We start from the raw sequence: 51,333 nt of genomic DNA on the forward strand, positions 1-51,333 counted from the left end.
CGTATGCCCAAATAGAAAATGCACTTGAGGTGGCGTCTGAAACCCAAAGAGCACAGCTAGAAAGATTTCAACAAGATTTACAATCGATTGTCTCAGAAGTAAATATGACTGAGTAAGATAGATAAGCTGACTCGAGATAATCGAGTCAGCTTTTTGCACTATTGATTTTTCTTCCTCTTTTTATTATTTTTCTTTTGCATTTCGGTTAAAGGTTCGTTTGAAAATTCTTCATTATAACCAGTGCCAGCTCCTTGAGCGCTAGCTGCGTTCGTGGTTGGGATTATATGATTTGCTTTTCTTTTTGCCATTTCTATCACCTCCACTGATATTTTCACCAAAATGATATGGATCATACTGACAACGCTATCAAATCCCCTCAAGTGTAAATAAGGACACTATTTTTCCACCATAGCTTTACCTAAAACCTTTTTACTTCGAATCAAAAGTGTCACATCCATGAATTAAAGATTTAAATGATATAAAACAAGGCAATAGAAAATAACATAAGCACAACTTATCAAAAACAATAACTTTCTTGTTATTTACTTATATAAAAGGTTGTATTAAGATAATATTGAAAGAAAAGTTTGAAGAAAATTCATTTTATTCACTTTTCGACTATCAATCTATTGGTATATGAACATTGTAATGGGGGTAAATCATATGTCTAATCAAGATGTATTCCAATCCCGTAAGTCCTTTGAAATCGACGGGAAGCGCTATCACTACTATCATTTAGGAGCTTTAGAAGAAGCTGGAATTGGGAAAGTTTCTAACTTACCATACTCTATTAAAGTATTGCTAGAGTCGGTTCTTCGTCAGTATGATGGCCGTGTTATAACAAAAGAGCATGTTGAAAACTTAGCAAAATGGGGAACAAGTGATGTAAAAGAAGTAGATGTACCTTTCAAGCCTTCACGTGTTATCCTACAAGACTTCACTGGTGTTCCAGCAGTTGTTGACTTAGCATCATTAAGAAAAGCAATGGCTGATCTTGGTGGAGATCCAAACAAAATTAACCCAGAAAAACCAGTTGACCTAGTTATTGACCACTCTGTACAGGTAGATAAATATGGTACAGCAGACGCGCTTCAAGCAAATATGGATCTTGAATTTGAACGTAACACAGAGCGTTATCAGTTCCTTAGCTGGGCTCAAAAAGCATTTGATAACTATCGTGCGGTTCCACCAGCTACAGGTATCGTTCACCAAGTTAACCTTGAATTCTTAGCAGGTGTGGTTTTAACTAACCAAACTGCTGATGGCGAATTCGAAGCATTCCCAGACACACTAGTTGGAACAGATTCACACACAACGATGATCAACGGTATCGGTGTTCTTGGATGGGGTGTAGGTGGTATTGAAGCAGAAGCAGGAATGCTCGGTCAGCCTTCATACTTCCCAGTACCTGAAGTTGTTGGGGTTAAATTAATTGGAGAACTTCCAAACGGTGCAACAGCTACTGACCTTGCCCTTAAAGTAACACAAGTTCTTCGTAAGCAAGGGGTAGTTAATAAGTTCGTTGAATTCTTCGGACCTGGTGTAGTTTCGTTACCTCTAGCTGACCGTGCAACGGTTGCTAACATGGCTCCAGAATACGGTGCAACTTGTGGTTTCTTCCCAGTAGATGGAGAAGCATTAGAATATATGCGTTTAACTGGACGTACAGAAGAGCAAATCAAGCTTGTTGAAACATATTGCCAAGCAAATGGTTTATTCTTCGATCCAGAATTAAACCCTGTTTATACAGATGTAGTTGAAATTAATCTTGCTGACATTGAAGCGAACCTTTCTGGTCCAAAGCGTCCACAAGACTTAATTCCTCTATCTCAAATGAAGAAAGAATTCAATGAAGCGATTACTGCTCCTCAAGGCAACCAAGGCTTCGGTTTAACAGAGTCTGAAAAAGACAAAGAAGTAACCGTTACTTTCGACAATGGCGACACAACTGTTATGAAGACGGGCGCTGTGGCAATTGCGGCAATTACGAGCTGTACTAATACTTCTAACCCATACGTATTAGTAGGGGCTGGCTTAGTGGCGAAAAAAGCAGTTGAGCTTGGTATGGAAGTACCTAAATTCGTTAAAACATCTTTAGCACCTGGATCAAAGGTTGTAACAGGTTATCTTTCAGATTCTGGCTTACTACCTTATCTTGATCAATTAGGATTCAACCTAGTAGGGTACGGATGTACAACATGTATTGGTAACTCTGGACCTCTTAAGGATGAAATTGAAAAAGCAGTGGCAGAAAATGACCTTCTAATCACATCTGTTCTTTCTGGTAACCGTAACTTTGAAGGACGTATTCACCCACTTGTAAAAGGTAACTACTTAGCTTCACCACCACTAGTTGTGGCATATGCACTTGCTGGTACAGTAGATATCGATCTTCAAAACGAGGCGATTGGTAAAGATCGTAACGGAAATGATGTATTCTTTAAGGACATTTGGCCAACTACTGCTGAAGTAAATGAAGTTGTAAAACAAACGGTTACACCTGAACTATTCAGAAGAGAATATGAAAATGTCTTTGATGACAATGCTCGTTGGAACGAAATCCAAACTAGCAACGATTCTTTATACACGTTTGATGATACTTCAACATATATTCAAAACCCTCCATTCTTCGAAGGCTTAAAGCCAGATCCAGAAGAAGTAAAACCTTTAGCTGGATTAAAGGTAGTAGCGAAGTTTGGTGACTCTGTAACAACCGACCATATTTCTCCTGCTGGTGCAATTGGTAAAAACACACCTGCTGGAAAATACCTTCTTGAAAACGGAGTAGAAATTCGTGATTTCAACTCTTACGGTTCTCGACGTGGTAACCACGAAGTTATGATGCGTGGAACTTTCGCAAATATCCGTATCCGTAACCAAGTGGCTCCTGGTACTGAAGGTGGATTTACAACTTACTGGCCAACTGGTGAAGTAACATCTATCTATGATGCATGTATGAAGTATAAGCAAGATGGAACAGGCCTAATTGTTCTAGCAGGTAAGGACTACGGAATGGGTTCTTCACGTGACTGGGCAGCAAAAGGTACAAACCTTCTTGGAATCAAAACCGTTTTAGCTGAAAGCTTTGAGCGTATTCACCGTTCAAACCTTGTATTAATGGGTGTTCTTCCACTTCAATTCAAAGATGGAGAAAACGCTGATACACTTGGTCTAACTGGTAAAGAAACTATCGACGTTCAAGTGGATGAAAATGTAAGACCACGTGATTTATTAAAAGTTACAGCTACTGCTGAAGACGGAAGCAAGAAAGAATTTGAAGTTCTTGTACGTTTCGACTCAGAAGTAGAAATCGATTACTACCGTCACGGTGGAATTCTACCAATGGTTCTTCGTGAAAAATTACAAAACTAATTACTCAGACCGTGTAGCATTTAGCTACACGGTTTTTTTATAAAAAATAGTTGCTCAAATACAGAATATTGTTAAAATATAATAGCAACCAATTACAACATGATGAGGAGCAAGTGATGACTACTAACTTTATTCAATCCGTTACTTTTGACGACCAAGGTCGATTGCATATCCTAGATCAAACGAAACTTCCACATATCACTGAATTCATTGAAATGGAAACCGTAGAAGACACATGGGATGCCATTAAACAACTAAAGGTAAGAGGAGCACCGGCGATTGGGATCGCAGCCGCATACGGACTTGTATTAGCGGTAAAGGATGCACCGGAAGACCATTTTGATTCTTTTTATCAAGTGTTTAAAAAGCATCTGGATTATTTAGCTTCATCTAGACCAACGGCGGTAAATCTATTCTGGGCATTAAATCGTTTGGACGAGCTTGTGAAACAACAGCAAACTCAACCAATTAGCGAGATCAAAGCATCTTTAATAAAAGAAGCACATGAAATCCGTAATGAAGACGAAGAACTATGTCGTGCGATTGGAGAGCATGCCTTAACCCTTCTTAAAGATGGAATGACCGTTCTTACACATTGTAACGCAGGCGGAATTGCGACAGCGAAATATGGTACAGCCCTTGCACCCATCTACTTAGCTAAGGAAAAAGGGATGGATATTAAAGTTTTCGCAGATGAAACAAGACCGCTCCTTCAAGGTGCACGCTTAACCACTTGGGAATTAATGCAGGCTGGAGTAGATGTAACCTTGATTGCTGATAATATGGCAGCGATGGTCATGAAAAAGGGAATGGTACAAGCAGTTATCGTTGGTTGCGACCGTGTGGCAGCGAACGGGGATGCCGCTAATAAAATCGGAACGTACGGAGTAGCTTTGTTAGCAAAAGCTCACAATATTCCTTTTTATGTCGCAGCACCAACGCCAACAATTGACATAGAAACACCAACAGGAGAAGATATTCCAATTGAAGAACGTGGTTCAGAAGAAATCACTCAAGCGTTCGGGATTGAAACAGCTCCTCAAGGCGTGAATGTATTTAATCCAGCATTTGACGTAACACCACATGACCTCATCACGGCAATTATTACCGAAAAAGGTGTCATTAAAGGGAATTATAGTGAGGAACTAAAGAAATTATTTAATTAGTTTGCGTAAAGAGAGCTCCTGTAGCTCTCTTTTTTTATACTACTCAGGGTATAATAGTAGAAAATAAAAGCAAGGAGTTACACATGGAGACAATTGTTTTAGGTCCACTACTCATCCCGTATAAATGGCTGTATTTCTTATTAGCGGGTATAACTACATACATTACGGTAAAAATTACTTTAAAAGAGAACAAGTCTTTTTTTAAGATGTTTATGGATGAATTAACGAATGCTTTATTTTTATGGTTTCTCATATATAAATTTAGCATCGTCCTTTTTCGCCCAAGTATTCTATTCGAAAGACCCATTGAAATTCTTTATTTTTCAGGCGGTTCAAAGGGGATTCTATTGGGGACCTTTGTTTCTGTATTATTTTTTATCAGAAAGGCTTATAAAAACAAGTGGAGTGTGCCTTTAACAATACATGCTGCAGTATATACTCTCCTTACATTCATTATTTCTTATTGGATCGTTCATACGCTTTCTGCAATATTTTAAATCAATCATTTACATGGAGGGACATCATGCTTAAAAAAGTAACGTTAACGGTCTTCCTATTATCATTTATGACTTTTACACTTCCTCTTTCGATGGCGGAAGCAGCCCCAGACAATCTCCCAGGTTTACGGGTAGGAGAGAAAGCACCTGATTTTGAGTTAATGACTCTAGATGGAAAAACAGTAAAATTATCGGATTATCGTGGAAAAAAAGTGATCCTCAACTTTTGGGCAACTTGGTGTCCTCCGTGCAAAGCCGAAATGCCTGATATTCAAAAGTTCTACAATGAAGCTGATGACAATGTTGAAATATTAGCAATTAATATCGACCCTCAATACGATGTGAAGAAGTTTGTACGCGAAGCCAATGTCACATTTCCTGTTTTATTAGACAGCAAGGATGAAGTGAATAACCTATATAGAATTCTCACGATTCCCACTACTTATTTTATCGATGGTGATGGAATCATTCGTAGTAAGCATTTAAGTGTTATGACAATCGAGATCATCCGAGAGCATATCAAAAACATGTAATCTGCCTTTCATGAGGCAGATTTTATTTTGCAAGCGCTTGCACTTTATTAAATTTTCAAAAAGTTGTAATAATTTCGTGCACTACCGGGCATAATGACTGTTATAATAGGGATAAGGATGGTGAATACGTCATGAGAAAACCAAGAAAACGCTCTTTTGAGGAACTAGTAGCTGAAAACAAACTTCAGTTATTACGCGATCGAGAGGCTTTAGATAAAATCGAAGCAAAGCTTGAGGAAAAAAGACTAGGTAAAGCCGAATAAGGGAAGGATTCCCTTACATGTTTCTCTTCAAAAAAGCTGATACTTTTTAAAGAGGAGGGATAGTGATGGGAAATCCAAAAAGAAATTCCAAACCTTTTGTTCCAAGTCACCTCGGAACTCAACCACGTGGGTTCAGTGGCAACAATGGTAAAAAAATGAATGATACATCTGGCAAACATGCACAAGTCATTCAAACCAAGGGTGAGTAACCCAGTCATTCAAACCAAAGGCGAATAATCTATAATAAACCCGTCAATTAGACGGGTTTTATTTTTGTTAAAAAGAAAATAGAAACACCATTCGTTTCCTCTTTTATTTCTGATTCAAAAAGGCAAACCTATCTTTGTAACGCACTAATATGAATGAAGGAGGAATTAACCATGGTCAAAAACAAGCCAAATCCTGATGACAGAAGCGATAATGTCGAAAACATTCAATCAATAATTGTTCACACAATAGAAAATATGCAAGAAGCTGAAGCTGCTATGGAACATAGCAATGCTAAAGATGTTGCCGAAATTGAAGCAAAGAACGAAAAACGAAGAGAAGCACTTGATGCCCTACGTTCTGAAGTGAAGGAAGAAGCACAAGCTAGACAAAATGGGTATACTGAATAAAGAAGGGAAAGAGGCTGTATACGCAGCCTCTTTCTTCATGCCACGAGATAAATATGGTAATATAGAAAAAAATAAAGATAAAAAAGAAGTGATATTATGGAACAACAACTAGAACTACATACCCTGACACCTGAAGTCATTGATCAATGGGAAATAGAACTCCGCGAAACCGGATCTATAGAAGACGAGACAAAGATCATTCATGCCATTCATTCGCTTCATGAAAAGAACGATGCCCAATTACTTTCCAAATTACTTTCCATCGCCTCCCTTTCTAGAACAGCCAAACATGGGAAAGAGGATCATCTTAGCTTTCTATGGATGAGCAAAGCACTTAAGCTCAATCCAACTAACCAAAGAGCAAGTGAATTCCTAGCACAATTCGAGTGGAAGAAGAAAAAATCGATCCTCGATTCTCTGAAGTTTCCGACCATGCGTGAGACAGATAATCGAGCTGCTAAAAAGAAGGTTGCTGAAGACATTATCGCCATTTGCCAACATTTCTTATCAACAAGTGACGAACATATCGACGAATTGGAATCGGGGTATCAACTAGCCTATCGGAACCAAACGGGAGACCTAGTCAGTATTTACCGAAGCCTGATTGATACTCTTGTTGAAGTACAAGAAGTCATTGGGTCGATGTTAAAAGCAGCGGAAGAATACGATGAATCGATATCTGGAGTGTTTCATACAGCCGTTCACTTCCAAGACTTAAAGGGATCTCTCGAAGAGCTTGATCGCTTAAAGCAAACTTGGGACCAATTATTTGGGGAAGAGCAGTCGGTTCAGCAAAAGCAGTCCTTAGATACCCTTCAAGAAATGATTGGGATGAATAAGGTAAAAGAACGTGTTAACCAGTTATACGAATTTTTAAAGTACCAAAAAGAAAGAAAAAAACAGGGATATCAATCCAAAGATGAACAGAGCCTGCATATGATTATCACTGGAAATCCAGGTACAGGTAAAACTACCCTTGTTCGACTGCTAGCAAAAATTTACCACGAACTAGGGATCCTTCCTCGAGAAGAGGTCATCGAGACGGATCGGACACGACTCGTAGGAGCGTTTGTTGGTCAAACGGAGGAGAATGTTCGCCAAGCCGTCGAGCAAGCCAGAGGTGGTGTTCTGTTTATCGATGAGGCATATAGTCTGAAAAGGGAAGGACAGTCCGGTAATGATTACGGACAAGTAGCTGTTGATACCTTAGTTTCCTTAATGACAGGAAAAGAATACGGTGGGAAATTCGCGGTGGTGCTTGCAGGTTATCCAGAGGAAATGAGGCAATTCTTGGATTCCAACACTGGGTTAAAAAGTAGATTTCCTCGTTCCAATCATATACACCTAGATAACTATTCGACTGAAGAACTTTTAATGATTGCTGAAAAGTTTGCTCAAGATAACGATTATTTGCTCACACCTGATGCGAAGAAAGAGTTAGAGCACCGCATTGATATGGAGAAAGTTGACGACACGTTTGGAAATGCGAGAACTGTTCAAACACTCGTGCTCGATGCGATATTTAGAAAAGGATCGAAGAAACAATCCGACCGATCCGTTTTGGATTTTACTGTACTTGATAGAGACGATTTTGTCGCTACCACCGTTCAGGACGAAAAGAAGGCAGAGGAGGTTTTAGATTCACTCGTCGGACTAGACCATGTGAAAGATGAAGTGGGGAAACTCGTCTCGTTTGTACACATTCAAAAACTGAGATTACAAAGTGGCTTACCGATTTTGCCTATTCAATTACACTCTGTATTTACAGGAAATCCTGGAACCGGAAAGACAACGGTAGCAACGGTTTTTTCCAGAGCATTGAAGGAGATTGGTTACTTAAAGCGGGGCCACTTAATTGTCACAAGTAGAGCAGACTTTGTAGCCGGTTATGTTGGACAAACAGCCGCCAAAACAAAAAAGAAAATACGCGAGGCACTCGGGGGGGTATTATTTATTGACGAAGCGTATTCCTTACTTAGTAAATCCCCAGGAGATTTTGGGAAGGAAGCGATTGATACTCTCGTCGATGAGATGACCAAGCACAATGAAAACTTAGTTGTCATTTTAGCTGGTTATCCAAATGAAATGAAACAACTTCTCGAAAGCAATCCAGGCTTACAATCTCGTTTTAAAAAGTTTTTTCATTTCCATGATTATAAGGTAGAGGAGCTTATCGAAATCATGGTTTCTTACGCAACAAGCTATCATTATATCCTTGAAGATGACACCTTAGCCTTCATAAAAGAGGAGCTTGCTGGATTATCTGTGAGCGGAAATGGGAGATTTGCAACAAATGTTATTGACGAAGCCATTCAAGTTCAAGCTTTACGTATTTCAAAAGAGAAAGACTCCGATCTTTCACTTTTAAACAAAGACGATCTTAGAATGGCTTTGCACAAAGTAGGAAAAGGGGAATCATCATGCTAGTAGGAAAAAAAGAAATCGAGGTACGCTATGCAGAAACAGATCAAATGGGAGTTGTTTACCATGCAAATTACCTCGTTTGGATGGAGCTAGGTCGAACAAGTATCATTGAAGATCTTGGTTTTAAATATGCTGATATGGAGAAAGAAGGAGTTATTTCTCCTGTGATTGACATTCAAGCTTCGTATAAAAAACCAGTAAGATACGGAGAAAAGGCAATGGTCCATACTTGGATTGAAGAGTACGATGGGTTTCGGGTGACATATGGCTATGAAATTTTCACAGAGAGTGGAGATTTAGCTCTTAAGGGAATATCCAAGCATGTTTGCGTGATGCAAGAAACATTCCGCCCGATTTCCATTAGAAAGAAATTTCCCGTTTGGCACGAAGCATACGAAAAACACAAAAAGCAGCCGGTTGCAACCGAGTAAGAAGGAGAGAACCGATGGCTTTTGGCATTAAAAGAGAAGAATTACGAGCTTGGAAAAAGAAAATTGATTCTGGTGAAATTGCCTTTCTCACCCATTATTGGTTGGACGATCGCTTTCCCGATTGCAATACGGTAACAAAGGTTGGCTGTCGTGATCTTGATCAGTTAGCCAAATGGGGAGAAACCTACAATCTAAAACGAGAGTGGATTCACCATAGAGAAAATGGCTATTCTCATTTTGACTTATTAGGAGAACATCAAAAAAAAGTGCTGCTACATGAAAAAGAAGCAGCAACGAAATTATTTGAAAAATAAAGCTGATCCGCTTTGGATCAGCTTTTTACTCGTATCGAAAGACTGGTTCATTTGCTTGTTCGTTAAAATCGACGAATAAATCCTTACCATCAAAATACCATAAGTCTTTTTCTTCAATATAGTAATGAATATCGTCCTTAACCACTTCAAAACCAATCTGATGCGGTGTTTCCGAAGATACTCCTAATGAAAAGCCTTGCTGCACAGTACTACAGCCACCATAGCGAGCAAAAAATCGAACGTAATCTCCCTTATTTAACAGCATTTCTTCTTTATACCAAGCCGCAGCATGATCATTTACAATTATATTCATATTGAAAAACTCCTTCCGTATATCGAGTATTATAATGCAAATTGGACGGAATTGCTAAAAACTAGCTCGACAAAAGCTAATGAGAAAGTGCTGGAAATCCCCCTGCTAAAATAAAAGAAAGACAAGCACGGTCTGGTTTACTTTCATGATTCTACTACCATTCAATATTGCTTTTCTTTATTTTAACAAATAATTTTGATTGAGGGGTATGCTACATTGGACGCTTGGATAGGATGGGAGGGGAAAGAAAAGCAGTGTCCGAAAATAGACACCGCTCACTCATTTCAAATTATTAGTCATATGGGTTAGTATTTCATTGTACTTGCTTTCGGCGTTACTCATTCCAAAATTCCCGGCATCCTGTAAGGGGACCACCCGATAATTTTGAAGTCTTTGATTTGATACATAGGTTGGAAAGAAACCGGGCTCAGAAAGACGGATAGAAGTTCCATCAGTATTAATCTGCTTGGTTACACGTATAGAAGCCATACCGCCAATATCTTTATAATCTCTCATTTGCCCTGAAAGAAAATTCCCTAAAGAGTAGACAACTAGAGCTTGTCTCCCGTCAGAAGCCTTCAGCCATTCCATCGGTTGGAGAACATGAGGATGATGACCAAAGATAATATCTACTCCTTCATCCACAAGAAATTGAGCCAGTTCTTCCTGATCTTCGGTAGGGAAACGTTGATATTCGTTACCCCAGTGAATACTCATGATCGTAATATCAGCGGCTTCACGTGCGCGGTGGATTTCATCTTTCATGGCTTCCTTATCAATTAAGTTGACTAAATAGTCCTTGCCTTCAGGAATCGGCATCCCGTTCGTTCCATATGTGTACGATAGATAGGCCACCTTAATTCCGTTCTTTTCCATCATGGTTAACGTTTGCTGATCCTCAGCACTTGAGTATGTTCCAACACTAGGAATCCCAAGTTGATCTAAATTGGTTAGGGAAGTAAGAAGCCCTTTTTCACGTTTGTCTAATGAGTGGTTATTAGCAGTAGAGACAATGTCTACACCTGCATCTTTTATAGCGCTTCCAATTTCAACAGGACTATTAAACATCGGATAGCTAGAAATACCCAACTCGACTCCACCAAGTATCGTTTCTTGATTCGCTAACAAAATATCTGGTTGAGATAGTGTTGCTGAAACTTGTTCAAACATGGGGTGAAAATTGTATCCACTGCCAGTTTGAGCATCCTCATACACCCAATCATGAATAAGAATATCTCCAATGGCACCAAGGGTAATCGTTTGTTCATAACTTTTCGCTTCAACCCCAAGTGCACGAGGGGACACATTTTTTTCATTATGTACAACTGGACTTGCATTGGCACTCTCATACATGTTCATAAATAAGATTAAAGACGCGGTGATTAATGAACCTGAAAGAACGACTCCAACCCAGATATTGTTTTTCCGCTTTTTCTTTCTAACTTTCCTCATAACAACACCTACTACATACAGATTATTGGGAATCCATGTACTTTTTCGCTAAGATGGGAATCATAAAGTTGTCTTTTCTTCATTATGTCATAAACGCGTTACAATATGCGACAATTTTCTTGTTAGAGAGGAGCAAAAAATGTTAAAACTTACCCCACCAGCGTATCAAATTTTGCTATCTGCTGTTGAAAAAGAGAAAAAAACAGAAGAGGAAGTACTGTACGTTCGATTAACGATGGGAATTGGCTGAGGAGGTCCACAGTTAAAGCTTTCTCTGGAAGAGAAGCCATTACAGGAGGATCAAGTAATCCCTTTTCATGACCTTTATATCGTTATCCATCATCGGGATATGGTCTATTTTGAAAACACCAAACTTGACTACCAAACCGATGTCCTTGGAAAAGGACGTTTTCAAGTAATTAAGTTATAAAAAAGAGGTGATCCCCTAGGTTCTCCTCTTACACTGCTTTCTTAATCAAATATTTAAGCTTTCCTACAACCTCTTTTGTTTTCGTCGATAAAGGAGGTTGATTGATTAATAGAATCAACTGAATAATCACAAAAATCAAAGGGGATTTTTTATAAGCCAAATACTTCGGTTCCCAACTTGAAATGAATTTGCCTTTAAACTCTTGAAGACCCTTAAATTTATATAAGGCATTTCCATGTAAAAAGATATATCGTATCCATTTTTCAGATGTAATCGAGTATTTGCTTTGTCCAACATTGGCAAGCGGGGCCATGCCTAAGCTGCAATACGGATATCCATGTTCTTTAACCCATTGAAAAATATGGATAAAAAGCACATCCATTGTTCCGTAGGAGGAACTATTTGATTTTCTCATTAAATCAATCGTTACTGTGTCTTTATAATCTGTTGCTAATGTAGCAAAAGCGACCACTCGACCTTCCGCATTCGTTAATAGAGCAACCGGATACGAAGAAACATATTCCTCACTGAATGAGACAACCGAAAACCCTTTTTCCTTTTGGTCTCCTAACCATTCATCAGAAATAGCACGAAGCTCTGTAAGAAGGGTATGTGAATAGGGAGGAGTGATGACTCGAAAATGAAAGTTTTCTCTTGTAAATTTATTAAACTTTGTACGAAGCTTCGCCCCCTGTTTTCCTGCAAGAGAGAAGTTCTTTACATCCACAATGCCTTCCTCGCCAAGCTTCATAAACGAGAAGCCTGTTTCGTGATAATAGTGCATAAATCGAGCACTGATTTGATAAAAAACAGGTGTCAGACGGAGTTCATCACAGTATTCATGAAATTCTTTTATTGCATCAGCCATATAGGCCTCTTCACCGATGGGGTCACCTAATACTACCAATTTATCAGCAATTTTTTTATAGGCAATTAACACCTTTTCTTCTACTGCCCAAAATAACTCTTTATCGCGCAACAAAATTAAGTGTGAAGCATGATTTCCTCCATTTTCTTCTAAGAAGGAAAGTATTCGCTCATCCTTACGCTCTGTTTTACTAAGAGAGAACAGATTATTCGTCATATCGTTCGTTCCTCCTGATAAAATTCACCTCCATAAAGATACCATATTCCACTTAATAAGCGCGATAAAATTTTTACCAAACCATAAAAAACTGGATTTAAGTAAATAGGACTGTCATAATTGAGTAATACTTTATTTTCTAGGATCAAAATTTAATTGGAGACAGGATGAGAGAATGAAAAAAAATTTATATAACAGCGGAGAAGAAGTTAGCATAAAAGCGTCTGGTGAGTCTGTCGTCATCTCTAAATGTCAATATGTTAAAAACATGAAAAGATATTCCTATATTGTACAGGAATATCCAAATACCTTTTTCTTTGAAGATGAGTTAATCAAAGAGACATAACACAAATAAAAGAAAGGACCCATGAAAGCAGCTACACTTGCTCGTGGGTCCTTTCTTTTAATTTGACTATTAGTCGACATCTGTTGGAGAGGGCAGGGAAAATTGAAAGGTGGTTCCCACGTTTTTTTGGCTTTCAACGGTGATTAGTCCATCATGCTTTTCAATGAGCTTTTTGCAAATCGATAATCCCAAGCCTGTACCATAAGATTTTTCGGTATAAAAGGGAGTAAACAGTTGCGCAAGGGTCGCTTGATCCATCCCGGAACCATTATCTTTTACCATCACATGTATTCTTTTTCCTTGAACATTGGTTTCTAAAGTAATTTTACGGACTCGGTTATCTTTGACCTCCATTAGAGATTCAACGGCATTTTTCACTAAATTTACGAGTACTTGTTTTAATTCATTACGACAAACCTCTACCTTAGGAAGATCGGGATATAAATGAGTATAAAATTGAATTCTATTTACATTGGCCTCTCTTTCAAAAAGCAATTTCATTTCCTCCAATATCAAATTCACACACACTAGTTTTTTCTGAGGAGAAATGGGTGTATTTGAATTAGCATACGCGGTTAGTAACTCATCCGCACGATTGATTTCACTTATGGCGAGATCCGCATATTGTTCTTTTTCTATCATCACCAGGTATGGTTTCAATAATTGTAACAAGCCCTTCACGGTTGTTAATGGGTTTTTCACTTCATGAACCATTTCAGCAACCGTTGTTTCACACTTTTTCTTGTCGTCCGTCATTTCTCTTATCTCCCATCTAGCGTAATTTCTACTCCATCTATATGGGGAATTTCATCGCAATATGTTTGTTTTTCAATAATAAAGTCAAAACCTGCAAAATTTTTGTCAAAAAAAAGACCCTTTGTCGGGGTCTTACATCCATTTTATCTTTGGTTCTGTTTTATTAATAATTCTCTTGATATTTGCTCGATGACGATAAATAACAAATAAAGAAAGCAGAGAAACAACGATAATTAACAGTGGTTCCTTTGCAATTACTGCATAAATCACTGCTACAATGCTTGCAATGATTGAAGAAAGTGATACGAACTTCGTTATGTATAAGCTAAGCAAGAATACAACGACCATCACAAGAAACATAACTGGAGCACATGCTAAAAGAACTCCACCTGACGTAGCCACCGCTTTACCACCCTTAAAATTAGCAAACACAGGATACATATGCCCAACAACCGCAAACATCCCCGCTATTAAAGGATCAATTTGGCCCTCCACTCCGAAAATAACAGGAAGGGACGAGGCAAGAGTACCTTTTAGGATATCAGCAACGGTAACAATAATCCCTGCTTTTTTCCCTAAAGTACGAAACGTATTGGTTCCACCTAAATTTCCACTTCCATGCTCACGGATGTCAATTCCGTAAAAAGCTTTTCCAACAATTAGCCCTGAGGGGATGGAACCAAGTAGGTAAGAAACAATAACTATTAATGCAATTTCCATCATACAAATACTCCTTCACACTTCATATACCGTCTTATTATTGTACCATGTATTGCTTAAAAAACCATGTACAATTGGTATTTTCCATTATATTCTCGTAACTTTTTTGTTATTCAATCGTCATATTTAGAGGCTAAAATGAACGAATATCGAAACCCTCTTTTCAAAAGAACATCTTTTCGGGTACGATGAAGGTAAGGGAGAGTGAACCATGGCACGTCTAGAAACATATAAGAAAAAACCGATTGTATCAAAAGGATGGATCATCACGGGTCTCATTGCATCAATTCTTGTGATAATCTCTAGTATTCTATTATTCTTTTATCCTTTTGCTTCAAGCGAAAAAACAAGTTACTTCACAGGAGAAAATCCTGTTCTATTTCAAGGGAAACAACAAGGGAATGCCATTATAGAAGGCGAAAGCGTCTATGTATCGTTAGACTTTTTGAAGGAAAATATTGATGACAGCGTCGCGTTTGATGAAAAATCAAATTCAATTATCATTACTACCTCTAATAAAGTGGTACAAATGCCTACAGAGTCTTTAACCTATTTTATTAATGAGAAGGCGGTTGAACTTCAATTTGCCCCTTTAGTAGATGAACAAGGCCAATTATATGTAGCGCTTGACCCAGTCATTCAGTATTATCCTGTAACCTACCGTGTATTAGAAAACTCAAATGCTATCTTGATTGAAAAGGATGGAGATACTCTTCAAAATGCGGTTATTACGAATGAGGATGTGCACGAGGAAAAACTTCGACTGCGTACAGACGCTACCTTACAGTCCCCTTATGTTGCAGACGTTTCAAACGGGGAAAAAATTTGGATTGAGGATGAAAAGGAAGAATTCTATCTGGTGAGAAAAATAGATGGAGTTGCTGGATATATCTCAAAGGACTTAATTGAGGCACAGAAAAAGGAAACCATCGTCGTAGAATATGAAAAAGAAGCTGTAAATGCTCCAACCTTCGAAGGACCAATCAACCTAACATGGGAGGCAGTATATTCGAAAAATCCAGATATCACTATGATCCCTAAAATGAACGGTGTAAACGTTGTTTCTCCAACCTGGTTCGAACTAAAGGACGAAACTGGAAGCATCGGGAACCTTGCTTCTCTCGAGTACACGAATTGGGCAAAGACACAGGGCTATCAAGTTTGGGGACTATTCTCCAACGCGTTTGATCCCGACCTTACTCACGCAGCCTTTAAGGATTATGAGACGAGGCAGAAGATGATTCGAGAGCTCCTACATTACAGTCAGTTATATGAGCTGAATGGAATCAATATTGATATTGAAAATGTAAGAGAAGAAGATGGACCGCTTGTGACACAATTTGTTCGAGAGGCAACACCATACTTTCATGAAGCAGGTTTGATCGTTTCGATGGACATTACGTTTATGGCGGAAGGCAATTGGTCTGCTTTCTATGAACGTGATAAGCTCGCAGAAATTGTCGACTATCTTGCGATTATGGCCTATGACGAGCATTGGGGTTCCTCACCAAAAGCTGGGAGCGTAGCAAGTCTACCATGGGTTGAAACCAACCTTCAAAAGCTCTTGGAAATCGTTCCAAATGAAAAGCTGATTTTAGGTATTCCGCTTTACACAAGACTATGGGAAATCAAAGACAGTGGTGAAGTTTCATCGAAATCAAAAAGCATGGCGCAAATCAAAGAATGGTTAACTACGAATAACTTAGCTCCTATCTATGATGCAGCTACCGGACAAAATTATGCCGAGCTTTATGTTCCCGATCAGGCAACTACCTACAAAGTATGGCTTGAAGATGAACAGTCTCTTACCTCAAGAACGAATTTAGCAGTGAAGTATGATCTTGCCGGAGTAGCCAGCTGGTCTAGATATTTTGGCGATGAAACAGCATGGACCGCTTTACAAACTTTTAACCAGCAAATAGTGAAAAAGTAATGCGAGGCTAGGTGTTTCTCCTAGCCTTTTATCATTCAATTGGCTATGATTAAAGAATGTAAGGGCATACTAAACAAAAATTAAGAGGAGTGAGTTTGATGCCAATCGAGTATCCGAGTCGTGAAGAGTTGGGGCAAATCTTAAAAAAGGCAAAGCGAATCGCTGTTGTTGGAATAAGCAATAATCCAGAACGTACCTCTTACATGGTTTCTGAAGCAATGAAAAATGCTGGGTATGAAATTATTCCAGTTAACCCTACCGTAGATGAAGTGTTTGGTATTAAAGCCGTAGCCAAGTTGACTGATATTGAAGGTCATGTAGACATTGTGAATGTGTTTAGACGATCTGAATTTCTCCCAGAGGTGGCAAGAGAGTTCGATCAAATCGATGCGGATGTATTTTGGGCACAGTTAGGATTAGAAAATGAAGAAGCTTACGAATTTTTAAAAAGCAAAGGCTACACGGTCGTGATGAATCGATGCATTAAAGTAGAACATGCTTTGACAAAATAATTTTTTCTCCTTCACTCTAGTCATTAAGATTAGGGTGTTTTTCTTTTTAACAAAGGCTTTATAAACATTTCTATAATCGAAGAATATTCGTCTAAAATACTTTTCTTTTTAAAATATCCATTTGCCAAATCAAAAGAAATATATACAATAAAGCATAGGTGTCTTAAAAAATGTGATAAAATACGAGATGGGAACACTTGTTCTTTATCATCGTTTCTTAATATTTAAAGGATAATTCACTTGTAAGAACGAATAGGTATAAGACGTTCAGGTCCATTACATAGATAGAGACATGTAGCTGGCACGGAAGGAAAGGGGTATTGTACGTGGCAAAAAATCAAGGAACGTTTGAATACAACGATGATGCCATTCAAGTACTAGAGGGGTTAGATGCGGTTCGAAAACGCCCAGGAATGTACATTGGTAGTACTGATTCACGAGGGCTTCACCATTTGGTGTATGAAATAGTAGATAACTCTGTCGATGAAGCATTAGCAGGTCATGGTGACCATATTATCGTAAAAATACACAAAGATAATTCCATTAGTGTGCAAGACAAAGGGCGTGGTATGCCAACGGGTATGCACAAAATGGGAAAACCCACTCCTGAGGTCATCTTAACTGTCCTTCACGCAGGAGGAAAGTTCGGTCAAGGTGGTTATAAAACAAGTGGTGGGCTACACGGAGTAGGTGCATCGGTTGTAAATGCATTGAGCGAGTGGCTCGTGGTAAAGATAAAGCGAGACGGCTTTGTTTACGAACAGCGTTTTGAAAACGGCGGAAAACCTGTGACTACTTTAGAGAAAGTAGGAAAAACGAATCAAACAGGAACGACGATACACTTTAAGCCGGATTCGTCGATTTTTTCGACGACCACCTACAATTATGAAACATTATGTGAACGCTTGAGAGAATCTGCCTTTCTTCTAAAAGGCATGAAAATAGAAATTATTGACAACCGTAATGATTTCCATGAGATTTTCCATTACGAAAATGGAATTGAGGCGTTTGTTCAATACTTAAACGAGGAAAAAGACGTCTTACATCCAGTCATCAGCTTCGAAGGGTCGAGCGGTGGAATTGAAGTGGATTACGCGTTCCAATTCAACGATGGATATTCGGAAAATGTTCTTTCCTTCGTTAATAATGTTCGTACAAAAGACGGTGGAACCCACGAGGCTGGTGCAAAAACAGCTATGACTCGTGTGTTTAACGAATATGCTCGTAAAATAGGATTGTTAAAGGAAAAGGATAAAAACCTTGACGGAGCAGATATTCGAGAAGGATTTGCAGCGATTATTTCCGTCCGTGTTCCGGAAGAACTTCTTCAATTCGAGGGGCAGACAAAAGGAAAGCTAGGAACAAGTGAAGCACGTTCAGCTGTTGATTCCGTAGTATCTGAGTATTTGTCTTACTTTTTAGAAGAAAATCCAGAGACGAGTACGTTATTGATACGTAAAGCGATTAAAGCGTATCAAGCTCGTGAAGCCGCTCGTAAAGCTAGAGAAGAAGCACGAAGCGGGAAGAAAAGGAAACGCTCTGAGGCTGTTTTATCAGGAAAGTTAACACCTGCCCAATCTAGAAATCCTCAGAAAAATGAGCTTTACTTAGTTGAGGGTGACTCTGCTGGTGGATCTGCTAAACAAGGACGTGACCGTCGTTTCCAAGCGATCCTTCCACTTCGGGGAAAAGTTATTAATACAGAAAAAGCAAAATTACAGGATATCTTTAAGAATGAAGAGATTAATACGATCATCCATGCTATCGGTGGGGGAATTGGAGCAGATTTTAATATTGACGATATCAACTACGATAAAGTTGTCATTATGACGGATGCCGATACCGACGGTGCTCATATTCAAGTTCTTCTCCTTACATTCTTTTACCGTTATATGAAACCACTTCTTGAAGCTGGAAGAATATTCATAGCCCTTCCACCGCTTTATAAAGTAAGTAAAGGAACAGGTAAGAAAGAAATTATTGAGTATGCATGGAGCGACGACGATTTACAATCAGCCATTAAAAAGGTTGGCAAGGGTTATATGATTCAACGTTACAAGGGACTAGGTGAGATGAACGCTGACCAGCTTTGGGATACAACCATGAATCCTGAAACGAGAACATTAATTCGTGTTCGCATAGATGACGCTGCTCGAGCGGAACGTCGTGTGACTACATTAATGGGCGATAAGGTTGAGCCTCGCCGAAAGTGGATTGAAACACATGTAGCCTTCGGTTTAGAAGAAGACGGAAGTATTTTAGAAAATGAAAATATTTCTGTTGCTGAGGAGGTTACTGAATAGTGAGTTTGACGGAAAAATTTCGCGATTTACCACTTGAAGAGGTTATTGGTGATCGCTTCGGAAGATACAGTAAATATATTATTCAAGACCGTGCCTTACCAGACGCAAGGGACGGCCTAAAACCAGTACAAAGACGGATTCTTTATGCGATGCATGTGGAAGGAAACACAAACGATAAAGGTTTCCGTAAATCGGCCAAAACAGTCGGTAACGTAATTGGTAACTATCACCCACATGGAGATTCCTCCGTGTACGATGCCATGGTTCGTATGAGCCAAGACTGGAAGCTACGTAATCTTCTTGTTGAAATGCACGGAAATAACGGAAGTATCGATGGTGACCCACCAGCTGCGATGCGTTATACGGAAGCACGTTTAAGTGCGATTTCTTCTGAGTTATTGCGTGATATTGACAAAAGAACCGTCGATTTCATACCAAACTTTGATGATACAGCCAATGAGCCGACCGTTCTACCAGCAATGTTCCCTAACCTTCTCGTCAATGGTTCTACGGGTATTTCTGCTGGATATGCCACAGAAATACCGCCTCATCATTTGAATGAGATCATCGATGGTGTCTTCATGAGGATGGATCAGCCGAACTGTACGGTCGATGATTTAATGACTGTGATTAAAGGACCTGACTTTCCGACTGGTGGAATCATTCAAGGGGTAGACGGAATAAAAAAGGCTTACGAAACAGGCAAAGGGAAAATCATTGTTCGCGGGAAGGCAGAAATTGAAACGGTACGAGGCGGTAAACAACAAATCGTTATTACTGAGATTCCTTTTGAAGTAAACAAAGCAAACCTTGTGAAAAAGATGGATGAATTCCGCTTAGACCGTAAAATTGAAGGAATGTCTGAGGTTCGTGACGAAACGGACCGTACCGGACTTCGTATCGTGATTGAATTAAAAAAAGAAGCAGATGCTGAAGGTGTACTAAACTATTTATACAAGAACACAGACCTTCAAATTGCTTATAATTTCAACATGGTAGCCATCCATCATCGCCGTCCGACGCTCATGGGACTTACACAGCTTCTGGATGCGTATATTGAGCACCAAAAGGAAGTAGTCACTCGACGTTCCCAATTTGATTTACAGAAGGCGAAAGACCGCCAACATATTGTAGCTGGATTAATGAAAGCATTATCTATCCTAGATGAAGTCATCCAAACGATTCGTGGATCAAAAGATAAGCGTGATGCAAAAGATAACTTGATTATGAAGTTTGGCTTTACCGAAGCACAATCGGAAGCAATCGTTTCTTTACAGCTATATCGCTTAACAAACACAGATATTACGGCTCTTCAAAACGAAGCAGATGAACTTGCTAAGAAAATCGATGAACTAACTGCTATTTTAGAAAGTGAGAGCAAGCTTCTTTCTGTTATTAAAAAAGAGTTAAAAGATGTTCGAAAGCGCTTTGCTGATCAACGTCGCACCATTATTAAAGCGGAGATTGAAGAAATTAAGATCAATCTTGAAGTTATGGTCGCAAGCGAAGATGTGATTGTCACTGTGACGAAGGAAGGCTATATTAAACGTACTAGCCCTAGGTCGTATGCTGCATCGAATGGTCAGGATTTTGGCATGAAGGATTCCGACCAATTACTCGCACAGCTTGATATGAACACAACCGATGTGGTTCTGTTATTTACGAATAAAGGGAATTACTTGTACTGTCCAGTACATGAACTTCCTGATATTCGTTGGAAGGACCTCGGTCAACATATCGCAAATCTTGTTCCAATTGATCGTAACGAAACGATTATAAGGGTACTTCCTGTCAAAGATTTTGAGAAGGAAGCGTTCTTGTTGTTCATTACGAAAAATGGAATGGTGAAGAAAACAGAACTGAAGGCATATAAAGCTCAAAGATATTCGAAACCACTCGTCGCGATTAATGTAAAGGATGACGACGAAGTACTTGATGTTCACGAAACGGACGGTACGAAAGAGTTGCTATTAACCACTCATTTAGGGTACGGGTTACGTTTCGCTGAAGATGAGGTAAGTATCGTTGGTGCTAGAGCTGCAGGTGTGAAGGGAATTAACCTAAAGGATGGCGATTATCTAACAGCTGGAAAAATCGTCGATGATCCCCGTTCTCAAAGCATTGTGATTGTGACCCAGCGCGGAGCCATCAAGAAGATGAAGTTAGATGAATTTGAGATCACTTCACGTGCCAAGCGAGGAGTGGTCATGCTAAGAGAATTAAAGGCAAACCCTCACCGAGTGATCGGTGCAGTCATCGTGAGTGAAGAAGATCAAATCTTTGTAAGTACAGAAAAAGGTCATATCGAGGAAGTACGTGCTTCTGATATAAGACATAATGATCGTTACTCGAACGGATCATTTATTATTGATGAAACCGATGCTGGCAAAGCAAAGACGGTGTGGTCGGTTGCTCAAAAAGAAGCTACAAATGACTAAAACGTTATATAACGAAAAAAATAAGCAAGCTCAGAGAAACTATCTCTGAGCTTGTATTTTTATTTATATTACATTTTAAAAAACTGTAATATATTTTGAACTTGAAAGCCAACTTCTTCATACAACTTGAGTGCATGTGTATTTTTCATTTCTACATCGAGAGATACCGACCGATAGCCTTCTTCAATAAGCATGTTAACTGCTTCATGTAAAGCAGCTCGCCCTATTCCTTTCTTTTGATGTGTGGGACGAACCGCAAGCGCTGTAATAAAGGAATCATCTGCGCGAATAAGATTGATCGTTCCAACCATTTCGCCATTTACATGGATACCGTAAAGTGTCCTACTTGGCTGTGAGAGTGACAATTGAATAATAGCTTCAGCTTCTTTTACTTCATCATCAAAACTCTCCATTATTACTTCACGATAGTCATTGTGACGACTAGAATGATACTCAACTAGCTCAATTGGAACAGCGGGTTTCTTTCCACTTAATTGAGAAACCATTAATTGTGCTTCACACAACTCATAATTTGCCCCCAACTCCAATAAAGCATTTTTCTCATGTGTTGCTCTTTGATCGATTACAGCAGTGATGGTGGTAGGGAAGAGTGATAGTAAGTCTTCGTGGACTTTACTAATCAAATTTCTTGCCGTTTGTTGATTACTAGCAGCAAAACCAATCTCATAATCTTTTGTTTTTAATATATCAACCACCGACGCAGCAGCTGTCATTTTATCCCCTTCATACATGATATATATGTAATCTGGAGAACCGTCTTCCTCCTCAATCACAGAAGTGAGATTCATCGGTACTTCTATGTTTATACCACGCACATTTTGTTGCTGAAATATCCATAGTGATAAATGCTCATAAATCTCATTTGAAAAGGGGGGAGTGAACTTTTTCAGCATATATCTCTTCCTTTCTAGGAATCTTACCTAATTTTAACAAAAGGACAAAAAGGTGAATAGGTAGTTATCATTGAATATATTTATTATGTTACAAGTAATATTGCGGAGGAGGAAATCAAATGAAAACGGCTTTAGTATTTGGGGGAACTAGATTTTTCGGAGTAAATTTAGTTCAAGAGTTGCTAAACAAAGGGGTAAAAGTTACGGTCGCAACAAGACAAAACAGTGAGATTCCGTTTGGGAATAAGGTTGAAACGCTCAAGCTTGACCGATTTGATTTAGATTCTGTGAAGGAAGCTGTAAGTGGGAGAACTTGGGATGTTGTATTTGATCAGATTTGCTTTAACGCTAGAGATGCGAGAATTGCCATTCAGACACTAACAGACAAAATTCATACCTACATTTTCACTTCCACGATGTCAGTTTATGACTATGCTGAAAATGTGATAGAAGCAGAGTTTTATCCATATTCCTATCCGATTTCTGACACTCTTCCAGACAAAGTAACCTTCAGGAAGGAAAACGGCAGGCGGAGGCGGTATTTTTCCAAGAGGCAGCTTTTCCTGTGATTGCTGTTAGAATTCCCATTGTTCTCGGAGAGCATGATTACACAGAACGATTACTTCTACATATTAACCGAGCAAAGGAAGGGGGCGTGATCGGATTTCCGAACGTACAAGCCAAAATGGGTTTCATTCATCAAAAAGAGGCCGGCAACTTTCTTGTCTGGATAAGTGAGCAAAACTTCTCTGGCCCCATCAATGCCTGTGCAAACAACGAGATATCAATGGCAGATTTGATGGCACTTATAGAAGGAGAGGTTGGCAAGAAGGCTATTCTCCCAAATACTTTTGACCCGTCTAAACACTCACCCTACGGTATTGAAAACAACTGGAATATGAGCAACGCTAAGGCTATTGAGCTTGGGTATCGTTTTAGTAATCTATCTGATTGGTTACCCGGTCTTATTAAGCATTTAGCAAACTAATTTTTTGTTAAATTTGTTTTTTCTACATCTTTTTTCCACTTATGGGCAAAATAAAATACTGATATTTGCTCAGGGAGGAATTTTAAATGAAGAAAGAGCTATTGTTTGCTTTTGCTGCCTTCTTTTTTATGTCACTGTCCGCGATTACAGGCGTATATGCAGTCGAGGAAGCCAACATGCTTGATAGCGTCATCGTCAAAGAACAAATGGATGTTACCGGAGATGGAAAACTTGATACGATATATGTGAAGGGTGAGCCCTTTGAGGAAGGAGCAATCTTTTTACGTTCCATAACCTTGGAAATTCTTTCGGCAACTGGAAAGAGCCATAAAATCAATCTCGAAGGTGGGTACGAACCACGAATAGACTTTAAAGATCTGAACAATGATGGCGTAAAAGACTTATTCCTTTCTGTTAACACGGGAGGAAGTGGCGGATTATCAAATCATTATTTATATACAGCAAAGAATGATCAGTTAACAGATATAACCGTCCCTGAACCACTCGTTATTCAAACGGCTTTTCTAAATGGATATAAAGCCAATATGACTATAGAAAATACCAATGAGTCGTATCAGTTTGACTTAAGAAATAGAGCAAAAGATTACGAAAGACTCGGATTATATCATAACGGTAAATTAAATGAACCTGCAGAACTCATGGTCCTTCCGTTTGGAACACTAAAGCCCGTTAAAGTGGCTGGAAATCAAACGGGCTTAAAAGGTTCACAACGAATTAGCGGTGCCTACAATGCGGATTCGATTGCGTATGTGGAGTCATCTTGGATGTATGATAACGGAAAATGGAAGCTCCTTGATACGAATGTTATGGAGTTACGTCGGAATACAACGAAGAAGAAAAAATAGGCTGTTGTCACATTTAACATTCCATCACATAAAATACAGTAGTAAATATTATTTCATCATCCAGGGGAGTGAAGCTTACATGAGTAAGTTTGATCCATCTTTGTTAAATGTGACATACTTTCCACCAGCAACACCCTATAAACCTGTAGATGAGAGAAAATATACCTTAACGCACTCAGACGTAACAGGTGAGCTATTTTTAACTATTGGATTTTGCTACGATTTAGATGCCATAAATAACAAATTTCGAGATGAAGTGTTGGCAGAGTGGAAACCTGTCATGGGTCAATACACATTATTAGGGAAAGTGTATGTTAGTAACGGAGAATTTGACGAAAATTATGCAATGATTCGCTTTCACATTTTCCAAAAAGAGCTACCATTAGCTCTAACAGCAATGGTATATGGTGACCAAAAATTCTATCAAAATTATCCATGGTTATTAGACTCACCAATATATATACAATTCGAGTCTTCCTACCCACAATATAACCAATACATGTACTTCGGCACTCCTAGATATTATTTAACAACCGCCCTACAACAGCGAGTTGTTTAACCGTCAAACCTGACATTCTGTTAGGTTTTTTGTTTTGGGAAGGACTTTTCACTCGTTAATTGATATCGACTTATATACAAAAACAGAAAGTGGGGTAGACCTATTCGCAAAAATCTTTGAAAAGTACGCCCATCAGGTAAAAAGCAAGCACTCTATCGAAGATATAAATTGGAAATCCTATTTAGAGGAACCAACATTCACGCAAACGTTCCCATGGGGCTTTTCTTGGAAAAAAGGGAAGTGGATGATTAATGGGACTGAGGTAGAGGCTGTACATATCATGAACTCGGCTCGGATACCTGATTCAAAGGAAGGAGAAGGAATTTGGGAAGGTGGCCAATACATATGGGAACTGGCAAAACCGATAACTTTAAATGATTTTACATTTCAAACGGTACCATTAGAAATTCAGTTAGAGTCAAACTTACGCAGAGAGCGAACCGATCAGGTAGCAGCCATCATACAGGCACTAAATCGGAATGGCATCAATCACGTATTATTAAAGCAAGCAATATCAATAAACCACTATGAGCAAGTGAAAAATCAATTGAATCTATAACATCTGTATGAAATGCTTAGTCATTTTTGACTGAGCGTTTTTTTTTGAAGAGATAAGTTGCATATAATCATATTATGTAAACTAAATTAATAATATTGAGATCTGGATATAAACTAATGATCACTAGTAGATACCAAACAGTTTGAATTAGCTGTGACACAGTTTAAAATACAACAGTGGTCTCTGATAAAAATCAACAAACCGTCTCACTATTTTAAGTATACTTAGCTATTGAGACCTCTTCCGTCTCTCTTCAAAGAACTGTGTATAATAGATATTATGTAAACTAGAAACGAACTCAAACAGAACGATAAAGAACCCCTCTACTTTTCTTGTCCGTTGAAGAGAATTACCCTACATAATCAAAATTTAAGTAATTGTACTCAAATAAAAAATACTTTTTATTTATCTCCATAATTAATTAGAAAAAGAATCCACCTACATAATATCCTGTGAAGTGAATTCTCCTACATAATAACCAGAAAAATGAAGTGAATTTACCTACATACAGTAGTAATAATCCAGTGATTTTATTATTCCCGGGGCATTTTTAGTTTATTAATTGCAATTTTTAGATCTTCATTTTTAATATGAGTATATATCATAGTAGTTTCAATAGAAGAATGACCTAACTGTCTTCTTAGCTTTGGTACATCATTGATTTCAGAATGATACCTTGTAGCAAAGGAATGTCTCAGTTTGTGTACTGATAGAGATGGTTTTCCAAATGCTTTCGCATATTTTTCAATTAATTTCTCGATTGCTCTGGCTGATAGCCTTCTGGTTGTTCCTTTAGGGCCCATAGGAGCTGGAACAAATAGAGCCTTATTATCTTTAGGGACATTGTATTTACTTGCTCTAACGCTTAGATAGGCTTCTAAATCCAGTTGAGCCTGCTCACTGAAATAAACGTACTGCTCTTTATTCCCCTTTCTAATCACTCTTACGGATGACTTAGAGAAGTTAATATCCTCGATATTTAGCCATACTAACTCCGTTAATCTTAACCCTGAACCCAAGAACAGTGATACAATGGCTGTATTTCTCTCTTTATTTAACTCGTGAAATCTTACTATATGTTTATTAGAACTGTTCTGAACACCATACTCATGGGCTACAAAGCTTCTAAATCGCTCGTATTCATCGCCCATTAAGATTTTTCCTTCCATTCGGTTTGCTACCGTCTCAGGATTCTCGGACACATCATTAAATTCAATTTTAGCCATGACATTTCTCTTAATATAAGGCTCTAATTGATCTGTCTCCGCTATATTTTGCAAGTAATTAAATAACGACTTTAAAGATGATAATTTACGATTAATGGTGATTTCTCGATTGTTCAATTGAAACTTTAGGAAACTTAAAAAGTCTTCAACTTGCTGTACGGTTAGTGTTTCAAAAAGTGATAAAGGAATTTCTTTCATGTCTTCCTTATGAAAACCTTCAGAGATAAACCAACCAAAGAAGATCTTAAAGTCATGACAATAATTTAATAAAGTACCAGGAGATAATTTTCGCTTTTTCTTATCTATGTATTCTTCTACGTACCAAGGTAATTCTTTTAGTATAGAATCGAGTTTTTGATAATTTGCTTGTTGAGTATTATTTCTCAAATCCAGCCACCTCCTTCTTTTTATAACATTATATTACATCAAATTCATATTTTACGTAATAATATGACTCTGCCTGCTTATTTCTTTTGGCAAATTTCAATAACAGTTTGTTTTTTTGATAACCAATAACTGCTTCTATCTTTTCCTCTATCTTAAATTTAGCCATATAAAAATGCACCTCCAATTGTTAGCTGTGTGTCTAACAATTGGGTTGCAGTTCAATAATCGATACTGTTTTTTTGTATTGTTAAATATATTTTAGTTTACATTTAAAGAGTTGATCCTATCCTGCCTCTTAATTTCTCTAAGCACTTCCTCTATAACATTAGACTCATTACGATATTCATCGAGTATCACTTTCTTTTTACAGTTTGTACATCTATACCCTTTTCTCAGTTCTGTTTCATCATTATCTGAATCCACGTTAGCTCGAATACCTGGTGGAATATAATAAGGTTCTTCCCACTTCAGTTCCCCAAAGCACTTTTCATCAAAACAACAAGGTTCAGGATTGCTATTATATCCACCCCACTCATAATTAGGTTGAAATAACCATCTTACTCCCAGGTGTATAAATTCAATAGGCTGATGTCCGTAGCTTTGGTTGTAGTGAACAACATTGTCTTTTCTCTTAATATAAAAACTAATGACTGTAAATGTAATTAAAAAAATAATGCCTCCTACAACTAAAGAAGGAATTGTTAATTTAAATTCCTCGTGCTTTGAATAGAACCATTCGAACGGAACAGTCCCTTTCGTTACAAATTCAGCAACAAGAGTACCAATTGCACCTGAAATTACTCCTGTAATTATTGCAGTGATTATTGCAGCATTTTTCATATGATATCCCCTCCCCTTATAAGGAAGCTTTTTTACTATCTTTACTTCACTAAATTTTTTGTATAAACCCATCCAATTACTTCTTCATCTTGAAGGTTTTTATAAACTATCATAGAGCAATTTTTATGTTTAAGACAACTAAAACAGGTTTATTAGGACCTATAGTGTCTATCCTAGGACTTCTGCGTTAATTTGAAAAATAAACTGGACTCACCCTACTTGTAACCCGAATAGCGCCGACTATCTGACTGGTTAAGTCGTAATCAATCATAATTTTATTCTTTATTTCTGTTGCATTTTGTTTAGGTGTTCCCTCATCAAAAGGAGTATCTTCTAAAACTTTATTTTTAAGAATTTCCTATACAGCAGGACTATAAAAAAGACATATACAATGAACATAGACCTAATAATAAAATCCAAGAATGGTTGTTTCTTTTGGAAATTTACGGGGTAATCATTAACCTTAACAGCTAATTCATTTAGTTTTTTCCAAAGAGTTAACGGATCTTTAACCTTAAAAACTGCTTCAGCTTTTTGATTTACTTCAGTACTCATAGAAGCAATTTCATGAGTGGTTAGTTGAGCATTATCCTCTAGCGTCATATTTTCAGTTAATTTGACAACATGATTATAAAAATCTAAACGTATACTCTCATCTAGAGTATAGTTATTGAAAAGTTTTAGCCAAAACTCACTATTGATATCAGAGTTTAAATTAGTGATTACGTTGTTATAAAGTAATTTCGATATACCTTTTAAAAGTATTATTAAAGCTTGCATCATATAGTTTTTTATAATCATGTTGACTGAACGAATTAGCAAAAACCTTACTAATTCCCATATAAAAGGTCTTTTGAATTGATTTGAAATAAGGTTCTACATCAATGTTCATTGACCAATTCGGAATTTCACTTAAACCATCAGCTCTAATTGATAGTAAAGAATCCAATACACTATTATCTAATTTAATATTTGAAAATAAACTAAAACTAGTCAAAAAATCTCTTTCCAGGTATGTCTTCTCTTAATCTATCATTTTACCATAATATAAAATATAGAACGTGGGAAACAAAAAACTCAAAAATACCCTAAATTAATCAGTCGCATTTAAGGTCCTATGATTGGTTATATTAAAACTGAGGTGATATAAATGCCAGATGAACAAGAAACAAAATTGGATTGGCAAAAAGTAATGGAAGTTGGCGCTGAGTCACTTGCTGGGGGTATAGCGACTGCTCTCATTGGACAAATGTTAGGTGAACGGGAACAAAATGATACTCAAGCTATCGTTACAAAAGCTGTTGAAGAAATTTGTACCCGTTTAACAAAAGTAATTGATAATGCATTTATGCAAGAATACATAGCTGATACGAACAGTATTGCAAGCAGATTATTAACATATAGGGAGACAAATGATGTAAGTATATTGGATGAAATATATGCTGAATCGTCAAATATTGTTGAACGACTAAGAAGATTTGACAATATAGAAAGTATTACTGCATTGAACTATATTAGCACACTTCATCTTACTTGTATTAAAGCATTAGCTGAACATAATCCAGGTTATAACGAAACTCTAAAAAGAGTTGGAGCTGAGTTTGCTGAAAGATCCAGACCAACAGCTAATAGATTGATTGAACATACAGCAGCGAGTACAGGTAACGTATTTCCAGTAAATTTTATTCATAGTAATAGTTATTCAATAGGATATAGGATAGATGCTTTCAATGAGGATCGCCCTAAAATAACCTTCCATACAACCTACAAGGATAATTGGGTTCCTTCAGATTCTAAGGAATCGAATAAATGGATAACATCAGAACCAATTCCAATCAACAAGTCTTTAGTCAGTATGAGAGAATTCGGTAGTATGACACGCACATTAACTGAACAAGCAAAAGAGGATAAAACACTTCTAGAGGAAGTACGGAAGTTTAATGAATATGCAAAACAAATTAGGCAACAACATCTTGATTTACGGTTAAATGTAGCAAATGGAATGAAAGACAGTATTCTTCGTGCTTGTGATGCATGGAGTGCACTTCAGTAAATATAAAAGCCCCTATATTAAGGGGCTTCAACTCTTTAGAAACGATGACCACATGACCACATACTCTTACTGGCTTCTTACTGCCAATCATTCCTCCAACTAAACCAACAGGGCCGAATGCAACAGCTCCAATTATTCCTTTGGTAACACTATAACCCTTCTGGGCATCAAATAGCCTTGTTGATTTACATTTAGGACATCTTGGCTCATTATTACTTGCCAAACCGCCGTAAAATGGCATGGGTCTTGGTTGATAGTACGATTGATTTAATCGTCTTTGCTCTTCTTGCTTCCTCTTCCATTCCTCTTCTCATCTCTTTTTTTCTTTCTCTCCGTTTTGGTGAATAGCAAGCTTCTTTTCCTGATATCCCTTCTCCTCTTTTGCTCTTTCTTTTTTATAATTTATCCTCTTTTCAAGTTCAATTTTCTTATTGCTTATATTCTCTTCAAGTTTAGTTTTTGCAACTTCAAATAGTTCTCCTCTTTTACTCTCAATCATCTTGTAAACAGTATGTAATTGTTCTGGAGGATACTTTCCACTTGCAACTTGGTTAGCCGATTCAATACTGTTATCAATCTTTTTATTTAAACCTGCTAGAACTTTAATGTATTCATTCTCAATCTCGGCCACAGACTAAAAACCTCATTTACTTATGATACGGTTCACCGTTACTCATCAAACGGTAAACTTCAAAATACACTTCAGATTTAGTTTCCCCAAAACTGTATTTGCGAAATACCAGTATATTTCTTGCATAAATAAAAATCTTCAATATAAAAAGGATACATAACACATGCATCCTTTTTATATTGAAGGTCTCTTGACCTTTAACTAAGGCTACCCGTTAAGTACAATATTTCACAATATCCATAGCGAATTTAAGAAAGGTAATTATTCTCTTATAATAGCAAAATAAATCTATTACATATTATCGTTGTACTGTGCAATAGTGCTGCTTTCCATTAACAATACTATTATTAGAAAAATCTTAGTGACATCATCAATGTCACTAAGATTTAGTATTTAAATACACCACAGGGTCAACTTATATATTATTTTTCTAAGTAACCCTGGTGTTATTTATGAAAACATCAATGAGCCGAATATCTCTCCTCGTGATTAACTACGCGGCGAATGAAAAATGCTAAAATCAAGCCAATTAATGCTATGATCATCGTGAACCAAAACACGTTTTGTGATCCTGCTGTCATTGCTTTTGCTATTTCGTTCAGCCTAGTCGGATCTGAGGAGCCGTGCAAGTATTTCTCCATACCACCCGTAAGGATGCTGACTGCTACAGCAATTCCAATCGCGCCTGCCACCTGCTGCAGTGTGTTTAAGACTGCCGTGCCGTGCGGGTATAACTCCGGCGGCAATTGATTTAGCCCGTTCGTTTGAGCTGGCATCCATACCATACCTACCCCAACCATGAGTCCGATATGCAATGCCACGATAAATGCCACTGAAGAAGCAGGAGATAGTGTAGTAAAGAACCATAACATGACTGAAACAATCACGAGTCCGGGAATAACTAGCCATTTTGGTCCATATTTATCGAATAAATGCCCCATTCGCGGGGAGAGGATACCGTTCAAAGCGCTACCCGGCAATAGCATGAGTCCCGCAGTAAACACAGACAACCCTGCACCTGTCTGTAGAAACATCGGCAGAATAATCATACTCGACATAATAATCATCATACATGACAGTACCAGAAGCAGCCCAACGACATACATCGGATACTTGAAAACGCTCAGGTTCATCATTGGATCATTCATTAAGATTTGACGCAGTACGAACAGCACTAGCGCGACAAGCCCAACAATGATTGAAGTGAGCACAACTACACTCCCCCATCCTTCAGATCCTTCGCCTGCTTTACTGAAACCGAAGACAACTCCTCCAAAGCCAATTGTTGACAAAGCGACAGACAACAGATCTATCCGAGGCTTCGTTACATCGGTGACATTTTCCAAATACTTCAGTCCTATCAACATCCCTATAATCAGGAACGGAAGCGAGAACCAGAAGATATAATGCCATGAAAAATACTCAATTAATAGACCGCCTATGGTCGGTCCGGTAGCTGGAGCAAACATGATAACAAGTCCCACGAACCCCATTGCCGCACCCCGCTTTTCAGGCGGATATATGACAAGGATTGTATTAAACAAGAGTGGAAGTAACAAGCCCATGCCTACTGCCTGTAAAACTCGAGCGAACATTAACATTTCAAAATTGATAGCAATCGCTGCGAACAATGTACCAACGATTAAGCTGAAGAGCGAACCTGTGAACATCTGCCTTGTTGTAAACATCTGCAGCAACAACCCGCTCATTGGCATTAAAATCCCAAGAGTCAACAAGAACCCAGTTGTTAACCATTGTGCGGTTGCAGCCGAAATTTGGAATACTTCCATTAAATTAGTCATTGCAATATTGAGGGCAGTTTCGCTGAACATGCCGACGAAACCGCAGATAAGTAGCGATGCCATAATGGCACGCGTATTGTATTGATTCTTCATTTTTATGTCTCCTTGTAAATCACTTAATTAAAAATAGTTTATTTTTTAGCAAATCCTTGTTTGTTTAAATACTCACGCTTAATTATTTTCATATTTCAACCTTCCGTATTGATAAGGAACTCCCATATTCTCGCGCAATGTTTTCCCTTCATATTCCTTGTGGAACAAACCGCGTTCCTGCAAAATTGGAACAACCAGCTCCACAAAATCAGCAACTCCATCATAGGCTATATCCGGAACAACCGAGAAGCCATCACATGCACCAGCCAGAAACCATTCTTCCAAGAAGTCGGCAACCTGTACAGGGGTACCTGCCACTACTGGATGATAGTTAATGACCCCATGCGCAAGAACATCTCGAATAGATAGCCCTTTTTGCAGCAGTTCTAAAGCTCTGTGGGAACGTGGATCCATAGGGTTGGCGTGTGCCTTTTTCAACATGTCAGTTGCTAAAGGTTGATCAATATCTAACGAATTCACCGATAGTGGTAAACCAACCATTGAACCAAGGTAACTTACACGACTTGGAATCTCTTCCGGATTAAAACTCATAAGTTGTCTTCGACGTTCTAAACCTTCTTCTTCAGATGAACCTATGGAAAACATAAAACCTGCATACATCTTGATGTCATCCGGATTTCTGCCAAAACGAGCTGCACTTTGTCGAAGTGCTTGCCTATGTTCACGAGCAGACTCAATGTCATAAGGATTTGCATAGACACCAGATGCGTACATGCCCGCCAATTCCAATCCTTCATTTCCTCCGCCTGCTTGAAAAATCACTGGCTGACCTTGCTCAGAAGGGGGGATTGGCAAAGGACCACGAGATGCATGATACTGCCCTTTAAGATTGATAGGCTGAATTTTGTCCATGTCGGCAAATTTTCCACCTTCTACATCTAACGTCCAGGCGTCTGATTCCCAGCTCCCCCACAATGCTTGAACAATTTGTATGGATTCATGAGCCATGTCATATCGTTCTTTGCGACTGGCAATCTGTGCGCCGAAATTTGCTGCAGCTAATGGCTCGGATGTTGTATTTGCAGATGTGTTACCTTCTGAAATTTCCCCATCAAGCATACCTGTACGAAGACCACCACGTTTATTAAGGATTGTGTGTCTAGAGCTATTATGCTTTCATCAATTCAGCGAATAAAGAATATCCTTTTAGTCGCGTACGCTGATCCGCATAAAAATCCGCGACCATAATCTCGTCGATGAGTGCTGTACGTTCAAGTTCTTGAATTTGTGTCTTAACTTGCTCGGGATTCCCAATAATAAAGCGCCCTTTATTTTGTTCACGGATGGATAGTTCATGCGGATTAAATTCATAGTTAGCAGCTTCTTCCACCGATAATAATTGCAGTTCCTCTGTTTTTGCACCCTTATACATTTTCATCCAGCTAATTTCAGCGGGTAATGCCGCTAGCTTTGCCTCTTCCTCAGTGTCCGCCACGAAAATAAATTTCGATAAAATGCTATACGGCTTTTCTTCATGACCTTGCGCTTCAAAGCGATGTTTATATTGGTTTAATAATTGCACGTCTTGACGAGGGTTTAATTGACCTGCAAAGGCGAATTTAAAACCAAATTTTGCAGCTAAGCTTAAGCCACCATCGGATGAGCCTAACATGAACATATTTGGCTTATACGGTGCACCAGGAATTTTTAACTCTTGTAATGGATGACCTGCTGGAAAGGATTTCGTTAAATGATAGATGATCTCTTGAATCTGATCAGCTGTATCTACCTCTATCATTTTCTCTCTCGTCATTTGGAGTGCAATTTTTGCTAAAAGGTCTGTACCAGATGCACGTCCCATGCCTAAATCCACACGATTCGGAAACGCTGCTTCTAATATTGCAAAGTTTTCCGCCACTTTATAAGGGCTATAATTAGGCAACATAATGCCTCCTGCCCCGATGTTCATATTTTTCGTTAATGTACCTGCTAGCATCATTAATAAATCTGGTGCCATACTAAAAATTGTCGTTACGTTGTGATGCTCTGTAAACCAGTAGCGTTTATAGTCTAAAGAATCAGCTAATTCCAATGTTTCTTTTGTATTTTCTAGTGCTTTTTGCGGGGTTTCTCCCTTATAAATATGCACGTAATCAAGTATTGAATAGTTCATACTGTCATCTCCAGTTTAACTGCCTTTAGTTAATTTAATAACTTGGTTATTTCTCTTAATTTTTTTCTGCATAACGTTTCGGTATAAAAGGTAAATCTAAATTTCCTCTTAACGTATTTGCCTGATAATCGATCATTTGACTAACTCGATAAAATAATTAATTTGTTTTTTCGTACGTTTTAAAGTGTCCTCATCAATTATTGGAATTTCTCCCTGTTTATCAATTTGTGAGTCTACAAAATATAGCCCTTTTAAATTGTGTGCTTTTAACGAGGCCAAGACTGGTTTTAATGTATATTCTAATGCCAGAAGATGTGTAGAACTACCACCAGTCATTTAAGGAAGCACTGGTTTGTGTTTTAATACATCATGCGGAAGTACGTCAATTAACGTTTTCAGTACACCTGAATATGTACCTTTATATACCGGTGATCCAATAATGACCCCTTTCGCATCTTGAATTAAAGAAGCAATATTATGAATTTCAGGACTATCATATGCTCCTTCGAATAGTACGTCTTTTGAAACATCCCTTACTGAAATATGTTTTATTGAAAATCCTTCCTGCTCCACTAATGTCCCCAAATAGTCAAGAACCTTCTTAGTTTTTGAGATATCAGAAGGACTTCCAGAAATAATTATAATGTCACTCATAATTTTTTTATCCTTTCAATTTAGCGATTTACTATTTCTGTAAATATTAAAATGAATGAAAACTATCAAATGCCAATTATCCTATATTACGATTCATAAAGTACCAGCGATCACCTCTATTATGCAGATTCCCTTTTTTCTTCAGGGTACGTAATTGTTTAAAAATAGAAGCTTGCGAATTCTCCTCTTCTTTTACTAATAAATTGTTTGTCTTTGAATTCAAGCATGAAACAATCCTCTTTGCGCTTATTCCTGGTTGTTCTTTTATACAAGCAAGCATAATATCCTCTATTTTCACTGGTCCCACCTCTTTTAGTAAAAATTAGTATTATCTTAAAGTTTCAGCTCATTTTCCATATAATCTAATTGAGCTGAAACTGTTAGTGATTAAATGGTCACTTTTCAGTTAGAATATCTATTTTCTGGATATGGTAAACCTAAATTCCCACGTAACGTGTTTGATTCATACTCTTTACGGAAAATTCCTCTGTCTTGTAAGATAGGAATGACTAAATCAATAAAGTCATCAAATCCTGAAGGGTGCTCCTGTCTTATCAGCAATAGATCCATCGCCCCTGCCTCGTACCAGTGTTGAATTTGATCTGCTACTTTTTCTGCCGAACCAAAAAATATCGGTTTTGGTATTCGATAGATAGGCATTAGTGACTGCAGCTCTTGAAATTTTTCCTCTGCTTCTTTTTCTGTCCGTCCTACAATAGGATTTTGGGTAGGCATAATTAGAAAGTCATTAGGTGAACGACCTTCTAATTTCACCCTTCTCTTTAGTTCCTGACTGAATGCTTTCGCATACTCTAAATCTTCCCCATTAACCAATGATCCCTCGGCATGCTTCGAAGCAATATTCATGAAATCCGGAGAAGTGCCGGCTTGAAAAATAACCGGTCTTCCTTGTTTGGAACGGCTAATATTTAACGGACCATCCACTGAAAAATAGTTTCCTCTGTAATTTAGAGCATGCATTTTTTTTGGATCCAAGAACACTCCGCTTTTTTTATCTCGTATAAATGCATCATCCTCATAGGAGTCCCAAAGACCTTCGACAATTTCTAGAAATTCTTCTTTCATTGGATACAAATCTGCTTTAGAAAGATGAGTGCGACTATAATTCGCTAGTCCTCCTGGATTGGATGTGACGGCATTCCACCCTGCTCTGCCGTTGCTAATTTTATCAAGAGAAGCCATTTGACGTGCAACCGTGAATGGATCCGCATAGGACGTCGCAATTGTGGCAGTAAGCCCAATGGAATGTGTCACCATGCTTAAAGCAGATAGAATACTTACACCTTCAAACATACTAAGATAATGAGGGATCATTCCCGGTCCAATATGGCTGACGTCAGCTAAGAAGATCATGTCAAACTTTCCTTCTTCTAATCTTTTCGCTTTTTGTACATAGTAATCTATGCTCTCACTGGCATTAGCTGGCATATCCGGGTGACGCCAACCCATATAATTCCAGCCTAATCCATCTATAATTCCACCGATTTTAAGTTGTTTTTTTTCTGTCATTCCAACACCTTCTTTTCAATGTAGTCTTGTTAGCTAGTTAGATTTAAGATCAAATGCTTCTGCTAGTAGTTGGTTTCCTTTTAGTCTGCTTTCTTGGCTAGGATAAAAATCAGCAATTATCATTTCATCTACTAAAGCTTCTTTTGCCAATCGCTTTAACTTTTCAGCAACATTGGCTGCATTTCCAATAATAAAACGGTCTTTATTATATTCTTTTACAAATCAACCACAGACAGAGGATTTTAAGGCTGCTGATCAAATGATTATAAAGTAATTCAAGAGTATTATTCATTTGAATCCTCTCCTCTAGTAATTACTGTTATCATTCAGCCTTCCGTATTGATAAGGAACGCCCATGTTCTCACGCAGTGTTTTTCCTTCATAATCTTTGTGGAACAAACCGCGGTCCTGCAAAATTGGAACAACCAGTTCCACAAAATCAGCAACTCCATCATAGGCTATATCAGGCACAACCGAGAAACCGTCACACGCACTGGCCAAAAACCATTCTTCCAAGAAGTCAGCAACCTGTACAGGGGTACCTGCCACTACTGGATGATAGTTAATAACCCCATGAGCAAGAACGTCTCGAATGGATAGCCCTTGTCTCAGCTTCTGTAAAGCTATGTGGGAGCGTGGATCCATTGGGTTGGCATATGCCTTATTCAACATGTCAGTTGATAAAGGTTGATCAATATCTACCGATTGCACCGATAGTGGTAAACCAACCATAGAACCAAGGTAATTTACCCTACTTGGAATCTCCTCAGGGTTAAAACTCATAAGCTGTCTTCGTCGTTCCAAAGCTTCTTCTTCCGTTGAACCGATGGAAAACATAAAACCTGCATACATCTTGATGTCATCAGGATTTCTACCAAATTGAGCAGCACTTTGACGAACCGCTTGCCTATGTTCACGAGCAGATTCTATATCATAAGGATTTGCATAGACACCAGAAGCGTACCTCCCCGCCAATTCCAACCCTAACTCCCCACCGCCAGCTTGGAAAATAACTGGCTGGCCTTGCTCAGAAGGAGGGATTGGCAAAGGACCACGAGACGTAAAATACTGCCCTTGAAGATTTATAGGCTGAATTTTGTCCATGTCGGCAAATTTTCCGCCTTCTACATCTAACGTCCAAGCGCCTTCTTCCCAACTTCCCCATAATGCTTGGACAATTTGTATGGATTCATGAGCCATTTCATAGCGTTCTTTGCGATTAGCAACCTGTTTACCGAAATTTGCAGCCGCTAATGGATTGGAAGTAGTGACTGCATTCCACCCTACACGTCCATGACTTATAACATCCAGTGCTTTGAACTGACGAGCTATGTTATATGGATAATTGAATGTCGTTGACAGTGTTGCAACAAGCCCAATATGTTTCGTTTCCCTGGCTACAGCCATTAGTGCTAACATAGGATCCATATGGAACATAGGAGTCTGAGGACCTAAATCATTGTATAATCCAGGGGTATCAGCGATAAAGATCATTTGAAATTTCCCTTTTTCAGCTAATTTAGCCCCCTCCACATAGCTATCCATATTCGTATAGGCTGTCGGGTCAGTTCCAGGCATTCTCCAAGCGCTGAATTCGGCTCCGTATCCAGAAACCATTTGTAGTGCTAGCTGCATTTCTTTTCTATTTTCCATGTATCTCTTCTCCTTTATTTTAAATAGGCTCCAAGTAACAAATGATCCGTAGTATATTACAGTAGATTTGAAAGCAGGAAAATATTTAGCTTGCTAAATAATTTAGTTGATTCTATAACCTTTTTACGATATAGAACTATTTATATTTATATTACTAAGAAATATTTAGCTTGCTAACTATCAACATAGAGAAAACTTAGAACAAGTTTCTCTCCATGCGCTTCATTAGTTCTCTTAAGATTAAGAGTTCTTCCGTTGAGATTGAATGGAGTAATTTTGCTTGCTGCTGTTTCCATTTAAGATCAACTGGTTTCTCTAATTTTTTGCCTTTGTCTGTTAGATAAATTCGCATTACCCTTCCATCATGTTCATCACGTTTTCGATATATGAATCCATTTAGCTCCAGCGATTTAACCATATTTGTTACAGTAGGCGGTTCGCATTTTAAATGTTCACATAGTTGCATTTGTGTTATTCCATCACCTAACCACAAACGAGCGAGTAATCTGTCCTGACCTACATGAAGATTAAGTTCTCTTAGATTTTCGTTATAGTCTCTGCGCATTTTGGATGATACTTTATCTAATGACTCACGAATATCGCATCCAACCTTATCGTTCATAGATATGCCTCCACTACTGAAATTTACTTAGCAAGCTAACTATACTACAGTTAAAAATTAGTTGTCCATCTATCTAACTAAGAGACCTACTCTCATTTTATCAGGCTGAATTTACTTAGAACCGACGACAAAAGGATGGAACCATGCATCCACATCATCTGTTTAACACTGAAATGTCCGGATTCTATATATTATACCGTTTTGCCTATCAACTTGTTCTATGGAGCAATTTGGTTACAGACACTAGAATAAAACCAATTCTCAATTTTTAAAAGAGGGCAATAATAATTGCCATAGTACATTTTTTTGTACCTAATAGCTTGGTTATTACAAAAAAAGCTGCCGCAATGACAGCCCCGACATTAAACCATTTTGTTTTGAATTATGGGTAACTTGTATATAATGTGAGAGCTTTGGTTAGTCTCCCTGCTCCCCAAACTTCTTCCCGAACTCTTCCATCAAATCAATAATAGGGATTAATTCTTCCCCTTTTAAGGTAAGTGAATACTCTACACGAGGAGGAACCTCTGGAAAAACTTTGCGATTAATTAAACCATCTGTTTCCAGTTCTCGAAGTTGCTTTGTAAGAGACCCTTGTGAAATATCCCATAAAAAGGCTTTAATTTCACTATAGCGACGCTCTTTGGTCTTTAAATACCATAGAATTACATATTTCCAACGTCCGGAGAGAATATTTTGGGTATAAGCAATGCCATAAAATTCTCTTTGTTCCTTTATACACTCTTTATCAAATCCATCCTTACATATTCTAGACACCTTCTTCACCTGCTTTCTACTGTTAAGTACAAAAAAATGTACTACGTCAATTTTTATTGCCTACTTCAAAAAGATGAGAAATGATTTTATTCTAGTATATGTAACAGAAATACTCAATACGTTTTTTATTATCTAATATATGTTTACCACTTGCTAAACATATGATTGTGTAAATTTAAGCTGAATAATTCTTTTATATACAATACTTTAGGAGGAACAATCATGAGATTTGGAATTATAGGTGCTGGACCAATTGGGTCAATTATTTCGAAAAAATTAGTTAAGAATGGACATGATGTCCAAATTGCAGATGCACGAGGAATTGAACGTTTAGAAGGAAAAGAGCTCGCTGGAACACCTGTAATTGTTGAGGAAGCAATCAAAAATATTGAAGTTCTTATCATATCTCTCCCTATAAAAGCACTGCCAAGCATTCGGAACATTATCGATCAAGTCGGGGAGGAAGTGATTATTGTAGATACTTCAAATTATTATCCTTTTAGAGACGGTAAAATTGAAAAAATAGAGAACGGGATGGTTGAAAGTGTTTGGGTTTCAAATCAATTAGGCAGACCTATCATAAAAGCTTTCAACAACTTATTAGCCTACACTTTAGAAAATGAAGGAAAATCCGAGGATTCTAGTGGACGGATTGCGATGGGGGTTGCTGGTAATAACCAATCACAAAAACAAGTAGTCATGGACATAGTATCCGATCTAGGCTTCGAAGCAGTAGATAGTGGTTCTTTAATTGACTCTTGGAGACAACAGCCAGGAACTCCTGCTTACTGCACAGAGCTAACAAAAAATGATCTTACAGAAGCGTTGAAAAAGGCAAATAAAGACAAAGCACCATTACTACGAGACAAGGTGATTGAACGGTTTGCAGAGCTCTTTGTAGAAAAAAAGGAAGGGGAATTATCACATAAGGATATTGTGAATATAAACAGAGAAATATACCATTCGTAAAAACAAAGGTGCGCTCATAAAGCGTACCTTTTTGTATAACACCCCGATTTGCTAAAAATATTTTCTTTCATAAAGCATCTGAATTAGGAGTTCTTTATTGCACAGTATGAGTCTACTACGACATAACAGTTGCTCCACAATCTAGACCGTTTGTTGAATAACGAAAATGCACCTAAAGCGCTGTTTGGGTGCGTTACTTCGCTTAACATTGTAAATCTACACAAATCTAGTGGAATGCTCTCATAGCAAAATGTCCTCTATTGAAATGTTTATTTATCTGTTTCTCAAAATTTCACAACTGTAAATTGTCTAATCGGAATTCTTCTCTATTCCTCCAATTACAAATAAGACCGTCTACAAAAACCTCACCTTGATAACTATCTGTTAATGTCAATTTACCGGGTTTCTCACCATAAAAACTAACATATGTAGTCAACCTACCATCCTTAGCTCGTATAATCACATAGTTAGCAACCTCATTATTAAAGAAGCAATAGGAACCTCCGTTTAATAGAAGGAATTTTCATTTTTATAAACATTCGAATTATAAGATTAATTTATTATTTGAATAAATCCTCAAATTCATCGTCAATTTCTTTAAATTTCTTTTCCACATCTATGACATTCTCCATTAACTGAAAGTTTTTACGACTAAGAAGAGAAGTGCTATGCAATGTCAATCCCTGGTTTTAACAAAGTGAAAATCTTCGCTAATCTGTCGTTTTTCCATTTTATTGTTCACTCTCCCTTTTTGCCCTAATATAGACTTACCATCAATTAAAAGCAAAAGACGAAATGTGAATTTTTAATAGCCCCCAAAGTGAGCAAAACAACTGGTTTTAATGATAAACTTGCTATACTTTGTTTAAATGCTACACCTCTTTAGTGAGAAAAGTGAAATTTAGTACTTTTTTAAAATCATTTACCAAATTGTCTAATTTCCACAATTCTTTGGTTACATTAAATAGATCATTACTGCTTCCTCCACAAAACTGCCCTTAGTTTAATAGAGTTCAATATTTTGAATTTTTGCCTTTCTATTCATCTTCCTTAGAGCAATCATTTTTTATATATTAGTTCAAGTGACTTGTGATGTGAAGTAAATGGAGTACAAATACGATAATATTGACCTTACGAAAATCTACACTTATAAAGAGTTACCCGACAAGCAGTTATCAAGACCTAAATTTAAAATAGTTAAATAAATTAAAGGCCATAACATATTTTATATGGCTAATATGTTATGACCTTTCTTATTAAACTAACGCCCCCTTTAGTTTAACTGTAGCGTTTCACAAACTTAACCTGTTTTAAGGGATGTTTCTTTTTTAAAATTATTAATGGTATCCCTTTGCAGACCAAAAAGGCTCTCTTATTTACGAGAGAGCCCTTCGACTACTAGGGAATTTTTAAGTTTAATCATAGACAACCTTTAGAGAGTCCACTTTATACCCTTCTGCAAGGGATTGGAAATTATCCTGAGATTTTTGAGGGCTTGTTTTTGATAGATGTAATATCCCCTTAGTTCCATTTACTTCAATATAATTGACTAGATAACCTTTTTTGACATATATATACCACTTGTCATCTAGATGTAAGAGTGTAGTCTCGTTCGGTTTTTTCTTTGCTTCTTCCCATTGACTCTTTAACTCTTCAGGTACTGACTCGTCAATATTTCCTGTTGTCATACTAGGCTGTTGTTGTTGTCTACCTTGCTGATAGTCTGTGTATCCTTCTAAATTTGGGGTGAATTTTTTCGTGTCTACAGGAACATTTATCTCCAGTTTCGTAGGAGATAAATAGTCTACAATTGCTCCAGCAGAGTTATAGGTTTCAAATTTCACCAATATCCCTGTATCCTTATCGACCCATAATCGCATATTTTCTATACTCTTTCTATTCTGGACCTTCGCCATCAGAACAATCGTATTATGACCAAGCAACTTTTCATTTTGTTTTTCTATCGTTATATCATTAATATTAGCAATATAATTCCCTATCATTTCATCAGGGAATAATGATTCCTTTGCAATTCCAATAGGCGGTATATCTCTATTTGAGAGTATAGTGATGTCACCGTATTGGTCTATGTCTAAGAGCTTTTTGTTATTTTCTGAATCACCTTTCGTACTACCAGGGAATGTCATGGTTGCATAATATTTAGCCTCTTCATTCAAACGCCAATATTTATCATTTTGATAATAATTTAAATCACTTGTATTATTATTAAACTCTCGAGAAAACCCACCGTTTTGATGTAAACTAAGTTCGTATTGCACGGTTACATCTACTGGCTCTCCTCCACCACCATAGTGTAACTGAAACTCTCCCTTAGCTGTATCAAAGTATTGAACCGTGTTGAACATTTTTTCAAAGATTTCTTCTCTTGTTACCTTTGTATAATCCTCTTCCTTGGGAGTTGTTTCGTACAAAGTATCATTTTCTTCAATACTTATTGTTTCCTTCTGTACCTCTACTGGTTTTTCAATTTCAGAACTAGTGTAATTGTCTATCCCTATATTAACCAACACGAATAATATTGCTGCACAAACCACGACACTTAATACCTCTGGTACTCGTTTCTTAAGCGAATAAAAGTATCCCTTTCTACGATCACTGGTTCTCTTTGTACCCTCTAGAACTGACTTGATACTTGCGTTTCTATTAAAAGGAATGTCTTTAAATACTTTACTATCCATCTCTTTTTTCAGGTTTCTGAGTTTATCTTCCATGAAAAGACCCTCCTGACACCATGTTTTTTAAAAGTAACTTCCCTCTTTTAAGCCTAGTCTTCACAGTATTAATATTTGTTTCTAGGAGTTTATGTATCTCATCAATGCTCATTTCTTCGTAATAGAAGAGAATGATCACTTCACGATATTTCATGGGGAGAGACAAAACCAGTTCATAAAACTCTTGTCTTTCATCCTCTTCAAGGAAAGATTGTTCTGCTGATATAGAAGTATTTACTGACTTTCCCATTGCACTGTCAAGGAAATTCAATGTATGATACCATTTGCTTCTAAATTCATCCTTACATCTGTTAACGGTGATTTTGTAAAGCCAAGTCTTATAACTTGAATCTCCACGAAATCGTTCCAAGTTGTTGTAGCACTTAATGAAAACTTCTTGTGTAATATCTTCAGCTAACGCCCAATCCTTTACATATGTATAAGCTAACTTCTTTACATTTATCCAGTAATCATCTACTAGGACCTCTAATATCTCTTCATTCGTTAGTTCTCTCTCTTTTTCCAAACCCACAAGTTTGTTCACCCCCACATAAAATCTTTGTATAGACTTAAAATCTTTATAAAAAGTTTCATAAGTTTTAAATTTTTAATTGATGGGTTCAATCAATCCTAACGTTCAAAAATAATAATATATAAAAACTAATGCTTTATCCATTTCGGTCAGTTTTTCCACAAGTAAACCAGCCCACTTTCCTTAAAACGTAAAAAATATAAGTTGTTTTAGAGCTAATTATCAATTGAATGCTTTTGTTATTCGTATACGTCTGCATTACCTATGGTAAATCCTACGTATTTCTGAACGACTAGAGATATAAATGGGCATTAATATGATGATTATGCCCTTTGACCTAATTAAAAGTTTTGTTTTATTATTATTTATTCTGAAAAAACAATTTGTTCAGCAATTCTACTTAAAACTGAACTACTTCCACCGCTTATAGAATAGACGTATTTCTCATCAATAATAAGGACTTCTGATTCACCATTAATATCAATAAAAAATGCATCCCTACCTGAAATAGATAATGGTTTTGCATCTGGCTGTGCCGAACTTAAAATTTCACTAGCATTCTTTGCGGAGCCATACTTGTTTTCTTCTGTCGTTAGAATGACGGATTCCTCTTCGACAATAGGAAAAGTTGCTTTCACCAATATAACGTTATTAGTATTTTTAGTAGCTTCAATTTTAGATTGACCACTTTCCTTTGTTATATCATTAATCTTTTCTAAGGGTATAAAGGCATTGCTCGATAACACAAGTGATTTAATACCATCAATATTTTTTATAAGTTCTTGTTCATCTGTAGAAAAGGTTACTGTAACATCTTCATTCGAAGGTGTTGAATTGAATATATTCTCACTAACATTCGCTCTGGTTCCTGAGGCATTTACTGAACTTGTCTGATTACTACTATCTTGTGACTTACCAGTCAAATCGTTTAGAAAGCTATACCCAATGATACTCATCAGCAGAAGAGCAGCAATAGAACTAATATAGTACTGCAACTTATTACCTTGTTTGGTCTTTTTATTTAAGTTACGTAAAATCTTAAGTTCTTCCGTCTTAGATACATGAATACCTTTTAGCGCTTGTTCATCTACCATTTTTCTAAAACCTCTTAATTTATCCTCCACTCATGGTTCCCGCCTCTCATTGATTCCTCTAACTTTTTTCGAGCCCTAAATAAACGAGACTTAACGGTGTTGATGTTAATACTTAGAATTGAACTAATCTCTTCGATACTCAGTTCTTGGTAATAGAACAGGATTATGACATCCCTTAATTTAATGGGTAATGAAATCACCTGTTCCACTAGTTCAATATCCTCGACTTTAGAGATATAAGTTAACTCAGGGCTAGAATGATGTAATTTCTGTATATCTATCTTCGGTTTATAGATGATATTTCTCATACTCCATCTTCTTAAAGAATCTTTACACTTATTAACCGTGATTTTAACAAGCCAAGTCTTATAACTGCTCTCACCTCTAAAATTATCTAGATTGTTGTAACAAGCGATAAAAACTTCTTGTAATATATCTTCTGTTAGAGCATGATCGTGGACATACATAAAAGCAATTCTCTTCAATTCAGTACCGTACAATGCTAGAAGTTCAGCAATCAAATCTTCTTTACTCTTTTCCTCCATATGAGAACTTTCTTCCATTTCTATACCCCCTTCACATAAAATAGACGTTTCTAGATTTACTTAGGTTCATTTTTTCTTCAAACAAAAAAGTAACTCATGGTTGAGTTACTCCATTTGGGACAAGCAGTTAAATTCTTATTAAATAAAACTCCCTCAATAAACAAAGTGAAAACTCGCGTTTTCTCCAGTATTCTCAGTATTTTATAAATTGTAATTTTAGAGTTTAAGCTCGCTACTATGGTTGGATTTATCTCGTAAGGATAATTTTAGGCCTTTGAAGCAAAAAGACTGATAGCTCACTTGCCACTCAATTACAAAAATTGGTGGATGAGTCAAAATATGATCGCACTGGTGGATGTCCACATTTCTCATGGAGGTCAACCCTCGCTCTTGTGTGTTAATATCGGTTGGGTACAATTTATTGTGAAGTTTTATTCCGTTATTACCCATAAGGCCAATATTATAATGGTAGTCAGAAAAGATTATTCCAATGCTATATGACGTAGAAGTTTTGCCGTTTGTGCCTGTAATACCGATTAGTTTTAATTCATTTGACGGGTAATGATAATAATGTGAAGCAATTATTGCCATTCTCGCATCTTTCACAAGTATTTTGGGAACATTTATATCAACATCACGCTCAACTATAAGGGCAACCGCACCATTCTCCACAGCATCTTTAGCAAATAAGTTAAGTGTCGATCTTTAAGGAACCCTTTAATTTCTGGCAAACAGATAAATAAGTTACCTTGTGTAATCTTACGAGAATCCATTTGTAAACCTGTTATCTCGACGTCCATATTTCCTACCTCTCTCTTAACCATGAAAAGTTCCGCAATTTCTATAAGCTTCATATAAAACCTCCTAGTTAAAAGTCTTAAGTTATCATATGTTACAATATTTTACATAAAGCAGTGGCATTGATCTGCATCAAATCACCATTTCACTTTCTCATCCTACCTTTTTATCACTTGACATCATGTAAAAATTGGAACATACATCTTGACAAAAAGTACATACTAAAAACACCGTATATAAACAAGGAGCGATGTAAAGAGATGACTCATAAAAATAACCATCTTCCTTCTTCTGAATTAGCAAATTTGTGGAAGGTCTATATGATTGAAAACTTATTAATACCCTACAAGTTACCGATGATCAACACGTGCCAAGATGAAAAAATAAAATCGATTCTATTGTTCGCTTTAGACATTAGTAAGAAAGCAACTGAAAAAATAAGAAAGGTTTACCAGCTAGAAAGTCACCCTTTACCTACTGGTTTCACTAAAGAAGATGTGAATACTGAGGCACCTGCTCTATTCACTGATAATTTCTACCTTTTATACATACATGAAATGGGCAAATTAGGATTCAGATTAATACCACAGGCTGTGGAATCTACAGAAAGTAAGGACGTATTAGACATTCTTTATAGCATCATCACTGATTATAAAGTCTTGTATGAGCGTACATCACAATTATTGTTCGAAAAAAAGTTATTTCCTCAATCCCCTAAACTGCCAATACCTAAAGCAACAGACATCATAAATGATCAAAGTTATTTAACAGGGTGGCTGGGTAGTAAACGTCCATTGAATGCAGAAGAAATTTTAAAGATACACAGCACGGCACATAGGAATGCCTTAAGTAAAGCATTATTAACAGGTTTTAGTAAAGTAGTAAAGGATCCAGATGTAAAAAAATACATTGAGCGTGGAATTAAAAACACTAATCAAATATTAGGTGAAATACAACAACTTTTAATTAATGAGAATTTAAATCTTACAACCACTTACGACGAGGAAGTATTGAACTCTACAATATCACCATATTCCGATAAACTCATCTTAGTCCATGTAGCTCAAATGGGAGCTGGTTCAATCGGGATATACGGAAGTGATTTAGCATCTGTATTTCGACGAGATATTGGCATGAAATATATAAAATTTATTAGTGAAGCACTGCTTTACAGTGAAGATGGAATGAATTTATTAATTAAAAAGGGATGGTTAGAAGAACCACCAAAAAATGAATATTAACCTCTGGTCATATGAAAATAAACCTTCTAATATTGGAAGGTTTATTTAAGTTTGGCTACGTACCTTCAGCCCTCCAAGACACGCTACGAGCGAATGGCTAGTTCTTACTCGGCGGGAATCCCACGCGCTGTATGATACGACCTAGGCTCGGCCGCACACCTGCTCCGTTTGTACAATAAGAAAGCCACCAGGATTGGCAGCTTTTCCCCCTTTTCATTTTAAGGTGGAGAGGAATCGTAAGAATCCCTTAACACTACTATATATAGCATCTGGTTGAGTTTTAAACTCACTTGTCTGGATATTGGGCAACCATTGTACTCCAATTGTAAGTACACCTGCCTCTTTACCAGCGATTATATCAGCTTCACTGTCTCCTAGAAAAACAGCTTCCCTATGTGAATGTTTAGATATTCCAATGCTTTAAATATTCCCTCTGGGTTAGGCTTTGGAAACTCCACATCATCCCCAGTTACAATTACATCAAAAAAGGTATTTAATCCAAGGCAATCTAGAGATATATCGAGACTTCTTCTTGCTTTACCAGTGACTATTCCGAGTTTATACCCATTTGTTCTTAACTGTTCGAGTAAGGTCTTGATTTCCTCGTTATTCTGAACAATATTATGTTGATCCCTGTATATCTCATAATACAACTCAATGGCTTTATCATAATTATTATTCTTAAGATTTTTACGAATAATCCCAGTTTCAGATGGCCCGAACATTGCTATAATCTCTTCTGTTGTAACCTCGAGTTTATCAAATTTCTTAAATACACCTTCAAATGCTATGAAACACACTGGCAATGTATCTGCAAGTGTTCCATCAAAGTCAAAAATTACTGCTTTAATAAGAATCACATCCTATTATTTCTCTACTTATACATTACCTCTTTTACACCTAGTAAGATTTTTCCTTCTTTCACAAACCTGCCACGTTTGTTCAAAAAGGAATTCAACAAAAAAGGCGACTAATCTTTGGTGGCTGTTTAATTATTGAATCAAATTCTTTTTGGTTCATAAAGCATTTAACATTTTCTCCAATACTGATAAAAACACCTTCTTAAAGACCTTCTTAAACTAACCTACCTCTTATTCTAAGTATAATTTTTCAAAGTTTAACTGAACAATTAATAAAAAATACTTTATATTTAAGATAGAACAATATATTGATACCTTTTAAATTATAGTTATTTTCATAAGTATAATTTATATAGATAGGGGCGTACTATTTGGAGTTGCAATTGAATGTTTTAGAAAATGGATTAGATTTTATTAATAAATGCTTATATGAATTAGTAGACAGTGCCGATAATACTCATCGATCAAATATGCTGTGTTACACTTGAATGCGGGTATAGAATTAATATTTAAGGCACGATTAACAGAAGAACATTGGGCTTTTGTTTTTGAAGATTTAAATAAAGCTAACTACAGTAGCTATGTTGAGGGAGATTTTAAAAGTATTAACTTAGATACAGCACTTTATAGACTTCAGCATATTTGTAATATTTCAATAGCTGAGCGGTTTATACGTTCAATAGAGCGATTGAAAAAAACTCGAAATAGGATTGAACATTTTCATATTAAAGAAAATCAATATCAATTGGAATCTATTATTTACGAAACTCTTAGTTATATCGTTCCTTTTGTGAATAAAGAATTCTCTAATATTTTTAGCAGCAAATCCTTCTATGGAATATATAACCACCTCCATAAACAAGAAAAATATATTTGTGAAAGGTATAAGCGAATTAAGGATGAATTAACTACTAATAATTCTTTTAAAGTAGATTGTCCTCAATGCAATCAAGAAAACACATTCGATGTTGATGGAGAGCTATGTATCTTTTGTAATTTTTCTGGCAATGTAGCTATAAATAACTTCCTAAGGAAGTATGCAGCTATAGAAAAAGAAGCTGGGACGTTTACATATAAACAATATGATTTCCTTAAATTCTGCCCCTTGTGTAATAATGAAACATTGATAATGTCTTCTACTGAAGGATTATGTAAATGTTTATCTTGTAAAGAGGCCTTTTCTAAAGAAAAATTTTTAGAATGTGAATCTTGCAAGCGAGTCGATATTTTAATTGGTGAAGATTACGGTGAAAACGGTGAAATTACCGATTCTGGTTATTATTGTTATAAATGTATAATTGATTATTGATAATTGTTGATTGATCTATTTAAAGAAGATTTTCACTTAACATAAATGAACCCCTTCTCCAGTAAAAAGGAGGGGTTTTTCTTCTTGAAAAGTTGTAAACATTTGGCAAAGCACACAACAAAATATTCTCTAAAAATAAATCAAATTTCTTAAGTGTTACTCCGCAAATTGCCCGATTGGTGAAAAAAACTAATGACGATTGTTCAACTAACATACTCCTTTTCTACAATTAGAAAAAGCGATCTACCTTTTGGAAGAATCGCAATCGTTAGCTAAATATGTTACTTAGAATTGGAGGTAACAACATTAATAATATTGAAATAGATATAAGCACTTTTGATACATTTTCGTAGAGTTTAGCTCGACCTTTCCCTGTATACCATCCACTATACTGATATTTATTCCTATACAGTACAAATAATAAGATAAGAATAGCCATTATCCCTATCCAGCCAAAGGAATCTATGGTTCCTAATTTTGAATACACATAATTTATAAATGCACTTAAAATTCCTCCGATAAATCCAACTATAAGAACTATTCGTATTAACTCCAATAGTACCCTCATTAGTACCACTCCCCTATATTAATCGTATTTATTTTACCACACATTTCCAATTCCTTATTAAACTAACCTGCCCCGTTTGTTAAAAGGAGCTTCCCTTATTAAGGAAAGCTCCTGTTACAGAATTTATGATTTATTGAAATCCCCCTGTATCCTTATTATCACCCATCATATAGTTCGAACTATCCCCAGGTTTAGCATTAGGATTTGTAGGAATATGTGGGTAATTATTGTTTTTGTTTCGTCTTCTGTCTATAAAAAAGGAAAAAGTAACTATCATTAGAATCAAAATTATAAAGAACCAAAGCATTACGCTCACCCTCCTTATAATTTCATTTTACCATAAATATACATTTTTGAGATCTGTTATTCTTACATCCTTATTGAACAAACCTCCCTCAATAAACAAAGTGAAAACTCGCGTTTTCTCCAGTATTCTCAGTATTTTATAAATTGTAATTTTAGAGTTTAAGCTCGATACTATGGTTGGATTTAT

51 protein-coding genes and 2 pseudogenes (1 of these 53 cut by a window edge) are annotated in these 51,333 nt (G+C 37.0%); 25 read left to right on the forward strand and 28 right to left on the reverse strand.

What is annotated here, in order from left to right:
- Positions 1-116, forward strand: the final stretch of a protein-coding gene (locus tag ACQ5H4_RS07440; protein WP_119708487.1) for a hypothetical protein. It extends 145 nt beyond the left edge of the window; only the last 116 of its 261 coding nucleotides appear in the window; its start codon lies off the left edge, out of view; its stop codon occupies positions 114-116.
- A 42-nt stretch (positions 117-158) separates the two neighbouring features.
- On the opposite strand, the gene sspO is transcribed toward ACQ5H4_RS07440, so the two are convergent.
- Positions 159-308: a small acid-soluble spore protein SspO gene (sspO, locus tag ACQ5H4_RS07445; protein ID WP_430774319.1), complete on the reverse strand. Its 150-nt coding sequence runs from the start codon at positions 306-308 to the stop codon at positions 159-161.
- A gap of 355 nt (positions 309-663) precedes the next feature.
- Between sspO and acnA the strand changes: the two genes are divergently transcribed.
- The 10 genes from acnA (at position 664) to ACQ5H4_RS07495 (ending at position 9,617) form a co-directional block, all read left to right on the forward strand.
- Positions 664-3,372: an aconitate hydratase AcnA gene (gene acnA / locus ACQ5H4_RS07450; RefSeq protein ID WP_430774320.1), complete on the forward strand. Its 2,709-nt coding sequence runs from the start codon at positions 664-666 to the stop codon at positions 3,370-3,372.
- A gap of 116 nt (positions 3,373-3,488) precedes the next feature.
- Positions 3,489-4,538 (forward strand): S-methyl-5-thioribose-1-phosphate isomerase, encoded by a 1,050-nt coding sequence (mtnA, locus tag ACQ5H4_RS07455; RefSeq protein ID WP_430774321.1) that lies wholly within the window; start codon positions 3,489-3,491, stop codon positions 4,536-4,538.
- A gap of 83 nt (positions 4,539-4,621) precedes the next feature.
- On the forward strand, positions 4,622-5,035 hold the full coding sequence (locus tag ACQ5H4_RS07460) for a hypothetical protein (RefSeq protein ID WP_430774322.1): 414 nt from the start codon (positions 4,622-4,624) through the stop codon (positions 5,033-5,035).
- Positions 5,036-5,061: 26 nt separating this feature from the next.
- Entirely contained in the window at positions 5,062-5,568 is a 507-nt protein-coding gene (locus ACQ5H4_RS07465; RefSeq protein ID WP_430774323.1) for a peroxiredoxin family protein, read from the forward strand.
- 131 nt (positions 5,569-5,699) lie between these two features.
- Positions 5,700-5,831 carry an FbpB family small basic protein gene (locus ACQ5H4_RS07470; protein WP_066049346.1) on the forward strand — a complete coding sequence of 44 codons (132 nt, stop codon included), beginning with the start codon at positions 5,700-5,702 and terminating at the stop codon, positions 5,829-5,831.
- Positions 5,832-5,896: 65 nt separating this feature from the next.
- Positions 5,897-6,040 carry an acid-soluble spore protein N gene (locus tag ACQ5H4_RS07475; protein WP_119708493.1) on the forward strand — a complete coding sequence of 48 codons (144 nt, stop codon included), beginning with the start codon at positions 5,897-5,899 and terminating at the stop codon, positions 6,038-6,040.
- Positions 6,041-6,211: 171 nt separating this feature from the next.
- Positions 6,212-6,448, forward strand: coding sequence for a small acid-soluble spore protein Tlp (tlp, locus tag ACQ5H4_RS07480; protein WP_430774324.1), 237 nt, complete (start codon positions 6,212-6,214; stop codon positions 6,446-6,448).
- A gap of 96 nt (positions 6,449-6,544) precedes the next feature.
- Complete coding sequence (locus ACQ5H4_RS07485) at positions 6,545-8,875, forward strand: AAA family ATPase (protein WP_430774325.1); 2,331 nt, start codon at positions 6,545-6,547, stop codon at positions 8,873-8,875.
- Entirely contained in the window at positions 8,869-9,303 is a 435-nt protein-coding gene (locus tag ACQ5H4_RS07490) for a YbgC/FadM family acyl-CoA thioesterase (RefSeq protein ID WP_430774326.1), read from the forward strand. The genes ACQ5H4_RS07485 and ACQ5H4_RS07490 overlap by 7 nt, the downstream gene beginning before the upstream one ends.
- 14 nt (positions 9,304-9,317) lie before the next feature.
- On the forward strand, positions 9,318-9,617 hold the full coding sequence (locus ACQ5H4_RS07495) for a hypothetical protein (RefSeq protein WP_430774327.1): 300 nt from the start codon (positions 9,318-9,320) through the stop codon (positions 9,615-9,617).
- Between the two features lie 25 nt (positions 9,618-9,642).
- Here the strand turns inward: ACQ5H4_RS07495 and ACQ5H4_RS07500 are convergent, their stop codons facing one another.
- The 3 genes from ACQ5H4_RS07500 to ACQ5H4_RS07510 all read right to left on the reverse strand — a co-directional run bounded on the left by ACQ5H4_RS07500 (position 9,643) and on the right by ACQ5H4_RS07510 (position 12,896).
- Positions 9,643-9,930, reverse strand: a complete 288-nt coding sequence (locus tag ACQ5H4_RS07500) for a HesB/YadR/YfhF family protein (RefSeq protein WP_119708498.1) — start codon at positions 9,928-9,930, stop codon at positions 9,643-9,645.
- Positions 9,931-10,209: 279 nt separating this feature from the next.
- Positions 10,210-11,382 (reverse strand): CapA family protein, encoded by a 1,173-nt coding sequence (locus ACQ5H4_RS07505; RefSeq protein ID WP_430774328.1) that lies wholly within the window; start codon positions 11,380-11,382, stop codon positions 10,210-10,212.
- A gap of 458 nt (positions 11,383-11,840) precedes the next feature.
- Positions 11,841-12,896 (reverse strand): phosphatidylglycerol lysyltransferase domain-containing protein, encoded by a 1,056-nt coding sequence (locus tag ACQ5H4_RS07510; RefSeq protein ID WP_430774329.1) that lies wholly within the window; start codon positions 12,894-12,896, stop codon positions 11,841-11,843.
- A 175-nt stretch (positions 12,897-13,071) separates the two neighbouring features.
- On the opposite strand from ACQ5H4_RS07510, the gene ACQ5H4_RS07515 reads away from it, so the two are divergent.
- Complete coding sequence (locus tag ACQ5H4_RS07515; RefSeq protein WP_162927768.1) at positions 13,072-13,242, forward strand: hypothetical protein; 171 nt, start codon at positions 13,072-13,074, stop codon at positions 13,240-13,242.
- Between the two features lie 69 nt (positions 13,243-13,311).
- On the opposite strand, the gene ACQ5H4_RS07520 is transcribed toward ACQ5H4_RS07515, so the two are convergent.
- Both ACQ5H4_RS07520 and plsY read right to left on the reverse strand, forming a co-directional pair.
- On the reverse strand, positions 13,312-13,998 hold the full coding sequence (locus ACQ5H4_RS07520; protein WP_430774330.1) for a two-component system sensor histidine kinase NtrB: 687 nt from the start codon (positions 13,996-13,998) through the stop codon (positions 13,312-13,314).
- Positions 13,999-14,130: 132 nt separating this feature from the next.
- Positions 14,131-14,718: a glycerol-3-phosphate 1-O-acyltransferase PlsY gene (plsY, locus tag ACQ5H4_RS07525; RefSeq protein ID WP_430774331.1), complete on the reverse strand. Its 588-nt coding sequence runs from the start codon at positions 14,716-14,718 to the stop codon at positions 14,131-14,133.
- A gap of 211 nt (positions 14,719-14,929) precedes the next feature.
- On the opposite strand from plsY, the gene ACQ5H4_RS07530 reads away from it, so the two are divergent.
- The 4 genes from ACQ5H4_RS07530 to parC all read left to right on the forward strand — a co-directional run bounded on the left by ACQ5H4_RS07530 (position 14,930) and on the right by parC (position 21,904).
- Entirely contained in the window at positions 14,930-16,651 is a 1,722-nt protein-coding gene (locus tag ACQ5H4_RS07530) for a glycosyl hydrolase family 18 protein (RefSeq protein WP_430774332.1), read from the forward strand.
- A gap of 98 nt (positions 16,652-16,749) precedes the next feature.
- Positions 16,750-17,163, forward strand: coding sequence for a CoA-binding protein (locus tag ACQ5H4_RS07535; RefSeq protein ID WP_119708504.1), 414 nt, complete (start codon positions 16,750-16,752; stop codon positions 17,161-17,163).
- Positions 17,164-17,489: 326 nt separating this feature from the next.
- Entirely contained in the window at positions 17,490-19,466 is a 1,977-nt protein-coding gene (parE, locus tag ACQ5H4_RS07540) for a DNA topoisomerase IV subunit B (RefSeq protein ID WP_430774333.1), read from the forward strand.
- Positions 19,466-21,904, forward strand: a complete 2,439-nt coding sequence (gene parC / locus ACQ5H4_RS07545) for a DNA topoisomerase IV subunit A (RefSeq protein WP_430774334.1) — start codon at positions 19,466-19,468, stop codon at positions 21,902-21,904. The genes parE and parC overlap by 1 nt, the downstream gene beginning before the upstream one ends.
- Positions 21,905-21,972: 68 nt before the next feature.
- Here the strand turns inward: parC and ACQ5H4_RS07550 are convergent, their stop codons facing one another.
- Positions 21,973-22,818, reverse strand: coding sequence for a GNAT family N-acetyltransferase (locus ACQ5H4_RS07550; protein ID WP_430774335.1), 846 nt, complete (start codon positions 22,816-22,818; stop codon positions 21,973-21,975).
- 119 nt (positions 22,819-22,937) lie between these two features.
- Between ACQ5H4_RS07550 and ACQ5H4_RS07555 the strand changes: the two genes are divergently transcribed.
- The 5 genes from ACQ5H4_RS07555 to ACQ5H4_RS07575 all read left to right on the forward strand — a co-directional run bounded on the left by ACQ5H4_RS07555 (position 22,938) and on the right by ACQ5H4_RS07575 (position 25,790).
- Entirely contained in the window at positions 22,938-23,387 is a 450-nt protein-coding gene (locus ACQ5H4_RS07555; RefSeq protein WP_430774336.1) for an NAD-dependent epimerase/dehydratase family protein, read from the forward strand.
- Entirely contained in the window at positions 23,384-23,806 is a 423-nt protein-coding gene (locus ACQ5H4_RS07560; RefSeq protein ID WP_430774337.1) for a Rossmann-fold NAD(P)-binding domain-containing protein, read from the forward strand. The genes ACQ5H4_RS07555 and ACQ5H4_RS07560 overlap by 4 nt, the downstream gene beginning before the upstream one ends.
- Before the next feature lie 86 nt (positions 23,807-23,892).
- Positions 23,893-24,672, forward strand: a complete 780-nt coding sequence (locus ACQ5H4_RS07565) for a hypothetical protein (RefSeq protein ID WP_430774338.1) — start codon at positions 23,893-23,895, stop codon at positions 24,670-24,672.
- A 79-nt stretch (positions 24,673-24,751) separates the two neighbouring features.
- Entirely contained in the window at positions 24,752-25,231 is a 480-nt protein-coding gene (locus ACQ5H4_RS07570; protein ID WP_430774339.1) for a staygreen family protein, read from the forward strand.
- Positions 25,232-25,265: 34 nt separating this feature from the next.
- Complete coding sequence (locus ACQ5H4_RS07575; protein WP_430774340.1) at positions 25,266-25,790, forward strand: hypothetical protein; 525 nt, start codon at positions 25,266-25,268, stop codon at positions 25,788-25,790.
- Between the two features lie 533 nt (positions 25,791-26,323).
- Here ACQ5H4_RS07575 and xerS read toward each other — a convergent pair.
- The 4 genes from xerS to ACQ5H4_RS07595 all read right to left on the reverse strand — a co-directional run bounded on the left by xerS (position 26,324) and on the right by ACQ5H4_RS07595 (position 29,065).
- Positions 26,324-27,403 (reverse strand): tyrosine recombinase XerS, encoded by a 1,080-nt coding sequence (xerS, locus tag ACQ5H4_RS07580; RefSeq protein WP_430774341.1) that lies wholly within the window; start codon positions 27,401-27,403, stop codon positions 26,324-26,326.
- A gap of 28 nt (positions 27,404-27,431) precedes the next feature.
- Complete coding sequence (locus ACQ5H4_RS07585; protein WP_430774342.1) at positions 27,432-27,569, reverse strand: hypothetical protein; 138 nt, start codon at positions 27,567-27,569, stop codon at positions 27,432-27,434.
- A 92-nt stretch (positions 27,570-27,661) separates the two neighbouring features.
- Positions 27,662-28,243: a hypothetical protein gene (locus tag ACQ5H4_RS07590; RefSeq protein ID WP_430774343.1), complete on the reverse strand. Its 582-nt coding sequence runs from the start codon at positions 28,241-28,243 to the stop codon at positions 27,662-27,664.
- Positions 28,244-28,576: 333 nt separating this feature from the next.
- Positions 28,577-29,065 (reverse strand): hypothetical protein, encoded by a 489-nt coding sequence (locus ACQ5H4_RS07595; RefSeq protein ID WP_430774344.1) that lies wholly within the window; start codon positions 29,063-29,065, stop codon positions 28,577-28,579.
- A 328-nt stretch (positions 29,066-29,393) separates the two neighbouring features.
- Between ACQ5H4_RS07595 and ACQ5H4_RS07600 the strand changes: the two genes are divergently transcribed.
- Positions 29,394-30,296, forward strand: a complete 903-nt coding sequence (locus ACQ5H4_RS07600; protein WP_430774345.1) for a hypothetical protein — start codon at positions 29,394-29,396, stop codon at positions 30,294-30,296.
- Positions 30,297-30,606: 310 nt separating this feature from the next.
- Here ACQ5H4_RS07600 and ACQ5H4_RS07605 read toward each other — a convergent pair whose 3' ends face one another.
- The 10 genes from ACQ5H4_RS07605 to ACQ5H4_RS07650 all read right to left on the reverse strand — a co-directional run bounded on the left by ACQ5H4_RS07605 (position 30,607) and on the right by ACQ5H4_RS07650 (position 40,192).
- Positions 30,607-30,927, reverse strand: a complete 321-nt coding sequence (locus ACQ5H4_RS07605) for a hypothetical protein (RefSeq protein ID WP_430774346.1) — start codon at positions 30,925-30,927, stop codon at positions 30,607-30,609.
- Between the two features lie 461 nt (positions 30,928-31,388).
- The gene (locus tag ACQ5H4_RS07610; RefSeq protein WP_430774347.1) at positions 31,389-32,822 is read right to left on the reverse strand and encodes a DHA2 family efflux MFS transporter permease subunit; all 1,434 of its coding nucleotides are present in this window, start codon (positions 32,820-32,822) and stop codon (positions 31,389-31,391) included.
- Between the two features lie 78 nt (positions 32,823-32,900).
- Positions 32,901-33,902: an LLM class flavin-dependent oxidoreductase gene (locus tag ACQ5H4_RS07615; protein ID WP_430774348.1), complete on the reverse strand. Its 1,002-nt coding sequence runs from the start codon at positions 33,900-33,902 to the stop codon at positions 32,901-32,903.
- Between the two features lie 49 nt (positions 33,903-33,951).
- A complete protein-coding gene (locus tag ACQ5H4_RS07620; RefSeq protein ID WP_430774349.1) occupies positions 33,952-34,956 on the reverse strand; it encodes an MsnO8 family LLM class oxidoreductase in 1,005 nt (334 codons plus the stop codon).
- Positions 34,957-35,292: 336 nt separating this feature from the next.
- Positions 35,293-35,610 carry an NAD(P)H-dependent oxidoreductase gene (locus ACQ5H4_RS07625; protein WP_430774350.1) on the reverse strand — a complete coding sequence of 106 codons (318 nt, stop codon included), beginning with the start codon at positions 35,608-35,610 and terminating at the stop codon, positions 35,293-35,295.
- A 76-nt stretch (positions 35,611-35,686) separates the two neighbouring features.
- Positions 35,687-35,908 carry a hypothetical protein gene (locus ACQ5H4_RS07630; RefSeq protein ID WP_430774351.1) on the reverse strand — a complete coding sequence of 74 codons (222 nt, stop codon included), beginning with the start codon at positions 35,906-35,908 and terminating at the stop codon, positions 35,687-35,689.
- A gap of 104 nt (positions 35,909-36,012) precedes the next feature.
- Entirely contained in the window at positions 36,013-37,140 is a 1,128-nt protein-coding gene (locus ACQ5H4_RS07635) for an NtaA/DmoA family FMN-dependent monooxygenase (RefSeq protein WP_430774352.1), read from the reverse strand.
- A gap of 306 nt (positions 37,141-37,446) precedes the next feature.
- The gene (locus tag ACQ5H4_RS07640) at positions 37,447-38,793 is read right to left on the reverse strand and encodes an NtaA/DmoA family FMN-dependent monooxygenase (protein ID WP_430774353.1); all 1,347 of its coding nucleotides are present in this window, start codon (positions 38,791-38,793) and stop codon (positions 37,447-37,449) included.
- Positions 38,794-38,989: 196 nt separating this feature from the next.
- Positions 38,990-39,415 (reverse strand): MarR family winged helix-turn-helix transcriptional regulator, encoded by a 426-nt coding sequence (locus tag ACQ5H4_RS07645; protein ID WP_430774354.1) that lies wholly within the window; start codon positions 39,413-39,415, stop codon positions 38,990-38,992.
- Positions 39,416-39,832: 417 nt separating this feature from the next.
- Entirely contained in the window at positions 39,833-40,192 is a 360-nt protein-coding gene (locus ACQ5H4_RS07650; RefSeq protein WP_430774355.1) for a winged helix-turn-helix transcriptional regulator, read from the reverse strand.
- A 222-nt stretch (positions 40,193-40,414) separates the two neighbouring features.
- Here ACQ5H4_RS07650 and ACQ5H4_RS07655 point away from each other — a divergent pair, with 222 nt between their 5' ends.
- Entirely contained in the window at positions 40,415-41,161 is a 747-nt protein-coding gene (locus ACQ5H4_RS07655) for an NADPH-dependent F420 reductase (RefSeq protein ID WP_430774356.1), read from the forward strand.
- A 1,415-nt stretch (positions 41,162-42,576) separates the two neighbouring features.
- Here the strand turns inward: ACQ5H4_RS07655 and ACQ5H4_RS07660 are convergent.
- The 5 genes and pseudogenes from ACQ5H4_RS07660 to ACQ5H4_RS07680 all read right to left on the reverse strand — a co-directional run.
- The gene (locus tag ACQ5H4_RS07660; RefSeq protein WP_430774357.1) at positions 42,577-43,893 is read right to left on the reverse strand and encodes a hypothetical protein; all 1,317 of its coding nucleotides are present in this window, start codon (positions 43,891-43,893) and stop codon (positions 42,577-42,579) included.
- Entirely contained in the window at positions 43,883-44,425 is a 543-nt protein-coding gene (locus ACQ5H4_RS07665) for a sigma-70 family RNA polymerase sigma factor (protein WP_430774358.1), read from the reverse strand. The genes ACQ5H4_RS07660 and ACQ5H4_RS07665 overlap by 11 nt, the downstream gene beginning before the upstream one ends.
- A 365-nt stretch (positions 44,426-44,790) precedes the next feature.
- Positions 44,791-45,549, reverse strand: coding sequence for a hypothetical protein (locus tag ACQ5H4_RS07670; protein ID WP_430774359.1), 759 nt, complete (start codon positions 45,547-45,549; stop codon positions 44,791-44,793).
- Positions 45,534-46,082, reverse strand: coding sequence for a sigma-70 family RNA polymerase sigma factor (locus ACQ5H4_RS07675; RefSeq protein ID WP_430774360.1), 549 nt, complete (start codon positions 46,080-46,082; stop codon positions 45,534-45,536). Before ACQ5H4_RS07675 ends, ACQ5H4_RS07670 begins: the two co-directional genes overlap by 16 nt.
- A gap of 327 nt (positions 46,083-46,409) precedes the next feature.
- Positions 46,410-46,918: pseudogene (locus tag ACQ5H4_RS07680) on the reverse strand (UDP-N-acetylmuramoyl-L-alanyl-D-glutamate--2,6-diaminopimelate ligase); the annotation flags it as partial.
- Between the two features lie 204 nt (positions 46,919-47,122).
- Here ACQ5H4_RS07680 and ACQ5H4_RS07685 point away from each other — a divergent pair.
- A complete protein-coding gene (locus ACQ5H4_RS07685) occupies positions 47,123-48,103 on the forward strand; it encodes a DUF3231 family protein (RefSeq protein ID WP_430774361.1) in 981 nt (326 codons plus the stop codon).
- Between the two features lie 213 nt (positions 48,104-48,316).
- Here ACQ5H4_RS07685 and ACQ5H4_RS07690 read toward each other — a convergent pair.
- Positions 48,317-48,954, reverse strand: a pseudogene (locus ACQ5H4_RS07690) (HAD family hydrolase).
- A gap of 493 nt (positions 48,955-49,447) precedes the next feature.
- Between ACQ5H4_RS07690 and ACQ5H4_RS07695 the strand changes: the two are divergent.
- Positions 49,448-50,272, forward strand: coding sequence for a hypothetical protein (locus tag ACQ5H4_RS07695; protein WP_430774362.1), 825 nt, complete (start codon positions 49,448-49,450; stop codon positions 50,270-50,272).
- Between the two features lie 268 nt (positions 50,273-50,540).
- Here the strand turns inward: ACQ5H4_RS07695 and ACQ5H4_RS07700 are convergent, their stop codons facing one another.
- Positions 50,541-50,840, reverse strand: coding sequence for a hypothetical protein (locus ACQ5H4_RS07700; RefSeq protein ID WP_430774363.1), 300 nt, complete (start codon positions 50,838-50,840; stop codon positions 50,541-50,543).
- Positions 50,841-51,333: the final 493 nt, after the last annotated feature.

The organism is Bacillus coreaensis (assembly GCF_050586445.1).
Classification (GTDB): Bacteria; Bacillota; Bacilli; order Bacillales; family Cytobacillaceae; genus Robertmurraya_A; species Robertmurraya_A coreaensis.

Coding starts and splice junctions, on each gene's coding strand:
- ACQ5H4_RS07515 (WP_162927768.1), top strand. CDS start 13,072: ATGAAAAAAAATTTATATAACAGCGGAGAAGAAGTTAGCATAAAAGCG.
- ACQ5H4_RS07655 (WP_430774356.1), top strand. CDS start 40,415: ATGAGATTTGGAATTATAGGTGCTGGACCAATTGGGTCAATTATTTCG.
- ACQ5H4_RS07585 (WP_430774342.1), bottom strand. CDS start 27,569: ATGGCTAAATTTAAGATAGAGGAAAAGATAGAAGCAGTTATTGGTTAT.
- ACQ5H4_RS07660 (WP_430774357.1), bottom strand. CDS start 43,893: ATGGAAGATAAACTCAGAAACCTGAAAAAAGAGATGGATAGTAAAGTA.
- ACQ5H4_RS07590 (WP_430774343.1), bottom strand. CDS start 28,243: ATGAAAAATGCTGCAATAATCACTGCAATAATTACAGGAGTAATTTCA.
- ACQ5H4_RS07490 (WP_430774326.1), top strand. CDS start 8,869: ATGCTAGTAGGAAAAAAAGAAATCGAGGTACGCTATGCAGAAACAGAT.
- ACQ5H4_RS07610 (WP_430774347.1), bottom strand. CDS start 32,822: ATGAAGAATCAATACAATACGCGTGCCATTATGGCATCGCTACTTATC.
- ACQ5H4_RS07460 (WP_430774322.1), top strand. CDS start 4,622: ATGGAGACAATTGTTTTAGGTCCACTACTCATCCCGTATAAATGGCTG.
- sspO (WP_430774319.1), bottom strand. CDS start 308: ATGGCAAAAAGAAAAGCAAATCATATAATCCCAACCACGAACGCAGCT.
- ACQ5H4_RS07675 (WP_430774360.1), bottom strand. CDS start 46,082: ATGGAAGAAAGTTCTCATATGGAGGAAAAGAGTAAAGAAGATTTGATT.
- ACQ5H4_RS07640 (WP_430774353.1), bottom strand. CDS start 38,793: ATGGAAAATAGAAAAGAAATGCAGCTAGCACTACAAATGGTTTCTGGA.
- ACQ5H4_RS07550 (WP_430774335.1), bottom strand. CDS start 22,818: ATGCTGAAAAAGTTCACTCCCCCCTTTTCAAATGAGATTTATGAGCAT.
- ACQ5H4_RS07555 (WP_430774336.1), top strand. CDS start 22,938: ATGAAAACGGCTTTAGTATTTGGGGGAACTAGATTTTTCGGAGTAAAT.
- ACQ5H4_RS07645 (WP_430774354.1), bottom strand. CDS start 39,415: ATGAACGATAAGGTTGGATGCGATATTCGTGAGTCATTAGATAAAGTA.
- ACQ5H4_RS07485 (WP_430774325.1), top strand. CDS start 6,545: ATGGAACAACAACTAGAACTACATACCCTGACACCTGAAGTCATTGAT.
- ACQ5H4_RS07635 (WP_430774352.1), bottom strand. CDS start 37,140: ATGACAGAAAAAAAACAACTTAAAATCGGTGGAATTATAGATGGATTA.
- ACQ5H4_RS07495 (WP_430774327.1), top strand. CDS start 9,318: ATGGCTTTTGGCATTAAAAGAGAAGAATTACGAGCTTGGAAAAAGAAA.
- ACQ5H4_RS07520 (WP_430774330.1), bottom strand. CDS start 13,998: ATGACGGACGACAAGAAAAAGTGTGAAACAACGGTTGCTGAAATGGTT.
- plsY (WP_430774331.1), bottom strand. CDS start 14,718: ATGGAAATTGCATTAATAGTTATTGTTTCTTACCTACTTGGTTCCATC.
- ACQ5H4_RS07615 (WP_430774348.1), bottom strand. CDS start 33,902: ATGCTTGATGGGGAAATTTCAGAAGGTAACACATCTGCAAATACAACA.
- ACQ5H4_RS07570 (WP_430774339.1), top strand. CDS start 24,752: ATGAGTAAGTTTGATCCATCTTTGTTAAATGTGACATACTTTCCACCA.
- ACQ5H4_RS07600 (WP_430774345.1), top strand. CDS start 29,394: ATGCCAGATGAACAAGAAACAAAATTGGATTGGCAAAAAGTAATGGAA.
- ACQ5H4_RS07470 (WP_066049346.1), top strand. CDS start 5,700: ATGAGAAAACCAAGAAAACGCTCTTTTGAGGAACTAGTAGCTGAAAAC.
- mtnA (WP_430774321.1), top strand. CDS start 3,489: ATGACTACTAACTTTATTCAATCCGTTACTTTTGACGACCAAGGTCGA.
- ACQ5H4_RS07565 (WP_430774338.1), top strand. CDS start 23,893: ATGAAGAAAGAGCTATTGTTTGCTTTTGCTGCCTTCTTTTTTATGTCA.
- ACQ5H4_RS07465 (WP_430774323.1), top strand. CDS start 5,062: ATGCTTAAAAAAGTAACGTTAACGGTCTTCCTATTATCATTTATGACT.
- ACQ5H4_RS07505 (WP_430774328.1), bottom strand. CDS start 11,382: ATGAGGAAAGTTAGAAAGAAAAAGCGGAAAAACAATATCTGGGTTGGA.
- ACQ5H4_RS07500 (WP_119708498.1), bottom strand. CDS start 9,930: ATGAATATAATTGTAAATGATCATGCTGCGGCTTGGTATAAAGAAGAA.
- ACQ5H4_RS07530 (WP_430774332.1), top strand. CDS start 14,930: ATGGCACGTCTAGAAACATATAAGAAAAAACCGATTGTATCAAAAGGA.
- ACQ5H4_RS07625 (WP_430774350.1), bottom strand. CDS start 35,610: ATGAGTGACATTATAATTATTTCTGGAAGTCCTTCTGATATCTCAAAA.
- ACQ5H4_RS07685 (WP_430774361.1), top strand. CDS start 47,123: ATGACTCATAAAAATAACCATCTTCCTTCTTCTGAATTAGCAAATTTG.
- acnA (WP_430774320.1), top strand. CDS start 664: ATGTCTAATCAAGATGTATTCCAATCCCGTAAGTCCTTTGAAATCGAC.
- ACQ5H4_RS07535 (WP_119708504.1), top strand. CDS start 16,750: ATGCCAATCGAGTATCCGAGTCGTGAAGAGTTGGGGCAAATCTTAAAA.
- ACQ5H4_RS07620 (WP_430774349.1), bottom strand. CDS start 34,956: ATGAACTATTCAATACTTGATTACGTGCATATTTATAAGGGAGAAACC.
- tlp (WP_430774324.1), top strand. CDS start 6,212: ATGGTCAAAAACAAGCCAAATCCTGATGACAGAAGCGATAATGTCGAA.
- ACQ5H4_RS07475 (WP_119708493.1), top strand. CDS start 5,897: ATGGGAAATCCAAAAAGAAATTCCAAACCTTTTGTTCCAAGTCACCTC.
- ACQ5H4_RS07510 (WP_430774329.1), bottom strand. CDS start 12,896: ATGACGAATAATCTGTTCTCTCTTAGTAAAACAGAGCGTAAGGATGAG.
- ACQ5H4_RS07700 (WP_430774363.1), bottom strand. CDS start 50,840: ATGAGGGTACTATTGGAGTTAATACGAATAGTTCTTATAGTTGGATTT.